Source organism: Alteribacter keqinensis, from assembly GCF_003710255.1.
Classification (GTDB): Bacteria; Bacillota; Bacilli; order Bacillales; family Salisediminibacteriaceae; genus Alteribacter; species Alteribacter keqinensis.
Window position 1 is genome coordinate 114,280 of sequence record NZ_RHIB01000004.1, and the last position, 57,671, is coordinate 171,950.

The following is a 57,671-nucleotide window of genomic DNA, read 5'->3' on the forward strand; positions in this document are numbered from 1 at the left end:
TTGCTGAACTCGTCGATCTGTACAAAGATAAAGTGTACCAAATTTCATACCGCATGCTCGGAAATGTGCATGAAGCTCAGGACATTTCCCAGGAGGCCTTTTTAAGAGCCTATACGAACATAGACAGCTTTGATATGAACCGGAAATTTTCAACCTGGCTGTTTCGGATTGCAACCAATCTGTCCATTGACCGAATACGTAAAAAGAAGCCGGATTTTCATCTGGATGATCCTGTGGGAGGGACAGAGGATTTCAACTATTACTCCCAGATTGCCGCAGATGAAGAACTTCCTGAAGATAAGGTCGTGCAGTATGAAATGCAGGGATGGATACAGAGTGAGATTACAGCGCTTCCTCCAAAATACCGTTCTGCAATCATTTTAAAATACTTAGAGGATCTTTCCTTAAAGGAAATAAGCGAAATCCTCAATCTCCCGGTAGCGACAGTCAAAACACGTATTCACCGAGGGAGAGAGGCGTTGCGCAAACGACTTCGCAACTCGTAAGAAAGGGGTGCTTTTCATGGCTTGTGAAAAAACCAAAATTGAAGACCTTCATAAATATCTCGATGAAGAAATGACGCTCCTGGAGAAGAAACAGCTCGAGCAGCATCTTATGAAATGCGGGGACTGTGACAAGCACCTGCGTGAACTGCGGAAGACCATCGCCATTGTCCAGAGCTCGTCTCATATTGAAGCGCCAGGGGATTTCACTGCGAATGTGATGAAAAAGCTTCCTGAACAAAAGAAAAGCAGGAAATATAAAACGTGGCTGCGAAAGCACCCGTTTGTCCTTGCGGCAGCTGTGTTCATGCTGTTGTTTGTCACAAGCGTCTCCTCTTTATGGTCCGGGGGAGGCTCCCAGATTACCGTACAGGGACAGGGAAACTTCCATATTGATGAAGAGCGCAGTGTGGTCATTGTTCCGGCAGGTGAAACGATAGAAGGAGACCTTCTGATACGCAACGGTGACGTGGAGATAGAAGGTGAAGTGCTGGGGAATGTCACGGTGATTAACGGCGAACAGTACCTCGCTTCGGCCGGATACATTGCAGGAGAAACAAACGAGATCAATCAGATTATGAGCTGGCTTTGGTATGAGACTAAATCATTCTTCAGCGAAGTTGTCAGGATTTTTGACAGTCAGGCCCCCGCGGAGAATCATGAATAAGAAGAAAATTCTCAAAAGGTAACAGTAGACAGGCACGATGCTCGCCCGGCAGGAGTAAACCCACTCCTTCCGGGCTCTTTAAAGACGGCAGCGGCTCCGCTCGTTGCTTCGAGGTTGGCCCAAAAGGTAGAAACCACCTTTTGGGCCAACCTCTTTTTGTAACCAGGATGTAACGAAATCGTATGTTGTATCGTCTTAAAGGTGGGGAATACATAGGGAAGAGCGGGTTAAAAACAGTATACGGATCAAACCGAAAGTAAACGTTTTGTGATATAATAGGTAAGTTATAACAATACTAAACAGGATTAACTGCGGTATTTTCCGGATTAATCCCAGCCTTTTCATTATAAAACGTTTCTTTAGGAATTTTTTCATGGAGGAAAAGCCATGTTTGAAGATATTCAAATCCTTCGTATTTTAGGAATTATTTTAGATATTGCACTTGTATCTTTTGTTATTTACAAGCTGATTATGGTGATTCGCGGAACGAGGGCCGTACAACTTGTAAAAGGGATCGTCGTTATTCTTGCGGTGTGGTTCATCTCAAGCTTCTTAGGGCTTCAGACACTGCAGTGGATTATGGGAACCGCTGTTACATACGGTCTTCTTGCGATTATTATTATCTTCCAGCCTGAACTAAGACGTGCCCTGGAGCAGCTTGGCCGGGGGAAATTCTTTGCGAAAAGTTCGTCAGCTGAAGAAGAAGAATTGAAGACGACGATCAATCATGTCGTAAAAGCAGCGAATTATATGGGGAAACGCCGTATAGGTGCACTCATTTCACTGGAACGGGAAACAGGTATGAATGATTATGTGGAGACAGGGATTCCGATGGAAGCAAGACTTTCTTCAGAGCTGTTAATCAACGTCTTTATTCCAAATACACCTCTCCATGACGGAGCTGTGATTATTAAAGGAAATGAAATTACGGCTGCAGCCTGCTATCTGCCATTATCAGAAAATCCATTTATTTCAAAAGAGCTGGGTACACGCCACCGGGCTGCTCTTGGAGTCAGTGAAGTGACAGATGCGATCACCCTTGCTGTATCAGAGGAAACAGGAGGTATTTCGTTAACGAAGAACGGGGAGCTTCACCGTAATTTAGACGAAGAGTCTCTCAGAGAGCTGCTTGTAAAAGAAATGATGTCCGAACAATCCGGCTCCACTACATCACGCTGGCAGTGGGGAGGCAGGAAAAATGGATAAGTGGTTTAATAACAAATGGTTTATTCGCGGTATCTCCATTGTGATTGCCGTGATGCTCTATTTAATGGTGAGTATTGATAACGTCAATCAGCAGCCCGGCGGTATACCGGGAATTACCGACGGACACCGCGTTCTGGAAGAAGTGGAACTTCAGGTTTACTACAACGATGAGGATTATGTTGTGAGCGACGCACCGGAGACTGTGGAAGTAAATGTGCGGGGGCCTCAAAATCTTCTGACGATTCTGCAATTCAGAAGTCCTCAGTATGAGGTGTTTATTGACTTGAGGGGAAAAGAACCGGGAGAGCATTATGAAAGAGTGCAACACCGTGGATTCTCAAATGACTTGAATATCTCTGTTATGCCAATGACTGTCAGTGTGACGCTGGAAGAAAAGCAAACAGCTTCTTTCCCAGTGGAAATTGAGTTGCTCAACGAAGAGGAAATAGGGGCCGACTACACAATAGGCGAGCCTTCAGTCGACCCGTCCAGTGTAGAAGTAACGGCAGCCGAGAGCCTTATTAACCAGATTGCCTATGCACGAACGTTTGTGGACATCGGAGGAGAAACAGATACAGTATCAGAAAGTGCCGATGTCGTTCTCTTTGACGCTTACGGGAATGAGGTTCAGCTGGAAACAAACCCTTCCGAAGTAGATGTGGAAATACCCATTAACAGTACTCCTCGAAAAGAAGTACCGGTCAACATCGGGGGGGAGGGCACGCTCCCCAACGGAAGTGCTGTAGCATCCATTGAAGCATCACCTGAAACGGTCACGCTTTTTGGACCGTCGTCAGTATTGAATGGCATTAGTTCAATTGACGACCTTTCCATTGACCTCAGTGACATTACAGAAGACACCTCCATTGAACTGGATGTGCCAGTTCCTGAAGGAGTGGAGAGAGTAGAGCCTGAGACCATCACCGTAGATGTGCAGATAGAAGAAGAGGAAACCCGGACGTTCGGTAACTTTCCGTTTGAAATCATCGGTCTGGAAGAGGGCAAAGAGGTAGAGCTTGTGGCACCTGAAAATACGTATTTTGATTTGCAGGTTCTCGGTGCACCGAGTATCCTCAGAAACCTTGGCCGGGATGATATCGATGCGTTTATTGATCTGGAGGGCCTTGATGAAGGAGAGCACGAAGTCCCCCTTGTCCTGAACGGCCCCCGGAATCTTCGTTTTAATCAAAGTCTCAACGAAGTTCAGGTAATCGTGTATGATGAAGAAGAGGAAGAAATCCAAAGCTCATCCGTAGAGGAAAGTACCGAACCTGAAGATGAGGTAACCGAGCCGGAGGACGAAGAAGAAAGCAGCGAAGCAGAAACGGAAGAAGAAATGGAAGAAGAAATGGAAGAAGAAATAGAAGAACAACCAGAGGACGAGGAAGAAGCTGAAGAAACTGAGGAAGAAGATACAACCTCTTCCATTCACAGAACGCCACATTGGATTTAATCGATAAGGAGAGATTGATATGGGTAAGTATTTTGGAACTGACGGGGTCAGAGGGGTAGCAAACACTGAACTCACACCTGAATTGGCATTTAAACTGGGCCGCTTCGGCGGATATGTTCTCACGAAGGAATGTGAAGGAAAGCCAAAAGTGTTAATCGGCCGTGACACACGTATTTCCGGGCACATGCTGGAAGGGGCACTTGTAGCAGGACTCCTTTCCATCGGTGCTGAAGTTATGCGTATCGGTGTTATTTCCACACCTGGTGTAGCTTATCTTACAAAGGCATTGAGTGCTCAGGCAGGGGTTATGATTTCAGCATCCCACAATCCGGTAGCTGATAACGGTATCAAGTTTTTCGGACCGGACGGATTTAAGCTTGTAGACAGCCAGGAAGAAGAGATTGAAGCTCTTTTAAATCAGGAAGAGGGAATGGAAGACGGACTGCCTCGTCCTACTGGCGGGGATCTTGGTCAGGTTAATGATTATTTTGAGGGCGGACAGAAGTATCTGCAGTTTCTTAAACAAACGATTCATCAGGACTTTACCGGCTTACATATTGCTCTTGACTGTGCCCACGGTGCAGCGTCTTCACTGGCTACGCACCTCTTTGCGGACCTTGAAGCAGAGCAGATCTCAACAATCGGTGCCTCTCCGAACGGCGTTAACATTAACGAAGCCGTAGGATCGACGCATCCGGAAGCCCTTGTATCCCTTGTGAAGGAAAAGGGGGCTGACATCGGCCTTGCTTTTGACGGAGACGCAGACCGTCTGATTGCTGTTGATGAAAACGGCGATATCGTAGATGGCGACCAGATTATGTTTATCTGTGCCAAATACATGAAAGAAAAAGGCTTTCTGAAAGAAGATACCGTTGTTTCCACTGTTATGAGTAACCTTGGCTTCTACAAAGGCCTGGAGAAAATCGGTGTTAATACACAACAGACAGCAGTCGGTGACCGTTATGTGATGGAAGAGATGCGTAAGGGAGGCTACAACCTCGGTGGTGAGCAGAGCGGCCACATCATTTTCCTTGATTACTCCACTACAGGCGATGGTCTTTTATCGGCAATCCAGCTTGTCAACATCATGAAAGCGACGGACAAGCCGCTATCCCAGCTGGCATCTGAAATGAAGAAGTACCCGCAGAAGCTTGTTAATGTACGTGTAGCTGACAAGCATGCTCTTCACGATAATGAGGTTATTACTGAAGAGATTCAGGCTGTTGAAGGGGAAATGAACGGTGAGGGCCGCATCCTCGTGCGTCCGTCAGGAACTGAGCCCCTTGTCCGGGTTATGGCAGAAGCACCAACAGTGGAACTTTGCGATACGTATGTTCAAAAAATTGTTGATGTTGTCAAACGGGAACTCGGATCTCTCGACTAATACGGGACTGCCTGGGTGGCACAGAGGGTGCTATCCAGGCATATTCTTGATTAAAGGGAAATCCCCGCCTGCATAAAGGAGGTGGAAAACAAAGGAACGTTTAATTACGAACAGCCAGGGGAAACGTCAACAGTAGCGCCTTCATACAAAAGTATTGACCGTATTTTACAGAATGTAGTATGATGAGCGGGTATTCAAAAATGGAAAGGTGGATCGAAGTTACTGAACTGTTAGTTTAAAAGCGCCTGAACTGCCCTTGTGAACGGACAAAGCAACGGCAGTTGACGAGGAGGAGGTTTATCGAGCATTTCGGCGGATGCCTCCCGGTTGCGATCATCACAACCGAAAATCAAAGCCCAAAACAAAGAGGCGACTCTTTGAACAAAAGCTGCGATTTTGATGACCCAAAAATATAAAACCAGAATAGAGAGTGGGGCGGGAGTGCCCTGCGCATTTTCCTGCCCTGCTGAGGGAGGAAAAGTTTTTATGTGTGGAATTGTTGGATATATCGGAACAGAAGATGCAAAAGAGATTTTACTAAGAGGACTGGAAAAGCTTGAGTACCGCGGATATGACTCTGCAGGTATTGCAGTTGCAAGCGATCAGGGAGTAAGCGTCTTTAAAGAAAAAGGACGTATTGCCAACCTTCGTAGTGCTGTAGATGAGACTAAAAAAGGTACAGTCGGTATCGGCCATACACGCTGGGCTACCCACGGTGCACCGAGCCAGGTGAATGCTCACCCTCATCAGAGCACAAATGAGCGTTTTACGATCGTACACAACGGTGTAATCGAAAATTACTCACAGCTTCGTAAAGAACACCTTCAACACGTTGAGCTTGAAAGTGATACGGACACGGAAATCATCGTACAGCTTATCGAGCGCTTCGCGAATGAAGGAAAAACAACAGAAGAGGCGTTCCGTATGACACTCAGCCTCTTAAAAGGTTCTTATGCGACAGCCCTTTTAGACAACCAGGACCCGGATACGATTTATGTAGGTAAAAATAAGAGCCCTCTCCTTGTCGGTATTGCTGACGGAGTAAACGTGGTTGCAAGTGATGCAATGGCAATGCTTCAAGTAACCAATGAGTTTATTGAACTTATGGACGAAGAAATTGTCGTTGTTACCCGTGACAATGTTCAGGTGAAAACACTTGAGGGTGAAAACGTCGCTCGTGATTCCTACACGGCAGAGCTTGATTCAAGCGACATCGAAAAAGGAACGTATCCGCACTACATGCTTAAAGAGATCGATGAACAGCCTTTTGTTATCCGTAATATCATCACCAAATACAAAAACGAAAACGACACGATCAAACTTGACGAAAATATCCGCCAAGCTGTCCTTGATTCCGACCGTGTGTATATTATTGCGGCAGGAACAAGCTATCATGCAGGATTAGTCGGGAAACAACTGATCGAAAAAATCGCTAACAAGCCTGTTGAAACGCATATTGCCAGTGAGTTTCTATATAACATGCCATTGCTTAGCGAAAAACCACTCTTTATTTTCATTTCACAAAGTGGCGAAACGGCCGACAGCCGCGGCGTACTTGTGGAAATTAAAAAGCTTGGCCATAAATCCCTGACGATTACGAACGTACCGGGTTCAACGCTATCCCGTGAAGCAGATTACACGCTTCATACGTACGCAGGTCCTGAAATTGCCGTTGCTTCTACAAAAGCTTATACAGCCCAGATGGCGGTTCTTGCCATTCTTGCGGTGGATACAGCCCGCGCTGCCGGTATTCAAATGGACTTCGATCCGCTCCAGGAGCTTGCCATCGTGGCAAATGCAATGGAAACACTGGCAGACCGTAAAGAAGAACTCGAGCAGATCGCACGTGACTACATGAGCGTTACCCGCAACTGTTTCTTCATCGGCCGTGCCATGGACTACCATGTCTGCCTTGAAGGTGCCTTGAAGCTTAAAGAAATCTCCTACATTCAGGCAGAAGGTTTTGCCGGAGGAGAGCTTAAGCACGGCACGATTGCCCTGATTGAAGAAGGTACACCGGTTATCGGCCTTGCTACTCAGGAGCACGTGAACTTAAGCATCCGCGGAAACATAAAAGAAGTTGTTGCCCGTGGAGCATATCCATGTGTTATCAGCATGGAAGGAATGGAAGAGGAAGAAGATACGCTTGTTATTCCGCACGTTCACGAATATCTGACGCCGCTTGTAAGTGTGCTTCCACTTCAGATTATCTCTTACTATGCTGCCCTGCACCGCGGCTGTGACGTAGATAAGCCGCGTAACCTTGCGAAAAGTGTAACGGTTGAATAGACTGGTAGAATCTGAGAATGATTTTTGATGCGTTACAAAAAAATTTGGCAACTAAGAATAAAGGGGAAACCAGACAAGGTTTCCTCTTTTTTTAGTGGTGTAATTAATATTATTTTATTGTCTAGTATTACATTTCATAGAGAGTCATAGGTACGTGTAAACTAAAATGATTTGGTTCTTTGTAAACGAAGTCATTCTTCGCAGTGAGATGAACAGGGGGCATGAAGCCCCCTGTTTTCACTTATTAACGGCTTGTCCGGCAGCCGCTCTTTAATGGGCCATCATTTCTTGTTTAATGTCATTTCCGTCCATATGGGCAGGGTAGTAAGTCGGCCAGTTAGTTACTTCATCTAGCAATCTTTCTCGGTCATCTCCCCAATAGAGGTGGAAGTGGTCCGATTTTGTGGGGAAGATATTGTGGTCGCTAAACTGAATGTAAGCAGGCATCTCTTCATCGCCTTCTTCCTGTTTGAAAATGAAACGTACACCACGGTTGCCGGCTTCGTAAGTGAGGACCTCATAGCCGTCGTATACGTACTCTCCGCTCCATTCCCCTTCATCACTGCTAAATGTAAACGTACCGTCTTCAATGGTGATGTTATCCACGTCTGTTTCATAGCCGGTTTCATAGTATTCGGTATATTCCTCTGCTGTCATTGAGTCGCTTTCAGATGCTTTTTGCTCCATGACTTCATCCAGTTCCCCGTTTATGAAGTAGGGGTAAACAGATTGCCATTCCCCTTCCCAGTCAGATAGATCCCGGTCTTCAATTTGCTCATCTTCAAAATAACCATCATAAATCGCCTGTGATTCTTCATCATGGCTGTGTTCATGTTCATGGTCATGATCATCACTGCTGGGATCGTGGTCATTATCTTCCTGGTGCTCCTCGTTTTCTTCCGCGTCATTATCCTCTGCAGATTCATTTCCTGTGTTCTCTTGAGCTTCATCCCCCTGGTTGGCGTTAGATTCTTCGGTGTTTTCACTCTGACAGGCTGCCAGCAGTAAAGCAGCTGCAAACGTTGAAGCATAAAGATGTGTTCGTTTCATAAAAATACTCCTCTCACAAATCGTAATAATTCTTATTTGGGAGTATACGCTCCTAATATGATCTGGTCAAGCCCTGACTTTCAAAAAGGAGGGGGTGCCAGAGAACTATAGTGGTCTGCTTGCGAATAGAGTAAGAAAGAAAGCTGAGTGCTTAAATTCTTTTGTCTGTGTTAGAGGTCAGGGAGCGGGACATAAACAGACTAAGCCCGGAAGCAAAAGATGCCTCCGGGCTTGTTTTTCATTATGAACGTTCATCGAGGACGTTGTGAAGACGATCCGGGAAGTCGGTAAAAATTCCGGTTACCCCCCAGTCCATGAGGCGTTCCATGTCTTCCTTTTCGTTAAGCGTGTACACGTGAACCATAAAATCATGTTCCCGGGCACGCTGGACAAAGTCTTCATCAATGACCTCCGTACCATCGTAGTATTCCAGGTGAGGGCCAATACCTACTGCATACTGGGAAATCTCTTCAAAGTCTTCATCTTTCATTTCACTTGGTGCAGGGGTGATATCAAGCCATTCCTCTTTTTCCCCGGTTTCTTCATCAACTTCCCACCAGAGAAGCTGAACCAGTGGAATCGACTCGTTAAGCTCATGTACTTCTTTAAGGCTGTCCTGGTGGAAGGACTGAATAATGACATTGTCTTTTTCGTCAAAGCCATATTCCTCAATCATCTCTACGAGGGGCTCTTCCATGTCTTTATTCAGGTAGGTAGACTTGGTTTCAAGGTAGTAGTTGACATCACTGCCGAACTCATCGAAGATTTCTTCAAGTGTAAGAATTTCGGCACCTTCGTAGGACTCATCTGCCTTCTCTGGATATTCTTCGTTAAACCAAGAACCGGCGTCGAGTTCTTTCAGCTCTTCAAGGGTGTAGTCACCCACTTCGCCTTCTTTGTCTGTCGTGCGGTCAACCTCATCATCGTGGAAAGCAACAAGTTCACCGTCAGCTGTCATCTGGATGTCCAGTTCCAGCCAGTCTGACTCCATTTTCACGGCTTTATTAAGAGCGGGCATGGTTTGTTCCGGTGCGTGGCCGCTGGCACCACGGTGGGCAATTACTTTCACTTCGTTGTCTGTTCTTTCGGCTTCAAACTCTCCCTCATTCTCATACTGTTCCATTTCGTCCGGTTCTTCTGCTTCTCCGTTGGCTCCGCATCCAGCTAAAGCTGTTAACAGGAATGCGGCTGGCAAACATGTAAGTAAATACTTTTTCATGATGAATCACCTTCCTGATTAAGTATTTTTCTGCTGATGAAGCTACGATAGTGAGTATAGTAAAAACGGCTCAGAGCTTCAACCTTGAAGCTGTGAAAAAGCAGTCTTTCGCACAATAATCAGATTTTTCGGAATCCAATATTGACATTTTAAAGCCTGCAGGATACAATTCATTACGAGTAGACAGCAGTTTTTAAGTTTTTAAAACACCGGTAACTCTTTTTTTATTCCCTCATACGAAAGCGCTTTCGCTCCCCGTATTGACTTGTTTTAAGAACTGAAGAAGGATGTTTTTCAATTTAAAAACAACTTCTCTTAAAAACATCTTCTCCATCCATTAGTAATGCAAGAAACGAAAGCGCTTTCGTAACGATTGCATTTAAATCCAGAGGTGAAGGGAGTCTTCTGGAATTCTTCATCATCTTGTATAGGTGTTTTCGAAAGCGCTTTCGGGAGGAAGATGTTTCTCAAAAAATAAATAAGGAGGCAATAGAGCAGAAAGGGTTAGAAAAGAGTTAACAATAAAAATGAAGAGGTGGGAAAACACATATGGTGAGAAGAAGTATAGGGTTGTTCATGATTTTTTTACTGGTTGTACCGGTTTTATTTACGCAAAACGCAGAAGGCAGCAATCATTCGGGGGAGACAGAAGATGATGATTGGATGTTAACGTGGGAAGATCAGTTTGAAGGGGACGAACTTGATCCGGATAAATGGACGATTGATACAGGAAACGGGTTTTATGATGCCAACGGGAGTTGGGTTCCCGGCTGGGGGAATGAGGAGCTTCAATCCTACCAGGAGGATAACGTAAAAGTAGAGGACGGAAAGCTCATTTTGGAAGGCCGGGAAGAAACGGTTACTGATGAAACAGGAACCTATGAGTATACTTCCGGCAAGGTTCATTCTCAGGGGAAGTTCAGCCAGAAGTACGGGAAATTTGAAGCAAAGATGGCGCTTCCTGAAGGTCAGGGATACTGGCCGGCATTCTGGATGATGCCTGAAGACGATGTATACGGCGGCTGGGCGGCTTCGGGTGAGATTGACATTATGGAAGCGGCAGGGGGAAGACCTGATCATATCGGTGGCGCGATTCACTATGGAGCTGAATGGCCGAACAATACGTATACAGCAAAAGATTACTATTTTCCAGATGGAACCGATATTACGGACTTTAATGTGTACAGTGTGGAATGGGAACCGGGAGAAATTCGCTGGTATGTGAACGGTGAATTGTACCAGACGTTAAATAACTGGAGCACAACCGGTGCAGGAAACCCAGCTAAATTTTCGTACCCAGCTCCTTTCGATCAGGAATTCTATCTTATTTTAAACCTCGCTGTTGGCGGATGGTATGGTGGAGATCCGGATCACACGACCGACTTTCCGGGTGAGGTTGTCATTGATTATGTAAAGGCTTATGAACTGACGGGCAGAGACTACATGGAGCCTGTGGAGCCGGTATTTGAAGCGGAAGAGCTTCCGGAAAACGCAAAAGAAGCAATTGACGGAAATTATGTGTACGATACGGACTATGAAAAAGGGTTCACAGATATTAAAACCAATGATGATCTTCAAAATAAATGGACTTATGATTACTGGAACCTGGTTCATTTAAATGAGTTTAATGGTGATGCTTCTGTGTCGGTTGATGAATTAGATGGTGACCGTTATGCCAAAGTAGACATTACAAATGGCGGAAATCAGCCTTATTCCGTTCAATTGATTCAAAACGTAACGTTAGGCAAGGGAAGATGGTACAAGTTAAGCTTTGATGCAAAAGCGGCCGCTGACCGGTCGATGAATGTGAAAATTGGCGGTGGTCCTGAAAGAGGCTATACGGCCTATTCACCAAGCCGTGACTTTAATTTAACGACGGATGTTGAGACGTATGAAATGACATTCCAGATGCAGCATGATAGTGACGCAATGGCCCGTCTGGAATACAACATGGGTTTAAACACAAACAGTGTATGGGTTGGAAATGTCGTACTGGAAGAAGTGGAAGCACAAGATCCGTATAATGAAAATGCTCCAAAACAGCCGTTAAGAAACGGAAACCATGTGTACAACGGTACCTTTGATCAGGGCAGGATGGACAGAATGACATTCTGGAATTTGGAAAGTGAAGGTGCTGATGCCTCCGCTTCTGTGGATCCGATTGCCAGAGAGCTGGAGATTGATATAACAGATGGCGGGAATGTCCCTGAGTCCGTATCTTTAACACAATACGGAATAAACTTACTCGCGGGTGCTGAATACGAACTGACTTTCAACGGAAGAGCAACTGAAGGAAGAGACATTAAAGTTGCTTTATTGAACGAAGACGGGACAGGCGTTTACCACGAGGAAACACTGGCTTTACCAGAAGGCCAGGGAGAACATGGATTCACGTTTACCATGCCTGATGTAACGGATACAGCGGGACAGCTTGTTTTTTACGCTGGCGGAAACAGCAGTAATGTTGTATTGGACGATATTGAACTGTTCCGGCTGTCCGGTGGTGATAACGTATCACTTGAAGAAGCGTTCCCGTTAAAGAATGGGGACTTTACCAATGGTTCTTCATACTGGGGCACCCATATTCAAGGGGACTACGGTGATTCTTCTTCAGCCGGATCCTTTAAGGTGGAAAAAGGGGAAGCAAGATTCTCTGTAGAAAATACCGGTGATAACCCATGGGACATTATGTTCTTCCAGAATGATCTTTCTGTGAAGGCCGGAAAAACGTACATTGTTGAATTTGATGCTAAATCTACGATTGATCGAGACATTGAAGTTATCGTGGAAAATGCAAATTACCACCGCTTTTTATCGAAGGACATTTCTTTAACAGAAGAAATGAATACCTATGCGTTTGAATTTGTGATGGGTGAAGATGAGGTTGTTGGTCTTAAGTATCTTCTTGGGGCATTTGAGAGCGGTCCTCATGATGTGGTCGTTAAAAATGTCCGCTTTGAGGTTAAAGGCGAGAGAGAAAAGTATTTTCCTTTGAAAAACGGCGACTTCTCTCATGGCCTGGAAGAGTGGGGCACCCACCTTCAGGGAGAATATGATGGCGGTTCAAGCGCAACGTTTAATGGAGAAGAAGAAGCGAAAATAACAATCGCAAACACCGGATCAAACCCTTGGGACATTCAGCTGTACCAGGCAGGGTTGAACTTGTTCAAAGGTCAAACGTATGTGGTTGAATTTGATGCCCGGTCAACGACTGACCGTTCCATTGAAGTTGTCCTCGACAATGGTCCGGCCGGGGGCTACTACAGGCACTTTGAAGAGGTTGTTCAACTCTCGGGTTCTACTGAGACGTTCACATTTGAATTTGAAATGGGCGCAGACGATAACGTCGGAATACAATTCCTTGTCGGAAACGTATTAAATGAACAAATTTCTCACGAACATACCGTGGTTATTGATAATGTAAGAGTAGAAGTTCAAGGCATAAGGGAATTCCTTGCCGGTGAACCTGAGGAGAAGGAAGAAGATGAAACAGTACCTTCTGCTTCTGTTGCCGAGCTGTTGACAGAATTTGATGAGAAGCTGAACGTATACATTGATGCAGGTCAAGTTCAAAGACCGCTGACGAACAAGCTCAGCAACACGCTCAGACAAGCCGGCTATCATTACGATGGGGATAGACATAAACAAGCTGGGATGTTTGTGGAGAAGTTCTTGAAGCACTTAAATGATGATAAAAAATTCATTGAAGAAGAGGCAAAAATGACGCTGACGGAACTGGCTCATCAAGTACTGGAGGCACTAAGGGAAGAAGAGAAGTAAGGCAGTCTGATATTTTCGCAGAGTACCAAAGCTATAGCTGACCCACCCTCGTTTGAGTTTATACCTCAGACGGGGGTTTTTTTGGCAGGGACTTAGGAAATAACATCACATTGACTTCATGACGCTTTTAAAGTAGTATTCACTCATGAATTGAAAGGTTGTATTGTCTCCTATTCTCATTCTGAGGGGAATGATTGATTATGAGTTATAGAGAGTTACATGTTCATCACGAGATCCGGTATATGAGAAAAGCATCCCGGTCCTTTTACATGAATGCTTTTATTTTCGGTGTTATCGCAACGCTGCTCTTTTGCAATACGCTCCTTTGCCTGTACTATCTGATATTTGATCCACTGGCTATCGGGGATAGGCAGCTGTTTCAGCTGATACAGTCCATCATTGGTGCATTCAGTATTGCTCTTTTCATAGAAGCGTTTTATCAAAAAAGAATCGGTCAGGTAAAAAAACTGGCGCATATTCGAAAAAGGATAAAAGCGAGTGTATACTTTTCAAAAACAGACAAGAAGAAATTTATAAAAATGCTACGAGCACGCAGCACAGACAGAGTGTCTGTTTTCCGCGAATTCCTGCAAAAAGAAGAGAGGCTGAAAAGCCAAAAGGACTTACGTAACTATTATTGAGTTCGTTGCACAGCCCTTCCGGATATGATTTCCGGAGGGGGTTTTCTATACCTCATTACATAACTGGAGGAATGAACACAATAACCGAACTGCCCTGAATGCGGGTCTGAATATATTTATGAAGATGGGAACCTTCTCGTTTGTCCTCTCATGAATGGACAGCAAGAAAGCAGGCGGCTTCTGAAGAAGAGAATGTGATTCGGGACGTGAATGGTCACATCCTGAATGACGGGGATACTGTCACCGTGATTAAAGATCTGAAAATTAAAGGCAGCTCTTCTGCTGTGAAGCAAGGCACGAAAGTGAAAAATATCCGTCTTGTTAACGGGGATCACGATATTGACTGCAAGATTGACGGCTTCGGAGCCATGAAGCTGAAGTCTGAGTTTGTAAAGAAAATATAAAAGGAACTGCACCTTGAAATGAGGTGCAGTTTTTTTGGAGATTAAGACTTCCATATTCTAACACATATGATAAGATAGGATAAATATTCCTTCCAATCGATCTTTTCTGCAGTTTAATTAAACGTTTATTTAAGCTGAAAATTATGTTGATATGCAGAGAGTGGTGGAAGTGTTTTCGCTAGGAGTCCGCTGTTCTTTACATCAAAACATTTATGGCAACAAAAGCTGTAAAAAATCCAAGGAGGATGAGAAAAAGTGATTACCTACCCAACAATGCCGTCAAAAGCTTCCATTGCGATCACAGCTCCTTCATCGGGAGTGGAAAACGAACTGCACCATCTGGTTAAAGAAGCAGTGGCCCGTTTTGAAGAAAAAGGACACCGCGTGACCTGCGGGGATACGGTCTGGACCCAGGAGAAAGCAAAAGCAGCTTCTGCTGCTGTAAGGGCGGAAGAACTGAACCGGTTCCTTTCAGACTCCACGACCGATGTCATTATCCCTCCATGGGGAGGTGAGCTTTTAATAGAAATTCTCGAACATATAGACTACGAGAAGATAAACAGAAAATGGCTTCTCGGTTATTCAGATACAAGTCTGCTGCTCCTTGCTGTTACCTTAAATACGGGAATAGCAACTGCTCACGGAACGAATGCCGTTGATCTGCGGGGAAAAGAAACCGACGAGACAACAGCCAAATGGGAAAATGCTCTGAGCACAAATGCAGGTGATTCCATTAAGCAGTATTCTTCCTTTTACTATCAAAAAGAATGGCAGTTTGATAACCCAACTCCGTGGATCTTTCATTTAACTGAGGAAACAAAATGGAAAACAGTATCAGGGCAGGCAGAGCAGGTAAAAGGACGGCTGCTTGGGGGATGTATCGATGTGATCAGTCACCTTATAGGGACAAAACTAGGGGATGTGAAAAGATCCAGGGAGACGTATTTACGAGGGGATTCAATTCTCTGGTACTTTGAAAACTGCGAGCTCAGTACCACCGATCTTCGGAGAAATCTTGTGCAGATGAAGATGGCAGGCTGGTTTGACGGGTGCTCCGGAATCTTGTTTGGGCGAAGCGCAGCCAATACCCCGGTAGAAGGGTATACAGCGGAAGACGTGTACGAAGAGCTCGCAGAGGAGCTTGGGATTCCTGTCATCTATGACATCGACTGCGGTCACGTCCCGCCACAGATCACACTGATCAACGGAGCATATGCTGAGGTAAGTGTGAAAGAAGGGAAAGGCGAGATTGTTCAGCATTTTAAAAAGTAAGTGAATACGGGAGACAGGCAGTTGGAGAAGGGTATAGCGTGAATCCGCGGACCAATCTGATGAATCTTTTTGATATAACATTAATCCGCCACCACTTATCATGAATCCTCAGCATTCACCCGGTTCCCTGGCTTCTCCCAGTAAATCATGCTCTCAACTTCCTTCTCTCTCACCATTCCTGTTTTTTCTAAAACACGGATGGAAGGAACATTATCCTTATGGCACTCAGCCCGGACGATGCTTGCCTCTCCGGTTGAGCAGGCCCAGTCTATGAGTGCCGCCACAGCTTCGGTGGCGAGACCTTTGTTCTGCTCGGACGGGATGATACTGTATCCTGTTTCAACAGCTCCATTTTTATCAGGTACCCCTTTAAAACCGGCGTCTCCGATAATGGTGAGGGTTTCCCTGCTTATAATAAACCACGGTCCCCATCCGAGAGCGGAAGGGTCGTTTTTCAGCTCCTCAATATAAGCTGCAATATGGGGGCCGACTGGATAATCCTCGTCAAATGCCTGGGGAAGGGACTCTTCTGTGCAGGGGACGAGTATCAGGTGTTTGGTTAATCGCTTCATCACAGCCTCCTATTTTCGTTTCCAAAATCTGTTTTTATTTTACCACAGCAAATGTGTTGTAAGAACGCTCTTTTAACCATAAAAAGAGCGATACATCAGGTATTTCCTATAAGTCGCTCCTCTGTATAAAAGCTATGCTCCCTGTGATTGGTTGTCTTCAACTGTAGGCAGCATTTCCTTTTTTAGTTTGTGATACTGATAGGTTCCCCGGATTCCCTGAATGAAAAAGTATGAAAACACTGCAACCATGAAAAGGGAGGCGGCATTAGAGAATTCTGTACCGAAGCGCAGGAAAAGCTGGCTTGCCCAGTAATAGAGTAATAGGGAAACTGCACAGAACCGGCTTGCCTTGTAAATACCTAAGCTCAGTAAAAACATGAGGGCAATATCAATAAACGTCTCTGCCCAGACAATCCCCAGAAAGTCAGGGTTAAAGAACATCATAAACAAGATGAGCACGACGTTAAAAGAGGCGAGGATAACGCCTGTAATCCACCCGGTTTTAATATTGCTTTTCGCTTCTTTAAGTCTCTTTGCAGGAGCAGACGTTTGTTCTTCTGTTTCGTCTGTGGCTTCCGGGTTTTCTCTTTCCCACTTTTCAACAGCCTCTTCAAGGCCCATGGCGGCCGGAGTAACTTGAGAGTCAAGTTTTCCCTGTTTTACGGCAAGCTGGCGCAGATAGTCCTTACGAATAAGGAATGCATGAACGATTCCAAGGAGAAAGCCTACCAGGCCCAGGTTGAACAGCAGGTTCTCGAGCACCGGAAGCACACCCAGTATAAAGAGCATAAAGCTTATAAGAAAAGGTAACGCATACAGTAAGCTGTAAAGCATCCATCTCCGGTTGGAAGCCCTGATTCCGGTATGGAGAAAGGCAATAAAGAAAAAAAGGATGGTCAAAAACCATAAGAAGTAGAGGGAGTGGCGGATCTTCCACCCTTTGCTCAGTTCATTCATAGACAAGCTCCTTTAATTTTAGTATTTAAGAATCTGTCTTATTCTAGCAGAACAGAAGCGAACTTATTGTCATGATTTGTCGCATAACCTTTCTTTTTAGAAGAAGGATGTCTTTCCGTCGTGCTTCAATTGAAGTGGGAGGTCTCTGAAATCAGGATACTTGAAAGAAGGGTTGATAAAAATAATCCAGAATACTGTAATAAAGATCAATGGAGGCGGTTGACATGGAACCTAAATGGCTCACATGGGCAAAGGAGCTGCAGGCCATCTCCCAGTCCGGGCTTACATATACAAAAGATGTGTATGACAAGGAACGTTTTGAAGAAATCAGGAGAATCAGCACAGAAATGATGGCACATCAAACCGGTATGGACACGGAGAAAATAAAAGCCCTTTTTGCCAATGAAACAGGCTATGCTACACCTAAAGTAGATATCAGAGCCGTTGTGTTTAAAGAAAACAAACTTTTGATGGTCAAAGAAAAGAGCGACGGGAAGTGGTCCCTTCCTGGAGGGTGGGGAGATATCGGGCTCTCCCCGGGCGAAGTAGCTGTAAAAGAGGTGAAAGAGGAATCGGGGTTTGAAGTTGAGCCGTTAAAGCTTTTGGCGGTATTTGATAAAAAGCGCCACCCCCATCCTCCTTCTGCCTACCATACATATAAGCTGTTTATTCAATGTGAGATTACAGGTGGTAAAGGAATTGAAGGGGTGGAAACAAGTGATGTTGGTTTTTTCCCTGAGAATGGGCTACCTCCGTTGTCTCTGGCGAGGAATACAGAATCTCAAATACGTCAGGCGTTCAGACGTGTTAACAATCCAGATACCCCGGTGTATTTTGACTAAGAGTGTAGGTCTGAACGAAAGAAGGTTTTATCTGTCCTCAAGGCGAATCTATAGGGTGTGTTTATACGACTTTAGGAGGAATGGGCGAGTGGGAGCCTGGGACACTGGGATTTTTGATGATGATACTGCTTGTGATGTAAGAGATGAATTTCTAGATTACTTGGAGCAGGGGCATACTCCAAAGGAAGCGACGGAATTTATGCTGGATGATTATCTGGAAGAGTCCAGTTTTGATGAGGATCAGGAAGTTCTTTCCCTCGTTTATTGCGGTCTGGCGGCTGTTCAACTGGAGAAGAACTGCCTTCAAAAAGATGTGAAAATAACAACGATCGGGTTAATAAAAGGTGGCGCAGATCTTGAAATGTGGGAAGAGGCTGGCGGAGAAGAGTACAGGAACAGAGAAAAGGTGTTAAATGACTTAAAACAGGCACTTGACCAGGAGAGAGGGCAATAAAAAAGGAAACAGCTTTCTCACAGAATTAGAAAAGCAGCCGGGATTTCTGCGAAACAGATCCCGGTGAATCCTTCTCGGGGGGAATAAAAAAAGCCAAGTGCAGCGTGTGCACTTGGCTCTACTAATCTTACTGCTCGTCTTCTTCTTCGTTTTCGTCTTCTACTTCAACTTCATCGTCGTCATCGCCAAGGTCCATACCCTCATCGTCTTCTTCACCTGGAACTTCATCTTTGAACTGAACATCTACTTGTAATTCTTCGTATGTTTCATCAAGTTCAAAGGCTTCTGCAGTTGCTTCTCTGATCTCTTCTTCACTCATGTCAACTGTAAGGTCAAGCTCAGGAAGGATCTGTTCCAGCTCGTTCAATGCTTCGTCGCCTTCAAGTGTCAGCTCTTCTTCCGTACGGGCATCTTCGATTGTAGCTTCAGGCGTTCCTTCGTTGTAGTTATACTCTACGCTGTAGTCGCCTTCTTCGTACTGAGCATCAAGCTGGAAGTCTATAAAGTTAAGGTCTTCATACCAGGCGTCAGAAGCTTCATCTGCCAATTCGCCATCATCAGCTTCTTCATCGTCTTCCAGACCCAGTTCATCATCACTTTCATCTTCTTCATGCTGTTCCACTTCACCATTGTCATCTGTTGCCGTGTCGTCCTGCTGTTCTTCAGCATCCCCACAGGCAGCCAGGCTGAACGTAAGTGCTAATGTTCCGATAGATAGTCCGAATTTCTTCATGTCAAAAAACCTCCGAGTAAGTAGTAGTGTTATCTATTTTTTGTGCACAGGTGTCTCTACCCGGGGAAATCTTACGTTAAACTGAAGAAATTGAAGTGTGTGTATTCTGAAAATTTAATAAAGTGAGCGTAGAGGGCGGAGCACAGGATCAAGTTCCTGCTTTAAGACAGGGATCCATCACTCAGAAACATCTTGAAACTATCAAAAAAAACACGCAGATTCACTAAAATGAATCCGCGTGGCGTGTGTATGATCAATTACTTTACTTTTTCCTTCATCCTAAGTTCAACCCGGCGGATCTTGCCCGATGTTGTTTTCGGAAGTTCTTCCAGGAACTCAATTTGACGCGGGTACTTATAAGGTGCGGTGATCTCTTTCGTATGGTCCTGCAATTCCTTAACAAGGACATCATCAGCCACTTTATCCGGATCCCGGAGAACGACGTACGCTTTTACGATGCTTCCGCGAATTTCATCCGGTGAGGCGACGACTGCGCACTCCCGGACAGCAGGGTGCTTCAACAGGGCATCTTCAACCTCGAACGGACCGATTGTGTAGCCGGAACTGATAATGATGTCGTCACTTCTTCCTTCAAACCAGAAGTAGCCGTCTTCATCTTTGGACGCCTGGTCTCCCGTTAAGTACCAGTCCCCCCGAAACGCTGTCTGGGTTCTTTCTGAGTCCTTGTAGTATTCTTTAAACAGTGCCGGACAGTCTTTATGAACCGCAATGTCCCCAACTTCACCAACTGCTGCAGGCTGACCGTATTCATTAATCACTTCCACCTGGTTGCCCGGGGTAGGCTTGCCCATGGATCCCGGTTTTATTTCCATCCCTTGAAGGGTGCAGACGAGTAACGTGTTCTCGGTCTGGCCGTATCCGTCACGGAGGTCTGCATCGAACGCTTTTTTAAACGCTTCAATAACCGGACGGTTCAGAGGCTCCCCGGCAGAAACTGCGCTCTTTAACTTGGGAACATTATACGATGCCAGGTTCTCGACTTTAGCCATCAGTCGATACTCTGTCGGCGTACAGCAGAGGACATTGATATTTTCTTTTTCCATCATATCTAGATAGGTGTTCGGGTCAAAGCCGCCGTGATACACAAAGGCGGTAGCGCCAAGAGTAATGGTGGAGAGAAACGGACTCCATATCCACTTCTGCCAGCCTGGTGCGGCAGTTGCCCAGACGAGATCGCCCTCTTCAACACCGAGCCATTCCTTTGCGGCAGTACGGACGTGAGCGTAGCCCCAGCCGTGAGAATGAACGACCCCTTTAGGGTTTCCGGTTGTGCCGGATGTATAGGATAAAAAGGCCATATCGTCACGGGAGGTAAGTTCTCCTTCATAAACGTTATCTTCTTTTTCAGCCAGCTCTTCAAGAGACTGCCAGCCTTCTTCCTCACCGCCGACAATGAACTTTTTCGCCAGGGCACGGTGGCCGCTGCTGATGGCGTTCACTTCGGCCGTTGTTTTATGGAAAGCAACAATCCCCTTTACATTCGCATGCTCAATACGGTACTCCAAGTCTTTTTTACGGAGCATTTCCGAGCTTGGAATCGCGACGATCCCTGCTTTAAGACAGGCAAGGTAGGTCATGTAGGCTTCAGAAATCCTCGGGAGAATGATTAAAACACGATCACCTTTTTCAATTCCCTGACGTTTGAGGGCAAGGGCGAACTGATTTGTTTTCTCGATCAGTTCTTTGTAATGAACGTCCCGGCGGTTGCCTTCAGCGTCCCGCCATCGTATGGCAATCCGCTTGTCATCACGCTCATACTTACTCAGCTCTTCTGCTATGTTGTATTGAATCGGTGCAATCAGTTCTTCTCTGTTCATGTTGTACTCCTCCTTTAGATAAAGGCACTGGAAAAAGTTGAAGACCGAACTTTTTCAGTGCCTTCTAGATAAGTGCGCCGGTCGGCATAATCATGTAATAGATACTGGCGAAAAAAACGAAAACGACAAAAACGGAAAGGTACGCTTTCCAGGGTGCGAATCTCTGTGTGGTGATATGAATCTTTACACAGATGAAGTACATCCACACAACGCCAATGACGAGGGGAAGTATCATCAGCCAGCCTTCCCAAAGTCCGGTCAGTGTCGGAACAGCGAGCAGTCCCGGCAAAAGGGCGATAGAGGAAGAGCGGCTTATTTCACTAATTCTACCCGGCCCCCCGAATCCCCTGGCTCCGGCCCATAAAAGAACAGTAAGCCCGATTTTTGTGAGCCAGACCGAGAACAGTCCGAATAAGATAAAGATAAGTGGAACAAGTGCATTTCGGAGCAGCGCCGATTCGAAGCCGGCAATGAAGGAGGCGTTGGCAAGAATGCCAAAGCCTCCGTATGCAGCACCTACAAGCAAAACAATGAGCCTGCTGTAGGTGAGCGATTTTGGTGTCTGGGTAAAATGCTGAAAAGCAGGTGTCTGTAAAATCATCATTTTTCCAATCATGTGTATTGACCCCTTCTGTCTGTGGTACTGATTTGTTCTTTTACATTGGGTGCCCTGAAAATAGAATTGGGAAGGCGCTATAACCCTTCATTAAAGCTCAGCTACGTTGAAAGGAAGACGCTCCCTTTCCGCGGACTCGCGTCGAGCCTTCACGTGCTCTCGCAAGGCCACTGAAAAAGTCCATTTTCTTTAAGGTGAAGTTATTATCGGACTTTGACTTTTTCAGTGACCTCATCCCGCACTCTGGGGTCTCGACTGTATCGTTATTCCGCAGGAGTCTCGCATCTTCCGTTCAACTAAGCACGATGTTTATAGGAAAACAGCGTTTACATTCCCCACGGCATAATAGCCCAGATGGCAATCGCAGTGAAGAAGACAACGGTAATCGCTGCACCGACTGTGCTGTTGTAGCGTCCCGGGTGGACCTCTTTCCAGCCGTGAATGCGTTCGATCAAGGCGTGATCCTCTCTGGTTGAAAGCTTGGAAGTAAGGCTTGGCATCCGGTTTGTTACATAGGATACAACGATCAGGAGAACGAAACTTACAGGAATAGCAAGCATCGCTCCGGACAATCCCATTCCGTCAGTAACGCTGTGACCGGTAATGACGATGGACGGGAAGACAAATGGTGAGACCATGATGTAAAGCGCTCCACCGACAACGGATGCTGCGATGGCCCCAAATTTGTTGGCTTCTTTCCACCAGACCCCGACAAGAATGAGCGGTGCGTTTGTGACCCCGGCCAGACCGAACGCCCATAATATACTTACAACAAGGAAGGCAGGCGGGTTAATCGCAAGCAGAATACTCACAATCCCTCCGGCAAAAATAGCAATGTAGCCCAGGCGGACACGCTTTTTCTCCGTGATTTCCGGCTTGAGTGTTGTAAAAATGTCCTGTGATAAAAGAGCCCCGATCGCAAGGAGGTTGCCGCTCAGTGTGGAAAGACCGGCGGAAATAGCACCTGCGATGACAAGAGCTGTTACCCATTCAGGGTTATAAACAAGGTTCAATATGATCGTAAGCTTGTCTGCATCCCCCTGTGAAATAACGACCCCCTGTGTTTCTGTAGCGTACACGCCAACAAATCCCATGGCGTATGTGGCAGAGAACACCAGTCCGATAATAAAGGCAAACCAGATCATGGCTGAGCGTGCACTTTTTAAGCTGGACGCTGTGTAGATACGCATAGCCAGATGGGGAAGACCGAGTGAACCGATGGTAAGTCCGATAAGGGAGGCGTACCATTTAGGTGAGTATTGATAATCAAAGAAGTTCGGCATCGCCTCGATCATGGCAGGGACCATATCCGCGTATAAGAGAGGCGGGAAGAACCAGCCGTTACCTCCAATGGCCTTCATAATCGCTCCAAGGGGAACGATGAACATGAGGGCGATGATGACCATCTGTATCGCTGCGTTATTGGACGCCCCGGCCATTCCCCCAAGAGTAATGTAGCCGACAATAATCAAACCGCCCACAATGAGACCGGTCAGGTAAGGAATACCGAGCACCGTTTCAAAGGCGAGTGCAATTCCGATCATCTGCCCGAGAGCATACATAATGGATACAAGAATCATAAACAACGCTGCAATAATAGAAGCACTGATGCCATAGCGCTCACGGATAAAGTGAGTCGGAGAAAAGGCTCCCATACGGCGAAGACTTGTTCCGTAAATAATCGTAATCAAAGGAATCGCTAAAATTAGCTGAATCCAAAGCATAATGAACGGGACCTGCAGCTGAAGAATGAGTGCTGTAATCCCAAGAAATGTTGCCAGACTCATGTACGTCGATGCCATGGCCAGCCCGTTTGTAAGCGGTCCGATTGTGGCACCGGCTACGTACAAATCCGTTACGGACGTACTTTTACGGTTTGATATGTAACCCACGATATAAAAAAGCAAAAACGTCGCAACAATGGCGACGACCCCCAATATTGGGTTTGATAACTGCCAAGCTTCCTCTCCCATTAAGCTTTACGCCCCTTCCCGCTTCTGTTGTTCGATTTCAAGGATACTTTCTCTCTCAATATCAGCATCGATTTGATTCCCAAGCTTACTGGCGACAATCGTCAGGGCAAAAATTCCGAACCACCCAAACAAAATCGGCACGATATACATAATCGGGAAGCCAAACAGCATGCCGTTCACAGGGAAGATGGAGAAAAACAGCCCTACATTACCTGCGGCGAGAAACAATGCCGTCATCAGGATGGTAAACCGAACTTCTTTTTTGTAAGCTTTCAACTTGCAACCTCCATTCATAATGGTGTATTTTGACTGAGCGGTCAGTCGTCCGTCATGAAGGGATCTCATAACAGGTCAGGAGTAAAGTCTGCACCCTGATAAAGGACTAAAGAACCAGGACAAAAGTGTATAATTACTCTTTACAGTGTATGAGTATGACGCTCCGGCAACGGGACTGCTCGTTATTGTTTGATTGTAAACGGTTACAATATTGAGTGTCAATATAATTATTTTAATTTTTAGAAAACTAAACCTCGCTGTTTTTGTCGGTCATTGCCGACAGATCAAGAAATCACAGGATAGATACTTGCAATCTATTGGCTCTTAAACGGATAATAGACTAAGAGACACAACAGAAATCGAAGAAAGCGCTGAAAAAGTTCGGTCTTTAACTTTTTCCAGTGCCTTCTAAGCAATGAGCGTAACGGTTGCATTTTTTAAAAGCCTGGTACGAGTGGTTTTTCGTAACAGGTGCGCAACCGGGTGGAGCCATAGCAACTCAAATAAAAGCCACTGAAAAAGTTGTTTTGTACTTTTTCAGTGGCCTCGAAATCGAACCTTAGGAGGCAGAAACGTTGAAAGCACCGACGACAATGTGGACGATGGTATATAAAGTGTACAAAGAAATTGTGCCTGAGGTTCATATGATATTGGACGAATGGCGAAAGAAAGCAGAAACGATTGAAGACGATGAGCTTCGTGAATATGCGCTTGAAAGTGTGAACGAAAATACGTTCCATAATGAGGGGGGCGGGGTATTTGCCCTCCTTACGAAAGAAAAAGTGAGAAAGGATGTTCTCTGGTTCATCGTTTCCTATCAGGTGATCTGTGATTACCTCGACAGTCTGTGTGACCAGAGTGACTCCCTTGATCCGAATGACTTCCGTTCTCTTCACGAGGCCCTTCGTCAGGCGCTTCACCCGGGGACATTGGATGACTCGGTGTATTACGAGCATCGCGGACAAAAAAATGATAATGGTTTTTTACGGGAACTGGTCGCAACCTGCCAGGAAAAAGTGGCGGCGTTCCCGGGCTTTGAAGAGACACAGGCATCGATGGAGGAACTTTCCCTTCATTACCGGAACCTGCAGGTTTATAAGCACGTGAAAAAAGAGGACCGGGAGCCCCTCTTAATCAAGTGGTATGAAGAAACAAAGGAAGAGTATCCGCAGCTGGCACGGATGCGGTGGTATGAATTCGCCGCAAGTACAGGATCTACTCTTGGGGTCTATGCACTGGCGGCCTACGCATCTAAAGGGAGGATGAAGCGGGAGACGGCCGTGAAAATCAAAGATAGTTATTTCCCCTACGCTCAAGGGCTTCATATTCTGCTCGATTACTTCATTGATCAGGAAGAGGATCTGGCTGATGATGAGCTTAACTTCTGTGCATACTACCGTGATGAAGAAGACATGGTGGAGCGGATTGGCGTGTTCAAGTCAGAAGCTGAAGAGAATTTGAAGACAATGCCTGATGCTAGCTTTCACACGTTAATTCACAAAGGCATCATCGCCATTTACCTGGCTGATGAAAAAGTGCAGAATGATCCTGAGATCAAGCGTGTAGCAAACCGAATGATCCGGTTCGGGGGCATTTCCACTTTGTTCTTCTATTTGAATTCGTGGGTGTTCAGGCGAGTGGGAGACAAGGAGAAAGCGGCATAAAATCTACTTTTGACCCTTAAGGCTGCCTGACATTTACGTCAGGCAGCCTAATTTGATTAAAAAGAGGGCCAACCTGTTTAAAGAGGAAGCCAACCTGTTTAAAGAGAGGGCCAACCTGTTTAAAGAAGAAGCTAACCTGTTTAAAGAAGAAGCTAACCTGTTTAAACCGAAAACGCCAACCTCTCAGATACCCTATCCCCTACCCGGAAGCGAGCACTTCCTTTAATTTTTCAAGGTCACTGTGAATAACCTCCAGGAGGCTCCGGTTGTAGAAGATAGAAGCCGGATGATAGGTAGGGAAGATCCTGTATTCTTTATCTGTCCAGACAAACTGGTCATTTTCATCCAGCTTTTGCACAGGCTGGACAAGGAGATCACCGTGACAGTCACCGATTTTTTTATCGGGGCCGGCAAGGCGTTTAAGACCGATGTTGCCGAGAGTGACAATGACCGGAGCCCGAACATTGGCGACTTCATAATCAAGGAGCGGGGCGTGGGCTGTAATTTCCCTGGCTGTAGGAGGCCGGTTGTACTTCCTTTTAACAACCTGCCCGTCTCTTGTTTTTTTCTCTCCCCACCGGTACGGGCGGCTCCTCACCGCACTGGTAATGTATACTTCTTCCCGGGTCAGGCCGAGACGCTCGATAAACGTCATCAGTTCCCTGCCCGCCCGGCCGCTGAAAGGAACGCCGTTACCGATTTCTGTTTCCCCCGGAGCCTCACCGACGAGCATCATCTTCGGGTGTTCAGGCCCGCCTCCAAAAACAAAACCATCTACCGGGAAGGAGGCGATTCTTTTTTTTCCTTTTTCGGCTAAATGATCAGGTATACGCATGGAAACAACCTCCAGTTCTGCCGTGAGCATTTGTTCTGTCTGTGCGTTTTATTTCGTGTTACACTCAGGTGCGAAGCGATTATGAAAGGCTATACCCTTATGAAGAAAAAGATAAAAGTAAGGGTGTTGACAATATACCCCTGCGGGTATATAATGATCATTGTAACGAGGTGACATTATGCAAACAGCAATGTTGATAATCGCAGTCATTCTGGCTGCACGCTCTTTATATAAACGTTATGTACCGGTCATCGGGGTATCGTGTATGAACGTATCGGACATGAAAGAAGACGGCAGTACGATTGTCGACCTTCGTGACTTCCAGACGGCTCATCACGATCCCCTGGAAGGAGCCGTTAATATGCCTATGGCTTATATCTACCGACACTACAAAGACATTGGCCAGGGTACTGTTTATCTTGTCTCATCAGACATGACCGATATTCACTTAACCGCCCGTTTTTTAAAAAGAAAGAAGATCAGGGTGGAAGGCTTTTCTTTAACCACCGAAGTCAAACCTTGTAAGAAAGGACGTGAAGTACATGGAGTATAATGACAAAATGAAGCACCGCGTCAAACGGATTGAAGGTCAGATAAAAGCCATTCTCCGTATGATGGAAGAAGAGAAGGACTGCAGGGACCTGATCGTCCAAATGTCAGCGGCACGCAATGCCCTGGACCGCACCATCGGCCTTGTGGTGAGTTCGAACCTGGAACAATGTGTAAGAGAGCAGATTGAAAAAGGCGAAGACACAGAAGAGTTGATCCAGGAAGCTGTTCAGCTGCTCGTAAAAAGCAGATAGTGTTGACACGAAGAAACAGGGGTGTTAACATACCCCTGTAGGTATAAAAACCACAAAAAATTTTACTTTTTAATATACCCTATGGGGTAATTTGGAGGTTGAAATGATGAAAGCAGATAAAGTAGTAGACGCAAAAGGACTTGCATGTCCAATGCCGATCGTCAGAACGAAAAAAGCAATGGATGAGATCACATCGGGAGAGGTGCTTGAAGTACAAACAACCGATTCCGGTGCCAAAAGCGACCTGACAGCTTGGGCAAAAGCGGGAGGTCATGAACTTCGCGCAGATACAGAAGATAACGGTGTATATACGTTTTGGATAAAGAAGAAATAACGAAAAAAATTTAAACACTTTAATACCTGTGCGGGTATATGTACAAACGAAACAAAACATTTAAGGAGTGAAGAAAAAATGGATAAGAAAAAAACAACGATTGTATTATTCAGTGGAGAGTATGACAAAGCGATGGCGGCTTACATTATTGCCAACGGTGCAGCAGCTTACGATCATGAGGTGACGATCTTCCACACATTCTGGGGACTGAATGCTCTTCGTAAAGATGCGCAGGTTCCTGTAAAGAAAACCTTTATGGAAAAAATGTTCGGAAAGATGATGCCACGCGGTGCAGATAAAATGGGTCTGTCAAAAATGAACTTCGCCGGTATGGGACCGAAGATGATTAAACAGGTAATGAAAAAGCACAATGCAATGCCGCTTCCTGATCTGATTGAAATGGCTCAGGAACAAGGTGTAAACCTTGTATCATGTACGATGACAATGGACCTCCTGGGTCTTCAAAAAGAAGAACTGCTGGACGGGATCGAATACGCAGGTGTAGCAGCGTATCTCGGAGAAGCCTCAGACGGCAATGTGAACCTGTTTATCTAAATTGCGGGGATTTCCCCTTAAGATAAAACCATTAAAGAGGAGGAGTCAGAAGATGATTAAAGCAAACGAAGTACTTGATGCAAAAGGCCTGGCCTGTCCAATGCCGATCGTGAAAACGAAAAAAGTAATGGGTGACCTTGAACCCGGGCATGTTCTTGAGATTCAGGCCACTGACAAAGGATCCACGGCAGACTTAAAAGCGTGGGCAGAACGTATCGGCCACCAGTACCTCGGTACGGTTGAAGAAGGAGATGTCCTCAAGCACTACGTGCGAAAAGCAGGCAGTGACGACGGCGAGCAGGAAACAAAGCATCCGCATGTTATTAACAATGACGACCTCGCTTCAAAAGCCGAGGAAGGAAGCCTTGTACTTGTAGACGTCCGGGAAGAGGCGGAGTACCGCTTTAACCATATTCCGGGAGCTGTATCCATTCCTCTTGGAGAATTGGACACACGCTTGGGTGAATTGAACAAAGACGATGAGATTCATGTTGTCTGCCGTACCGGTAACCGAAGTGATCTGGCAGCCCAGAAGCTGACAGAGAAAGGATTCACAAATGTGATTAACGTTGTTCCCGGCATGAGTGAATGGTCGGGCAAGACCGAGAAAAGCGTATAAAAGAAGTTCCAGGCCGGAGGAGGTTCCTCCGGCAAGGGATTCAACCAAAAAATTTTAAACATTAACATACTATAGGGGGTATATGAGATGACTGTAAAAGCCATGAATGCAAGTGAATTAAGCCAAAAAGTGATCAATAAAGAGCCGTTGTTTATTCTTGATGTTCGTAATGAAGATGCGTTTGGTGACTGGAAAGTGGATGGGGAAAACTTCGACTACCTGAACGTCCCGTATTTTGATCTGATTGACGGGGTGGAAGACATTCTAGATCAGGTTCCTGAAGACCGTGATGTTCTTGTTGTCTGTGCGAAAGAAGGATCTTCCATTATGGTAGCAGAGCTCTTTTCAGACGCAGGACGTGACGTGAGCTATCTTGAAGGCGGAATGAAAACGTGGAGCGAGCACTTAGAGCCTGTAAAAGTTGGCGACCTTAACGGCGGCGGAGAAATTTATCAGTTTGTACGCCTTGGTAAAGGCTGCCTTTCCTACATGATCGTCTCAGGTGACGAGGGGGCTATGATTGACCCGCTTCGTCTGGTTGATCAGTATGAAGCATTTGCGAAAAAACTTGGAATTAAGGTGCTTCACATGTTTGATACACACCTTCACGCAGACCACATTTCCGGCGGGCGCCGTCTTGCAGAGGCAACCGGGGGAACGTACTACCTGCCGCCAAAAGATGCGGACGAAGTGACATTCTCCTACGAGCCTCTTGAAGATGGTAAAGTCGTAACCTTTGGTGGAGCCGATGTGACAGTGAAAGCGGTCTACACACCGGGACACACAATCGGAAGTACGTCTCTGGTCGTTAATGAAACGTACCTGTTCACAGGAGACATTTTGTTCCTTGATTCAATCGGGCGTCCGGATCTTGCCGGAAAAGCGGAAGACTGGGTAAGCGACCTGCGCGAGTCTCTGTATGTCCGCTATAAAGAAATGAATCAGGACCTCCTTGTGATGCCGGCCCACTTTGCCAAACTGAGTGAGCTTGATGAAAAAGGACGTGTGTATGCACGACTGGGTGATCTTTATCAAGTAAACAGCGGCCTTCAGGTGGAAGACGAAGACGAGTTCCGCCGTCTCGTATCCGAGAACCTTCCGCCGCAGCCGAACAGCTACCAGGAAATCCGTAAGACCAACATGGGTAAAATCAGCCCGGAACCAGCGGAAGAAACAGAAATGGAAATTGGTCCAAACCGCTGTGCGGTAAGCTGACAGAAGAAACTTACGCGCAAAGGGCCAGCCCGTCCTTTGCGTGTGAATGAGCAGAAGGGTACACTAAAATAAGTTTACCAACCTCAGGAGGAATGAATGATGAAAGCAGATAAAGTATTAGACGCAAAAGGGCTCGCATGCCCAATGCCAATCGTAAGAACGAAGAAAGCAATGGGTGAACTTTCAAGCGGCGAGATCCTTGAAGTGCAGGCTACTGACAAAGGAGCCAAGAGCGACCTTACTGCCTGGGCAAAAGCAGGCGGACATGAGCTGGTGGATGACGCTGAAGAAAACGGCGTATTCACATTCTGGCTGAAAAAAGGATAATGATTTAAGAGCACCTCGGGTCAGTTTAGATGACCCGAGGTGTTTTATGCTGATTGAGCTGGTAAACGGGGCTAACCCGTTAATGGCTGCTGCCCGGTGAATGCTAAACGATCTCAAGTAGGAGTTTTTATCGGATTTGTATTAAGAATTCCCGTCTGATTGTTAAGAATTCCTATTAAAATGGAAACGCCAATTGCAAACCGCCGCTATTGACCTATTACTTCCCGCTACTCCCGCCTCGCCAGATACCCCTGCACCTGCCGGTAGATCTCCAGCAGAATGTATGCCACGATAATCCAGATTAATAAAATCGGCGCATATTGAATCAGCGTCATGGCATCCCCTTCCTTCACATCCCCCAGCCAGATAAAAGAGGTGACCATGACAGGCAGAATGATAAGAATAATGAACAACCGTGCAGCTTTGTTTCCCATACTGAATCCCCCATTCTTCTCCTGCTATTCTAGCATACCGCTGAAAAACACATTATTATTTATAATTCCTACCTGTTTACTTGACTTTAACCTGAAATCTACTATAATCAGGTTTATTGAACAGACAGCTTAGGGGGTTGCACAATGAAAAAAGGGTTTTTGAGTTTACTATTTTTGACGGCGATTGCGGTGGGTACCGCTTGTGCCAGTGATGATGCGGGAGAGCTTGGAAGTGAGACAAACAATGGGGAAAACACCGAGTCCGCTGATAACGCAAACGACCTGACCATCGGCGTACCGAGTGACGCACAAACACTCGATCCTCAAGGGGGAAACGAGCACGCCACATTAAATGTAGGGCGGACGATATACGATACACTTGTTTTCACAGACGGCAGCATGGACATGCATATGAGACTCGCTGAAAGCTTCGAGCAGATTGAAGATACGACGTGGGAAGTGGAACTCCGTGAAGACGTTCAGTTTCACGACGGATCGGACTTTAACGCTGAAGCAGTAAAGGTAAACATAGAACGTCTCCTTGACCCGGATGTGGCTTCACCGGTGTCGTTCATGTTCGACATGATTACAGACGTTGAAGTAGTTGACGACTATACGGTACACATCCATACAGACATTCCATTTGCCCCGCTCCGGGCCCATTTTGCCCATCCCGGCGGACATATGATTGCTCCATCGGCAATCGAAGCGGATTATGAAGCAATGGAAGACGGCGCCGAGCCGGGGTCCTACATTAACCAGAATCCAATCGGAACAGGTGCTTTTACCCTTGAAGATTGGAATCCCGGTGAGTTTGTAAAAGTTACGAAGAACGAAGATTACTGGGGAGATGTAGCGAACGTCGACTCCATTACCTTTAAAGTGGTGCCGGAGGATAATACGCGTGTAGCGGAGCTTGAAACAAATTCCTCACAAATGATCTCCCACCTGAATCCGGACTTTATGTCCCGTGTAGAAGGAAACGACGACTTGAAAATTGCCACCCAGGAGAGTGTGAGCTTGTTCTACCTTGGCTTTAACGTGGAACAAGAGCCATTTGACGATCCTCAGGTAAGAACGGCGATCTCAAAAGCCGTGGACAAAGAAGCGATCATTGACGGTCTCTTAAACGGAGCCGGGCTTCCTGCAAAAGGACCGTTGGCGCCGCCGGTATTTGGTTCAAGCGACGATATTAAAGCCATTGAAAAAGACCTGGAGGAAGCGAGAGAACTTCTTGCGGACGCCGGTTATCCCGACGGGTTTGAAGCGACCCTGACCGTTGAAACGTCCCAGATCGGAAGCGATGTGGCGGAAAACATCCAAGCACAGCTTGAAGAAATCGGCATTGACCTGGACATTGAAACCCTCGAGCGCGGAGCATACGTTGATGTTGTGACCAACGCCCGCCAGGATATGTTCCTCGGATCATGGGGAACGGTAACCGGAGACGCGGACTACGGTCTCTATCCGATGTTTCACTCCAGTAACCACGGCATTGCCGGAAACCGTACATTTTACGCAAATGAAGAAGTAGATGCTCTCCTCGAAGAAGCCCGCAGCGGCACGGAAGAAGAGCGTCTCGCTCTCTACCACGATGCCCAGCAGCTGATCGTGGAAGATGCGCCGATGGTGCCCCTCTATCACACCGAGCACATGGCCGGCCTTCAAGACAATATCGAAGACTTCTACATCCACCCATCAAGCTTTTTCTACCTGGGCGATGTAAACGTCCAATAATTCACCTGACCCTGCTTTCGAACCTGGAAAGCAGGGTTTTTGCATTATAAAGAGAAATATTCTTACCGAGGTGAACAAAAATGCCAATTTTAACGAACAAAGACATAACCGTTGATCACTTGGAAAAAACGCACATTCCTACGCTCGCAAAGTGGCTGTCTGATCCCCGGGTTCTCGAATTTTACGAAGACCGTGACAACCCGTTCGATGAGGAAAAAGTAGAGCAGGAGTTTTTTAAAAAGTGGGAAAAAGGGGTTCACCCCTGCATCGTAAAGTGGAAAGGCGAGCCAATCGGCTATATTCAGTTTTATAAACTTGACGAAGCAACCCGGTCCCTTTACAAACTCCACGGAGACACGCCTGTCAGATACGGCATCGACCAGTTCATAGGAGAGCCCGGTTACTGGGGACAGGGGATCGGGCAGCTTTTGGTTTCAAGCATGACAGATTATTTGTTTGAAACAAAAAAAGCAGGCGCTGTGGTGATGGATCCCCAGTCAGGAAACCATCGGGCTCTTGCCTGTTACAAAAAGTGCGGGTACAAAAAGATCCGTTTTTTACCTCGACATGAATGGCATGAGGGAGCATATAGGGACTGCTGGCTGATTGAAAAAAGAGCAGAGTCATAGGGTTATTCAGGATGGAATAAGAATATATTGTCTGTGATGGAGGTGAGTGCCGTGGCCGGTAATCAGCTTACGGTGTATGACATTGACTCATGTGTGCCGCCTTTTTGTGCACAGATAAACGATCCAGCCCCGCTCTTTTCAGCGGAGGTTTATCATCCTTCAACAGATACAGTTGAAACGATTGCTTTGGAAAACTATGGCGGCAGGTGGGTTGTGCTCTTTTTTTATTCAAATAATTTCTCATTTGTATGTCCGACAGAGCTTGCAGCAATGGCCGCTCTTTATCCTCAATTCGAATCGTTGAATGCTGAAGTTTTAGGAATATCGACAGAAGGGGTTTTTACCCAAAAAGTGTCTGCTCAGATCTCGCCGTCGGTTTCGACCGTAACCTATCCACTGGTATCAGACCGCTCCCATTTTATCAGCCGGGCCTACCGGGTACTTAATCCGGCTACAGGAGCTAATTACAGGGCTACGCTCCTCATTGATCCAGAGGGGGTCATTAAGGCGAGGATGATTTATCCTCCTGAAGTGGGCAGGAATGCAAATGAAATTTTAAGGGTGCTTCAAGGGATTCAATATGGCATTGAAACGGGAGAAGGTGTCCCCGCCAACTGGGTTCCGGGAATGCCGGGGATCGTGAAGGATCCTGGCAATATAGGAAAAGTGTAAGTAAGGAGCTTTTTAATAAAGAGAGCGGCCATAAGGTTTCAGTCTGGACCTTATGAGCCGCTCTCCTTTTTCAGGTCTTATGTTTGTTAATCTGCATAGGTAATAGTGAGGTGTTCTCTATGCATGTGTACTTGATCACATGGGGTCAGGCACTCTGTTCATCGGTTCACACAGTACGTGTCGCTTCTTTGGTTATGGAATTTTATGCTAAACTTAAGGTATCTCACACATGGGGTTGATTGTATGGGCATCAATTTTCATGACAAGCGTAACAAAGCGAGCTATACAACAAGGGAAGCGGATCAGACTTGGAAGGATACAATAGAAAGGCTGGTTTCCCCAACCGGGCGTAAACATGCGGTGGATATTGGCTGCGGCGGAGGGATTTATACAAAAGCGTTAGCGGATCTTGGGGTACCGTCGGTGACGGGAGTGGATTTTTCTGAAGCGATGCTTGAAGGAGCCCGTGACAATTGCGGGGATGACCCGCGCATTCGGTTTCAAAAAGGGAGCGCTGAAAATACAGGTCTCAGTAGAGGCTGCAGTGATCTGGTGCTGCAAAGAGCGCTTATTCATCACTTAAGTGACCTTCGCCCGAGTTTTTTCGAAGCCCTGCGATTGCTGGGCGAGAGTGGGGTTTTCGTTGTCCAGGACCGCACGCCGGAGGATTGTCTCCTTCCAGGAAGCGAAAATCATATTCGAGGTTACTTATTTTCACTGTTTCCCCGTCTTGCAGAAAAAGAAGTAAGAAGACGTCATAGGAGTGAAAAGGTTTCCCTTGAGCTGCGGGCATCCGGATTCAGGCAAGTGGAAGAGCTCACCCTTTGGGAAACAAGACATCGCTACCCAGCAAAAAAGGAGTTATATGAAGACCTTCGTGCAAGAAACGGACGGTCTATTTTGCATGAGCTGAGTGATGGTGAGATTGAAGAGCTGATTTGTCATATTGATAAGCAGCTGCCTGACGGTGAGGTCATTGAAAAAGACCGCTGGACGATCTGGAAGGCGAGGGTTTAAATGCTTGTGGAAATTTTGGAGATTGAGAGAGAACGTGAAGAGGAAGCGAAGAATCTTGTATTAGAGGGAATGAAGGAACGCTTTGGCAGCATCGACCACTCACTGAATAAAGACCTTCAGCCGATCGGGGCATTTTATAACCGGACCGGGTATGTTTTTTTGACGGGTATTTTTGAGGGGAAGGTTGTCGGTACCGGTGCGCTTTCTTATGAATCCCCGGGAGTCGGGCGTATCGGACGGATGAGTGTAAAAGCCGGGTACCGTCGTCGGGGGCTTGCCCGGAAGATGCTTCGCCGGTTGGAAGAGTGGGGAGAGTATATGGGGTATACATCGTTTGTGATGGAAACAAATGAGGGCTGGACAAGTGCCATCGCTCTTTACCGAAGCAGCGGGTATAGTGTGGACTGTTACGAAGATGGCTGTGTATATTTTATAAAAAACGTGGAGGGGACGAATATGTCATTTGCATTTAAGTCGATTGATCACATTCAACTGGCGGCACCAAAGGGAAGTGAGGAGGAGGCCCGCCGCTTTTTTGCAGGGTTGTTGGGGTTTGAGGAAGTAGAGAAGCCAGAGGTGCTGAAAAAGCGTGGTGGTGTCTGGTTTGCTTTTGGATCCTATCAGGTACATATTGGGATTGAAGAACCGTTTGCGCCGGCCCAAAAAGCCCACCCGGCTTTTGAGATTGATAATCTGGACGGGCTGATAAAGCACTTGCACGAACATGAAGTTTCCTATAAAGAAGATGATGATCTCCCCGGGGCGAAGCGGATTTATATGGACGATCCGTTTGGGAACCGCATTGAAATACTGGAGTGGGTATAGGGTGCCAGGCACTGTGTTTATTGTTTCACACAGTGCCTGGCACTGTTTTTATTTTTGACAAGGGGGAATAGAAACGCAAGGGAGGGGCGGGTATGATTTATCTCGTTAGTTTTCTTTGTGTGGCCGGCTTCATTGTTGTTCATCTGTTTTCGAGAAACGTGACCTTTTTACATACGATTCCCCGGAGCAAAGTGCTCTCAGTGGCCGGGGGAGTCTCAATTGCCTATGTATTCATGCACATTCTCCCTGAACTCCACATGTATCAGGATGAGCTGCATACTAGTGAATTCCACCTCTTTGGTTTAGGGGATTATCATGTTTATCTGGCTTCTCTTCTCGGTCTGTCAGCCTTTTACGGCCTGGAAAGGATGGCGAAAGGGACGATTGAGAAGGGGAAGAGGGGGGAGGATGAGAATCCATGGGTGTTCAGGACGCACATTCTATCGTTCTTTTTTTACAATTTCCTGATTGGCTATTTGCTGCTGAGAGGGGAAAACCGTGATCCCACAGAGCTTTTCCTGTACTTTTTTGCATTATCTGTTCATTTCGTCTCCAACGATCACGCCTTAAGGCAGACGCACAAAGAAGAATACGACGTTTACGGGCGGTATTTGCTCGCTGGTGCAGTAGCAGCTGGGTGGCTGACGGGTATTTTTGTTGAAGTGAGTGAACACGGGGTTGCCCTCCTGTTTTCCATCTTGGCGGGAACGATGATTCTAAACGTATTAAAAGAAGAGCTTCCCGAGGAAAGGGAGAGTAACTTCTGGGCGTTCGGTGTCGGGGTTCTTCTTTATACCATTCTCTTATACGTGATTTAATGGGGTGATTCGTCACGGCTCGCAACCTAAATAAACGTTTGTTTAAAAGGTGAACGGTGTCGTTCTGTGGTGACAGGAAAGCTATTCAACATTTCACAAAGTACCTGGCACCGAACCTTTGATCTGCAGTTCTTTAAAAACGGCAGAACTACTGATAAACTGATAGTAGCGCCATTTACATAAGGAGAACGGCTATGACAAACATACTGATTGTAACATCTGTAGATGCAGAAAAAACAGCGGCAGAAGCCGGTCTTAAAGGGGATTCTCGTTTTCACGTCATTTCAGGTGGCGTCGGAATCGCTGCGGCTTCAGCCAGTACTGCCACGGCTTTAGCTGCCCGGTCATATAATTTGGTGATCAACATGGGCATCGGTGGGGGCTTTATAGGCAGGGCAGCCGTCGGTGATCTTGTGATCGCCACGAAAAGTGCGGCTGCTGATTTAGGAGCGGAGTCAGAGGGAGGCTTCATATCCATCGATGAGCTGGGCTTTGGATCCGCCGTGATCGAATGTGATGAAAAAGCAGGAGACAGCCTTTGGCAGGAGTGCAACCATCGTTTTTTACCCGTTCACAAAGGATCCGTACTTACCCTGTCCACGGTGACGGGAACAGCGGATACGGCGGACAGGCTCCTGGGCCTTTATCCGGATGCTTTCTGCGAAGCGATGGAAGGCTTTGGTGTGGCCACGGCTGCAAAACAGGCAGGCAGACCATATCTGGAAGTGCGGTCCATCTCAAACCCTGTGGGACCGAGAGACCGAGGAGCGTGGCAAATAAAAGAAGCTCTCGCACGATTAACTGAAGCAAGCCGACTCATGAAGGAGGTACTTTGATGAAAATCGCATACTCACCATGTCCAAACGATACATTCACGTTTCATGCGTGGGCTCACGGGCTCGTACGCGGAGCCGAAGAGATTGATGTCACGTATGCGGACATACATATAACAAACCACTGGGCCATTGATAAAACCGGTCCGGAAATCATGAAAATCTCCTATGCTGCACTGCCGTGGGTGCTGGACGATTACGCCCTGATTCCATGCGGAGGGGCGCTCGGGCGCGGATGCGGGCCGCTGGTGCTTACTGCAGAAGTAACCGATCCGGCATCTTTATCTGGTAAACGTGTAGCCGTTCCGAGTGAAAAGTCCACTGCTTATCTACTGTTCAAGCTGTGGGCTCTTGACCACGTGCCCGGAGGCGTCGGTGAAATCGAGATTATGCCTTTTGACGAAATTATGCCTGCTGTTCGGGACGGTAAAATCGATGCGGGTCTTGTCATCCATGAAGCCCGGTTTACGTATCAGAACTTCGGTTTAAATATGCTTACGGATCTTGGAGACTGGTGGGAAAAGGACACAGGGTTTCCGATACCGCTGGGGGCCATTATTGCGCGCCGGTCTCTTGATTTAAAGAAGATCGAAGGCTGGATTCGGGACTCTGTGGAATATGCCTGGGCAAATCCCGAAGCGTCCCGGGATTATGTTTTGCAGCACGCTCAGGAGATGAGTGACGATGTGGTAAAGGCCCACATCGGCCTGTATGTAAATGAGTTCACAAGAGACCTTGGTGAGGACGGTTACGCCGCCATTGAAGCTCTGCTCGGACGGGCGGCCAAAGAAGGCATCGTTCCTGAGTTTGACATGGAGAGGCTTCGGTTTTACGAGTGAAAAGTACAGTGAGGTGAAACATTAATGAAACTGCTTGAAAAATCACTGGTGCTTTTTTACGCTCTGTTTCTCATTTTCGGACAGATCGTCGGATTCGTGGTCGGCACGCTAATCAACGCGCTCTGGCTCGGAGCTCTCATGGGAATCGGTGTCGGGATCGGCGTTGGGCTCATGGTTCACGGGTTCCTGTTAATCAAAAATCAGTGATGAAATTCACAAAGTGCCGGGCACTGTGTTCAAAAATTCACACAGTGCCCGGCACTTTTTTTACCCGTACTTTTTCTGATGGGCTTTTTTCTTCTTGAGATACTCTTCATCTGTTCGGACAACCTTCCACTTTTCTTCAAAGATACGGGCAGACTCGGCTTTTTCCTCGTCGATGTCCCGTTCGTTGATCTTTCCTTCATCATCGTACTTTTTACCGCCTTTGTAATTGGCATAGCGCCGGGCACGGGTATAGCCCATCTGAATGAACTTGCGGGCCATGTCCATCCCTGCAAAGTCATCGACTTTCTTGTACTCTTCGAAAAGTTCATAGATCTTTTCGGAGGATTCCTTTGCAATGTCCGGTGTTTTAAACCGCCAGTGGGGAAGAATTTCGCTTTTATAGGGCTCGACGAGAAGGACTCCTTGTTCACCCCGGCCAACCCGGTATTTTTCAGGTTTTTTTCTGAAATCGGTATTGTCAAAGTCCAGATCATAATCAAAGGCCAATGGAGAGAACCTCCTTTTTGGGTGTATTATTCCCCTGCGGGGGTCGGGGTTAAACGAGGGAGGAGGGCAATTTTGAGCTAACTTGTTTAAATGGGATTCTAACTTGTTTAAATCAGTCCCTAACTTGATTAAAGGGCTGTCTAACTTGTTTAAATCAAACTCTAACTTGACTAAAGGCTCACCTGACTCGTTTAAAGCCGCTTCCCTTCACCTACCTCTTTATATCTTCCCGGAGTTTCTCCGCTTCTTCCGCCATTTGAAGATAGGTGTCGTCTTTTTCGATTTCAGCCACCTGGCGCATGATGTCTGCCCGATCCTTTAACGCCAGGTCGAGAATGGCCATCTCATTAGGTGTCACGTTCTCTAAATTGTACACACCATCGTCCGGTGTAATTTTGCCTGTTACCTCATTCATCGTTTTTTTCACGTGAAACGCTCCCTTGCTAAAATGAGTGTCCTCATAGTATGGCACAGGAGATGGAAGATTTCATCCAATAAGAAAAGCCGGATGCACGATGCAGCCGGCTGCTAAATCAGACAATTACTCGTCTTCTACTTCTACATCATCTTCATCAAAGAAGTCGATCTCAAGCTCAAACTCGTCATAGCCTTCATCCAGGTTAAAGGCATCTATGACCGCTTCGCGAAGCTCATCCTCAGACATGTCGCTGGATACGTCCAGGCTTGTCAGTGGACCTTCCATCTCATCCAGTGCTTCCTGACCGGACATTTCAATGTCTTCGCCGCCACGGGTATCCTCGATTTCAGCTTCCGGATTTCCATCGTTATATTCATAATCTGCTTCATACGTACCGTCGCTGTATTCCACATCTAATTCAAAGTCATAGAAAGTCAGGTCTTTATACCAGTCTCCTGTACCGCCGTCACCAGCATCATCTGAAGCACCATCATCATTCATATCGTCATCCATATCATCGTCCATGCCGTCGTCACCCATATCGGCATCATCTGTCCCATTTTCGTCTGCAGTACCGTTATCATCCATTTGATCGTCTTCTGCAGCTCCACAAGCCACCAGACCAATAGAAAGTACAATCGTTGCCAGAGATAATCCAATCTTCATGTTTTCATTCCTCCAGTGTCATATGTGTAAAAACAGGTTCACAGCCTCATCTTACCCCTGTTCGAAATCCGATAAACGAAACCGCCAATATTTCTTGTCCCGTAATATTAGTTACCTAAACAAACTTGTAGATAAAAGACCGTAATTATGGTTAAATAAAGAAGTATAATCATTAGGGGGCTAAGAAAAATGTCGAGAAAAATGGATCAGATGGTAGGCTATCACGTAAATCTTGTCTCCCATTTCCTTAAAAACCGTTATAATAAAAACCTTTCTGAGATCGGGCTTACCGTGTCTCAGGCGAAGGTTCTCTATCATCTTGTAAATCATGGAGCCCAGACCCAGTCTGACCTGCAAAAGCTCCTTTATGTAAAAGGATCAACGATGAACGGCATTGTTGAATCCATGTTGAAACAGCAACTTATCATAAAAAAAGACAGCACCGAAGACCGGCGCACAAAAGTGATTGAGCTTACTGAAAAAGGCAGGGCGCAGGAACAAAAGTTGTGGAATGTGATCAGTCAGCTTGACGATGACCTTACAAAAGGCATGAGTGAAGAAGAACAGAAACTGCTCATTTCCTGGCTGAAAAAACTTCAGGGAAACATTCATGAACAAACGGATGGAGGTAAAGAAAGTGACGCAAAAAGAACAGAGTAGACGCCTCGGAACGGAACCGATCCCGAAGCTTCTCAGAAATTTATCCATACCGGCCATGATCGGCATGTTCGTTATGGCCCTGTACAACCTCGTTGATACGATTTTTATCTCGTGGTTTGTCGGGATTGAAGGTGTAGCCGGGGTTACAATTGCCTTTCCGGTCATGCTCATTATCATGGCTGTTGCTGCTGCTGTTGGAATTGGCGGGGCGTCTGTTATTTCCAGGCGACTTGGTGAAGGAAGAGGGCATGAAGCAAATCAGGTGTTCGGTAACATCCTCACCATGATCATCATTTTCAGCGCCTTTGCCTTTATCGGTGCATTCACATACCTCGAGCCGCTTCTTAGCTTGTTTGGTGCCACATCAGAGACTTTGGGATATGCCATAGACTACATGTTTCCGATCATGCTCGGTACCATCTTTTTCTCTTTTGCCTTCACGACGAACGCAATTATCCGTTCGGAAGGAAACGCCCGGTTTGCCATGATGACGATGATCATTCCTTCGGTTCTGAACATTCTTCTTGATCCTGTGTTTATCATCTGGCTTGATATGGGGGTCCAAGGCGCAGCAATTGCAACTGTGATCTCCCAGGCATCTGTTACGGTTGTTGTGATCCGCTATTTCATGATGGGCAAAAGTACACTGGCTCCTTCTTTAGGTGACTTCAAGCCGGTGTACCGTGTGATAAAGGAAGTCGTGATCATTGGAATGCCGGCTCTTGTTCGGCAGGTGGCAGGCAGTGTCATGATGATTGCCATTAATGCCATGCTGCTTCGGTTCGGCACGGACTTTCACGTAGGGGTGTTTGGAATCGTTCAGCGGGTGGCTATGTTCACCCTTATGCCGATGATGGGTATTCTCCAGGGCATGCAGCCGATTATTGGTTACAATTACGGCGCAAAGCAGTATGGCAGATTAAAAGAAACAGTCTGGCTCGGTCTGAAAGTCGTTACAGTGTTTTCCGTTATGGTCTTTTTGCTGGTCATGATTTTCCCACACTGGTTTATGCGGATATTCACAGCTGATCCGGTGACCATTGAAGCCGGTTCTGATGGAATGAGGATCATGTTTGCCGCAGCCATTTTGATTGGTGTGCAAGTAGTAAGCGGCGGGATTTATCAGGCGCTCGGAATGGCAAAAGAGGCACTTCTTTTGTCCATGGCGCGTCAGGTTTTGTTCTTAATTCCCCTTGTATTGATTCTGCCTCACTTTTTCGGAGTCGCAGGGGTATGGCTGGCGTTCCCGGTAGCGGACGTACTTGCCTTTACGCTTTCTGTTGTTCTTCTTTACCGGGACCGGCGGATTTTTCTTGTAAGGACAAAAGAGGACGATGTGCAACCTGTGCAGAAACAGGCAGTATCTACCTGAAATGAATAAACGAACAGGCCGCTCCTCCAGGGGCGGTCTTTTGCGTTTGCTCTTCTATAGGTTGATGCTATGTGCACTTTATCATAAGCACAGTTATTATAGATGAAGCCTGCGTACACTGCGCTTTCCGCGGGGGCTCACCCTGGCGCCCACTTCCGCAGGAGTCTTCGGGTACTCCGGCTTCTTCATCCTTTTACGAAAAGCCACAATCTTTGCGAAAACAGCTTTTACGTTTGCCTGCAACAGGGGAAAAATGGATGATAATTATTCCCATTTAAAACTAAAGGAGGTTGACCCTTCGCGGCTTCTGCTGCAGGGGGATTTAAAAAGAAAAGCGCCTGGAAACACGTTGAATTTCCGCCCAAATACCCTCTTGCATTTTGAAAGCACTTCATTTACCATAAGTATATACATCAAGTGCAAGCGTTTGCACACAACTTGCGATTCAAAACATTTTGATACAAAATATTCAGTCATCCAGAAAGGTGAGAAGCACAATGGGAAAATTAAAAACCATGCCAATTCTATCTTTTGATTTTTGGCAAAAGTTCGGAAAAGCTTTACTGGTAGTGGTGGCAGTAATGCCTGCTGCTGGTATTATGATCTCGCTCGGTAAAGCCCTTGCGATGATCGATATTGATTTCGCTTTACTGCAAGCGGTTGCACGAATTATGGAAGATATCGGTTGGGCGATTATTACCAACCTTCATATTTTGTTTGCAGTTGCCATAGGTGGATCATGGGCAAAAGAGCGCGCCGGGGGTGCATTTGCTGCCCTGATCGCATTCATCCTGATGAACCGCATTACCGGAGCCATCTTCGGTGTAAACGAAGGAATGCTGAACGATCCGGCCGCAACAGTCCAGACGATGTTTGGCAGCGAACTTGTTGTAACTGATTACTTTATCAGTGTAATGGGTGCACCGGCCCTTAACATGGGTGTATTTATCGGTATTGTCTCCGGTTTCCTTGGGGCTGCACTGTTCAATCGTTTTTATAACTTTGACCGCCTGCCGCAGGCTCTTGCTTTCTTTAACGGAAAGCGCTTTGTGCCGTTTACGGTTATCGTAGGGTCTGTGATTGTTGCATTCTTACTTTCATTGATCTGGCCGATGGTTCAAACCGCTCTGAATAATTTCGGGGAGTGGATTGCCACGTCCCGTAACACAGCGCCGGTTATTGCACCATTTATTTTCGGTGCTCTGGAGCGCCTGCTCTTACCGTTTGGCCTTCACCATATGCTTACGGTTCCGATGAATTATACGGAGCTTGGCGGAACGTACATGATTCAGACAGGTGAAGCAGCGGGCCGTATCGTTGCCGGACAGGATCCATTGTGGCTCGCGTGGATTACTGATTTAAACAACTGGCTGGCGCAGGGAGATATGGAAGCATACAACGACCTTAAGGAAGATGTGGCTCCTGCCCGCTTTAAAGCCGGACAGGTGATTACATCTACGGCTGCTTTAATTGGTATCGCGTACGCCATGTATAAAAACGTTGACGAAGATAAGAAAGCAAAGTATAAATCTGTCTTCCTTTCAGCAGGACTGGCCGTATTTTTAACAGGTGTAACAGAGCCGATCGAATTCATGTTTATGTTTGCGGCTCCTGTCCTTTACATCATTTATGCTATCATGACTGGAATGGCATTCGCAGTGGTTGACTTGATCGACCTCCGTGTTCATTCATTTGGAATTATCGAGCTACTGACACGTACACCGCTCATGATTAACGCGGGTATTGGACGTGATTTGATTAACTTTGTGATTACATGTGCCGTATTCTTCGGACTGAACTACGGTGTTGCCACATTTATGATCCGCAAGTTTAACCTTCCAACACCAGGCCGAAATGGTAATTACATTGACAACGGGAAAGAAGGTTCATCTCCAACAACTGCCACAAATGAAGATGGCGAGGATAATTCACAGGCAGCACAGGTGATCGCACTTCTTGGCGGCCGTGATAATATTGAAGACGTGGACGCATGTATGACCCGTCTTCGTGTAACAGTAAAAAATCTTGAAGCTGTTGCCGATGAAGGTGAGTGGAAAAAGAACGGAGCTCTTGGGCTGATCAGAAAGAACCGTGGTGTTCAGGCGATATATGGTCCAAAAGCAGACGTATTAAAATCTGATATCCAAGACCGACTAGGAGCGTAATAACCTATGAAACTATTGACTCTCAACTGCCATTCCTGGCAGGAAGAGAACCAGTGGGAAAAGATCAGAACGATTGCAGAAGTAATTGATCAAAATGACTATGACGTCATCGCCCTTCAGGAAGTGAGCCAGCATGTTCATGCAAACAAGCTCTCCGGCGGAGTAAAAGAAGACAACTTTGCCTATGTACTGATCAAAGAATTGAAAAAGAGAGGGAATAATAACTACACAATGGTGTGGGACGTGGCTCACCTCGGATATGATGTTTATGAAGAGGGCCTGGCCATTCTCACGAAGCATCCGGTTACAGCTACAGAAAGCTTTTATATAACGGAAAGTGAAGACGTATCTTTCTGGAAAGCCAGAAAAATTGTCGGAGCCACGATCCGGTATATGGAAAGGGAGCTGACCTTTTATTCCTGTCACCTCGGCTGGTGGGGAGATGACGAGGAGAGTTATAAGAATCAGGCTGACCGGCTGGTGGAGAAGGCAAGTGAACATGATGTATACTTCCTCCTAGGGGATTTTAACAATGATGGGTCAACGGACGGCGAAGGGTATGATTACCTCATGTCTAAAGGACTGACGGATACGTACACCGAGGCGGTCACCAAAGATAATGGAACCACTGTTGTCGGTGACATTGCCGGGTGGGATGGAAATGAAAAAGGACTTCGTATCGACTATATATTTACGAATGTGAGCCTGCCCGTCCACGGATCGACTGTTATTTTTAACGGAAAAAACAGACCGGTCGTCTCTGACCACTTCGGAGTAGAAGTGATCGTGGAGGCCCCACTGCCGCAAGTATAGGAATAAAGTGTCTCAGAGGTGCTGCGTGCACCACCTGAGGCACTTTTTTTATGAAAGGACTCTGGTGTTGATTTCCGCTCATTCCACTTTCCGCGGGAGGGCGCTTCCTCTGAAGTACTCCCGCTTTTTCCTCTGCCGGTTACATTTATTTGCGCCTAAGCGTACGAACACATACGCGTCTCTTTTGATGATCTGCATCCTTTGATTTTCACAACGCATCCCGCGGAATTGAACGGAAAACTGACACTCCTGCGGAAGTGCGAGACAGGCGAGACCTTACATCGCACTGGGGAGGCTCGGCGCGAGTCCGCGGAAAGGGAGCGTATTCCGTTCAATGAAGCTTAGAACATCGGTAAGAGGTTGAGAATGGCCCGAAATTACAGCCTTATAAAAAAGCTTTTACGTTTAACAGATGTAGGCAAAAGGTATTAGAACTGTATATGCATTAATCATTGAAGCACTGGAGGCGGTATAGGTGGAGGTAAACAATCCAGCAGGGTTCTGGAGGCGGACAGGCGCCTGGATTATGGACGCTTTTCTAATCAGTTTTGTCGTAACAATCATTACTTCTTCGATGGGTATTACGTTTTTTGATGAAGGCATCGGGTATCAGTCTGTTCAATTTCCCATCCAGGCAGGCTATCTGATTGTGCTGCCGGTTCTATGGTATGGCTATACGCTTGGAAAGAAAGCGGTACGGGTGCGGACTGTGAAGACTGATGGTTCACAGGTGACCTGGGGTGTCATGATTATCCGTGTCGTCATCGGTCTGATCCTCTACACAGTCTCTTTCGGCATTCTTGTCATTGTAAGTGCCATCATGGTCGCGGTAAGAGCAGATAAAAGAGCCATACATGATCTGATAGCAGGAACCTATGTTACAAGAGATCTGCCTCAAGAATTAAAGTGATAGGTTATCGACAATTGAAGAATACGGTAGCTAATCGATAAAGGGATGGAAGAGGATTCAACTGTAAAAGGCTTTATACCTTGTGATGTAAAGAATTAATATGTGTGAGCATATTACTAGAAAATATTATATGAAAATTATTATAATCTAACAATAGATATAAAGAAGGTCACCTTCTTTCTCGAAACCATACTTATCATCTTTACTATTTTGAAGGAGGCTGTGCACGAATGGAAAACAAGAAACTGACCACAAACCAGGGTGTCCCGATTGAGGATAACCAGAATTCGAGAACGGCAGGCCAGAACGGCCCGACACTGCTGGAGGATTATCAGCTCATCGAAAAACTTGCGCACTTTGACCGTGAACGCGTACCTGAGCGTGTTGTACACGCCCGTGGTGCCGGTGCACACGGTGTCTTTAAAGTGAAGAACAGTATGAAGCGTTACACGAAAGCGCATTTTCTGCAGAATGAAGGACAGGAAACGCCTGTCTTTGTGCGCTTTTCCACTGTAATCCATGGTACGCATTCTCCTGAGACTCTCCGAGATCCGCGAGGGTTCTCTATCAAATTCTATACAGAAGAAGGAAACTATGATTTTGTAGGAAACAACCTTCCCGTTTTCTTCATCCGCGATGCGATGAAGTTTCCGGATATGGTTCACTCGTTAAAACCTGACCCCCGGACCAATGTTCAGGATCCTGATCGTTACTGGGATTTCATGAGCCTGCGTCCGGAATCAACAAATATGATGATTCATCTGTTCTCAGACGAAGGTATCCCGGCATCCTACCGGAACATGCGGGGATCTAGTGTTCATGCTTTCAAATGGGTAAATGAATTTGGAAATATGACTTATGTGAAACTCCGTTGGGTACCGAAAGAAGGCATCAAGAATCTTTCTGCAGACGAAGCGGAAAAAATTCAGGGTGAAGAATTTAACCATGCAACAATTGATCTTTACAACGCAATTGAGGATGGTCATTATCCTGAGTGGGATCTTTATGTCCAGTTTCTGGCTCCGGAAGATCTTGATAACTATGACTTCAACCCGCTGGATACCACCAAAGACTGGTTTGAAGAAGACTTTCCGTATCATCATGTTGGAACAATGACGCTGAATAAAAACCCGGACAACGTTTTTGCGGAAACAGAATCTGTCGGTTTTAACCCGGGAGTGCTTGTACCTGGTATCGAGCCATCGGAAGACAAAATGCTTCAGGGACGTCTGTTCTCCTACTCTGACACCCAGCGTCACCGTGTAGGACCAAACTACCTCCAGCTTCCGATCAACTGTCCTTTTGCGAAAGTGAACAATAACCAGCGTGACGGATTTATGCCGGTCGGCCAGCAGACAAGCCGTATCAACTATGAGCCGAACCGCTATGAAGATACACCGAAAGAAGATAAGTCCCAGTCTGAGTACCGGGCTCCTGTTGAAGGGGTAACCGGCCGTCAGCCCATTGAAAAGAAAAATGACTTCGGCCAGGCAGGCCATGTATGGCGCCGCTATTCCAAGGAAGAGCAGGAGGCTGTGATCCGTAATTTAACGGATGACCTGAGCGAGGTAGCAGAAGAAACGGTGCTTCGAGTTGTATGTAACTTTTACCGCGCTGATGAAGAGCTTGGGAAAACCCTTGCTGAAAAACTGAATGTGGATATAACACCTTACCTTGAAGCCGCCCAGCAGCAAAGCTCAAAATAATGTGAGGATACAAAAACTGCCGTTCCAGAAGGAGCGGCAGTTTTTTATCGTGGAGGCAGATGATTGACCGAAAAGGCCGGTTTTTATCTTTTGAATCAACCTCTTAATTTTATGCTGATTTTTGCTTTGCTGCCTCCGGACTAATCTCAAGTTTTTTTGATGAAATAGATTCTTCACGATTTGATTCTGTATATTTAAAGTGCTCGATTTCTTTTCTCAGATCCTGGGCAAGAGAGGTTAATTCACTGGCGGATTGCGTCATCTCGTCACTCTGTTTCACTTGATGGTCTACATGGCCGGAGGCATTTGTTACCGTCTCCATAGACTGGGTGGATGTATCGGCCATTTGTTGTACCGACGCATTAATTTCTTCTGAACTGGCTGACATCTCTTCAGAAATTGCCGACATGTCGGTCACACCGGTTGACAAGGCTACAATTTCTTTTTGAATGGAAACAAACATGGTATCGAGTTTTTTAATTAACGCTGTCCCTTCAGAAGTTTCTTTTGCGCCTTCCTCAATTTTCTCCAGAGAAGCATCCATATTCGTCTGGATAGACGTAATCAGGGATTTAATTTTACCGGCGGAGCCTCTCGTTTCTTCTGAAAGCTTGCGCACTTCTTCAGCAACTACAGAGAAACCTCTTCCCGCATCACCTGCTCTGGCCGCTTCGATGGCAGCATTAAGTGCAAGAAGGTTTGTCTGGTCAGCAATATCGGTAATCATTTGGATAATCTGGCTGATCTCCCTCGAGTCGTTACGGAGAGCCGTTACCTTCTCAGCGGCCTGCTCAGAATTTACATTAATTTTTTCCATCTGGCTTACACTCTGGTCCACTAATTCCTGACCCTGGGCGCTTGTGTTGCTTACATCCACGCTTCGTTCGGATAAATCACCGGCGAACTCGGCTACACGCTGAATACCCGCAGTCATTTCATCCATTGTCTGGCGGATTTCTTTCGAGGAAGCCAGCTGATGCCTGGTACCTTCTGTTATATACTGAAAAGCCTGGTCCATTTCCAAAGCGGACTGGTTGGTGGCAGTGGCATTTGTATTCATTTTAATGGAAGATTGCAACACGTTGCTCGAACTGGCAGCAATCCTGACGATCAGGGCCTTCAGATTCAGCCCCATTTTATTAACAGAGGTGGAGAGTTCGGCCATTTCATCTTTACCATCATCGTTAAGCAGATCAATTGTCAAGTCGCCTTCAGCTACTCTGTTGGCAAAGGAAATGATCGTTGGAAGCTTTTTGAGAACCCTCAGATAAAGAGTGATAAACGTAAATGAAATGAGAAACAGAAACAGAGCTATGATGATTGCAGCTACCATAAGTAAAAGATTCATGTGGGCCTGAGCGCCGTCTGCTTCGTTGGAGGCCCGGGTATTAACGATTTGCTGGAACTCTTCGACCGGCGTCATGATCATAGACTTCTGCTCTTCGTAAAAGTCGTTGAACATCAGGTCTGTTGCGGTTTCAAGATCACCTGACAGTCCAGCCTGAAGGGCAGTATCCTCGGTACTGACAAGAGCATCGGACATTTGACTGGCCTGTTCCAGTAAGGCAAGCTCCTCCTCGGGAGTGTTCATTTCTTCCAAACGGCTGATAACAGCTTCTCTGGTCTGCGTTTCATTTACTTCTCTCCAGTAATTGTCGTAGTAGACCGTGTCACCTGTAACAGCAAATTGTCTGGCCTGGTTTGTAAGATAATCGGATGCTGCCGTAAGTTCTGCTCCCAGCGACTGCCACTCTTTTTCACGCTCAGTTGTCCCCGTATACTCCTGGATACTCTGATAAAAAGAAATCAGTACGAAAACCATTGCTGCAGCTAAGATGAGGGATAAGGCTCCTAACCATTTAAATAACGTGATAAATTTCAAATTGATCTCTCCTTTTTGCTTCTTATGGGATGGAATCCAGATTCCGGCCGTCTTTCATTTTTATCGCCACAGCATGCAGATGATTCGATAGTAAGAACATAATTTGAATATAGTCACGGGTTATTAACAAAAAACAGTAAATTCAACATATAGGAAAAATAAACTAAAAGTTGGTAGAATGATAGGAGGATTGCCTTTAAACTATAGTTAATAAGTATCGAAATTCAATAAATTGGAGGGGGAAGATGGGGTATTTTCAAAAGAAAGCCTGGCTTCTGACGGCATCTTTGGTTGTGCTTGCGGGTTGCAGCGATGAAGAGGAAGCTGCTACAGAAGAACTGACACATACGGGTGCCACAGAGGAAGAAACAGAAGAAAAGGAAGAGGAAACGGTTCTGGCAGATGAGGAGATTGAACGGCTAAGTGCCCAGGCGGGGGTTGAGACAAAGCCTCAAAATCTGGCCCGCTATGCCGGAGAGATCGGCCTTACCCTCACATCTCCTGTATACCAGGAATATGCAACGAATAATAAAGTTAAAATTGAAGGCCATATTGAACATACGGAGAACCTTCAGAGTGAGCGGATGTGGTTAAACATCAGGTACACAGGAAATAAGGACCTTCCGTATAACAACACGATGGATCACTATATTCCCATTGAGGCTGACGGTTCTTTTTCCAAAGAGGTTCTCCTCCACGGTGGTGAAGGGGACCACCGGGTGATTGTCCGGGCTCCAAGTACGACAGAAGGAGAAGAAAACCGTTATTATGATGTAACGACACTAGCTGTTGCCAAAATGTCAGATGAACTAGATAGAGAAATTGAAACAACCGCTTCTGCTTCTGAACACGAGCTTGTGATTCATCAGCCGGAGACCGGGCTGATTGAGGCAGACGGCACCTTTACTATTTCAGGAGAACTGCCACTGGCGGAAGATGATCACAGTCTGATCGCTACTGTAAAGGGAGAAGGGCCCGGTGAAAGTGAGGATTTGAGGATCGGGATTGAAAATGGAGCGTTCCAAAGTGAGATCCCTCTTTATTTCGGTGAAGCCTGGCACGAAATCACTTTAAGCGTGTACAACCCTGAAGATGAGCTTTATTATGAAGCGGCGACCATCTTTGTTTATAATCAGTCAGATGAACAATTTGCAGAGGTGGAGTATTTCCGTGATTACTTTGACCGTGGTGTAACATTAACCTATCCGACTGCATTGAAGGCGTTAACTCTTTCTGAAAATACATACCGTTTCGCCGGTGAAATCGACCCTGACATTCCGGGAGCTGACGAAATTGAGCAGATGATTGTAACAACGGAATTCGAAGGGGAAGAAGAAGCGACATATTATCTTCCGGTAGAAAACTACCAGTTTGACGGGGACGTATGGCTCCGTTTTGGAGAAGGAAAATACGAGATTACCGTCAGTGTGCCGGATCTTGAGGATGAGGAAGAGAACTTTTTCAGGTATAAGGGAGTCGCCCGGTTCAAACATCAGGTAACAGGGGTCGAAGATGAGCGGAGTCTTCTGCCTTCAAGGGGGATTGAGTCGGATCATGAAGACATTCAAAGCCTGGCTCAGGATTTAACAAAAGGACTTGATTCTGACCGTGAAAAAGCGAAGGCAGTCTATGACTACCTCACCAATAACATTGCCTATGATGTGGAAAAATTCAACGAACGTCTGTTTGAGCTTGATGACAGTGCGGTAAAGACCCTTGAGCTGCAAAAAGGGGTTTGTCAGGACTATGCCTTTCTTGGGGTTGCCCTTCTCCGTTCCATCGGTATGGAAGCCAACTACGTGGGCGGTATGGCGACAACCGGTTTGATGTCGAGGGAACGTCATGCATGGGTAGAAGTTAAGGTAGACGGTGAATGGATTGAAATGGACCCAACCTGGGGAGCAGGGTACATTGACAGTGAAACAGATGAGTTTGTCTTCCGCTATTCTGAAGACTACTTCGATCCTGACGAAGATTTCCTGAGCAGCACCCACAGCAGACAGGAAATTATGTATTAAGGTGGCTGTATCAATTTTCTTTTAGAAAAGAGCTGAAGATTAGGATATAGGAAAGCTTTGAGATTCCTCTTAGGGAATGTCAAAGCTTTTTTGTATTCTCCTGTAATTGAACACCACATTATCACTTTCTACTGAAAAAGAACTCGGGATCATAAGAGGGATTCAGCCTTTTATCTCTACCCATATCGAAACAATCGTAGACCAGTTTTACACAAACCTTTCCACAAACAGCGGGCTCACAGATATTATTAAAGACCACAGTTCCTTTGACAGGTTAAAACAAACCTTAAGAAAACATATTGAAGAAATGTTCAGCGGCACTATTGACCAAAGCTTTATTGATCAGCGGATAAAGATTGCCAGGGTCCACGTAAAAATCGGCCTGGAAACAAAGTGGTATATGTGCGCTTTTCAGGATTTACTGCAGTCTGTGGGGCGAGTATTGGAAGAGGAGGTTGCCGATCCCAATCAACGTTTTCAGGCACTGCTGGCAGTTTCAAAGATCCTGAACATTGAGCAGCAGCTTGTACTTGAAGCGTACGAAGCAGAGAATGAAAGACTCCGCAATGAAGGGTTTGCTGCCGAAGAAGCCTTGAAATTAAAAGTCAGTGGAACATCTGAAGAGCTGGCAGCTTTGTCTGAAGAAACAAGTGCTTCCATTGACGACTTAAGGAATAAAGTAAAAGTGGTGCTGGAATTCAGCCAGACAGGAGCCGGTTCTTCAGGCAGGGTGGATACCCTCCAAAAGAAGGACAGGTAAAGTTAAACAAGCAGTATGAGCAGATTAAAGAAATCCGAAACCATATGGATGAAATTTCTTCAGAAATTGATTCACTTAAAGAGATGTCTGAGAAAATAAACAACATCGTTTCCATTGTTCAATCCATTGCCGACCAAACAAACCTCCTTGCGTTAAATGCAGGTATTGAAGCCGCAAGAGGGTTCAACGTGGTTGCCACGGAAGTAAGGAAGCTCGCAGAGCAAACAAAAATCTCCGTAAGCGACGTCTCCGGTCTGATTGCGCAAATAAAGGAAAGAGTGGGAACTGTCTCAAACTATGCAAAACAGATCGAGGTTCTGGTTGAAAGCAGTAACGGGGGACTGTCAGAAGCGAGTGAGTTTTTCAGTAATATTGTTCGTGAAACAGAACAGGCCCGTGAACAGAATACCAATGTTGAAAAAGAACTTTCCGGCGTTTCGTTTGTGATTGATGAGATGAATGAAGCGATCCGCCAGCTGGCAGTCACAGCTGATCATTTGAATGATGAAACGAGTACACTTTAACTCTGTGTCAAAAAGAACAGGATGACCCCAAAGGTCGGTTTTTACCTTTGGGGTCATCCTGTTTATTAATTCCCTTCTTTTTTCGCAAGCTTCACCAATACGTGGGCGATCTGATGTTTTTCCTCATCGTCTGCTACCTTCCACATTTCCTGCAGAAGCTTTTCTTCTGTGTTTTTTGGCTCTTCATGGTTCTTAAGGTATTCTGCCACCCGTTCGGCTCCTTTGGCGATCTGTTCTTCACTAAAGCCGACTTTTTCTCCTTTTTTAATCTTATCAGCCAGGTAGTCCTGGAATCTTCCGAAGCTGTCAAGAATTTCTTCCTTCTTCTGCTCGGGCATCGCCTGAATTTTCTCTTCTGCCTGCTGTTTTGTATTTGCCATTTTTAAATCCCTCCGTTTAATTGTGACTATATAGAGTCCGTTCCTGATTTTTCGTATTCCTAAACATTAAGGGGGAAGAAAAAAGACTGCCGGGAAAAGGAAGTCTTCCCGGCAGTCAAAAATGAAGGGCTATTCTCTGGAGTGGTGAAGGTCGTTCGAGATTTCACGCTCTATTTTTTGTGATTGTTTATGGTCTTTTTCACGGCTCTTTTCCACTTCAATTTTTTTATCAAGGCTGCTGTTGAGCTTTTCGTGTCCGATTCCGTGGTTCTGACGGAGGCCTTTTTCCATGTTCTCAGTATACTTCAATTTGTCGTCTTTTCCGGTCATTGTTCATTCTCCTTTTTCAATAATGGCGTGTTATGTAGTCTATTTCCGCTCACAAAAAAACTCAAACATCTTAAATCAGGTCATTTCTGTGTACGATGTGTAGGCTTGCCAAATGTCTTTAACTTCATGCATCTTCCCCCTTTCCTGCAGGAAGTGGAGGAAAAAGGGGAATCCCGGCGAATAGTTATTGGGAGGACACTGAAAAAATACAAACCGACTTTTTCAGTACCTTTTATTTAGTGGCAACGGCTCCACTCGGTTGCGCGCCATAACAGGCTTCTAAAAGATGCAACCGTTCCGCACATTGCTCAGAAGGCACTGAAAAAGGTAAAGACCGAACTTTTTCAGTGCCTTCGGTTATGGAACAGGGAGGCGCGTATGGATATTCATAAAATGGAAAATAGAGAACAAAAAGCAAAACAATTCATGCTTGTAACGAGTATCCTTGGTTTTATTGTGATGCTGGCTGCAGGCTTTCAGGCGGCACTGCCTTTTTCGTGGTCAATTTTTCTTTTGCTGGTGACCTTTCTTTTTATTACAGAATTTTTTGCAATTCCTGTATGGAAAGGAGCTACAACCCTTGGATTTCCTATTGTTTTTACAATGGATTTACTGTTTGGGCTGCCGTTAACCCTGGTTGTATATGGGGTGGTTATTCTTTGTGTGAACGCATTGCAGAAGCGTTCCGTTCATATTCTTTCTTTTAATGCAGCACAGCTTGTGATCAGCTTTCTTGGTGCAAAAGGCCTGATGCTTATCTTTGCGCCTGTTTTGGGACGTAGTCTGGAAACGCTCCCCGAAACGATGTCTTATACAGCGTTGTTTACGCTTTTATTTTACGTAATCAACCATACCTTCGTTGACTTGGTTCTGCTGATCAGACCCCAGCCCTACAGGTTCCGTGACTGGAAGCAGAAAACAACTGTTGAATCCGTAGGGATGATGATCTCCATCGTCTATCTCGGACTGTTTTTTTTACTCGGCAACCAGAACCGGGGAGAGGTCGTTGATATTTTTTCTTTCTTCTTTTTCTTCTCGCCTCTTGTAGCCCTGTCTCTCATTGGTGCAAGTAATGTTAAGTTAAGAAGAGAGAAGGACAGGCTGTTGGGGCTTGTGAATCTAAACGAGGATTTAAATGAGCGGATACCGGATAAAAAATGGCTCGCAGGTGTGGAAAAAAACCTGTCCAAGTTATTTGAGTACGACGGGATCGGCATCTGGACTAAAGAAGGGAGCACATGGATAAACCAGTTAAGTCTGGGGATAGCAGATCCAAAGAAAGAGCGGACAAATCTTGATTCGTTCGAAGAAAAGTACCGGGAGCTTACATTGGCCCCTTCACCTATACAAAAAGACGAGCAGGTAAGAAACAGCTTTCATCCTTATGTGAAAACAGCGGTACTGTGCCCTCTTAAAGTAGAAGGGGACACGGCAGGGTTTATCCTGATCGGAAAAACAAGGTCCGGTCGGATTCGTCCGGAAGAAAGCAAAATGATGAAAGCATTGGTAAACCAGCTTGAGGTCCTGATGAAGGGGAGAAGCCTGATCGATGAAAGGGAACACCGGATGATTCTTCAGGAGCGTAACCGCATCGCAAGGGAAATTCATGACGGCATTGCACAGTCAGTTGCAGCGGCCGTAATGAAGCTTGAAGTGGCAAAACGCCAGGCGCCAGGGAAGCCCGACAAAGCTTTTGAACTTCTTCATCAGGTCATTCCTGAATTGAGGAGCAGCTTATCTGAAATCCGGGAATCCATTTATGCTCTGCGCCCTTTTCCCACAGAAGAGCACGGTCTTGTGCAGGCTCTTAAAGAAGAGGCAGACCGGGTAAGAAGCCTGGAAAAAGGAACGCAGATTACCCTTACTATAAAAGGGGATGTCCCCATCCTTAAGCCGGAAAAAGAAAAACTCGTCTATACGACTTTTAAAGAGAGTGTCCAAAATGCATTAAAGCATGCAGGAACAGCCAGTGCAGACATTGTCCTTACTTCAACTGAGGATGAAGTCATCCTTGAAGTCAGTGACGCCGGTGTGGGATTTGTCCTTAAGGAAGCGTTAATTAAAGCCAGGAAAGGGAAACACTTTGGCATAGTAAATATGAGTGAAGAAGCAGGCAGAAACGGCGCTTCCTTTCAAATAGACAGTGAAGCCGGTAAAGGAACGAAGATAACACTTTCAGTACCTGCAGACAGATAAAGGCAGTGAAAAAGTTGTTTTGTACTTTTTCAGTGACCTCACAGATAGAGAGGGGACTTTAGAGAATGCCAGCGATTATGATTATTGATGATCATGCAGTGTTAAGAGATGGTTTAAAAACGATATTCTCCATGGAAGACGATTTTACAGTTGTGGCGGAAGCGGAAACAGCCAAAGAAGCTCTGGAAAAGCTTACGGGGATCATACCGGATGTAATTATTATGGATATCAATCTTCCAGGGGAAAACGGAGTGGACCTGACTAAAAGAATTAAGGAAAAGTACAAAGGAATAAAAGTACTTATCCTAACGATGCATAAGCATGAAGAATATTTTATGGCAGCCATAAGGAATGGCGCTGACGGATACGTATTGAAGGATGCACCGTCGGAGGAAGTAGTCACAGCGGTTCGTACGTTGATGACGGGAGAGGCGGTCATCCCGTCATCCATGACAAGAACGTTACTGACGATGCATCAGCAGCCAGAGCAGGAAAAAGCAGACAAAGAACTCACAGAACGTGAAAAGGAAGTGCTTGACTGCCTTGTAAAAGGGCTCAGCAACAAAGAAGTGGCAGAGGAGCTTCTAATCAGTGATAAAACAGTAAAGATCCATGTAAGCAATATCTTTAAAAAGCTTGGTGTGAAAAGCCGTTCCCAGGCCGTTATCCATGCGATCCAGCACCAGCTGGTTTCTATTCCCGAATAGATTCATAGGCTGTCAATCATAGAAGAGGCTAATTCAAAAGTAGTATTGTTCGTCAATAATTTACCTCTTTTGCTTAATTGTAAAGAAAATTCTAAACCTTCATACTAAATTTACACTACGTATGAAGGGAAGGACGTTTATGAAAAACTTAATAAAAGGCGCGGTTTCACTGGTCCTGGTGCTTGCCCTGTTTTTCCCCGCGGGCACAACAAGCAAGGCGATAACAGGACCGCTCCTATCCTTGGATCCGGTACTTGATTCCAAGTTAATGGAAAAACTAGAGGGGGCAGAACTTGCTGAAGTTATTATTACTTTTCACGGTGATGAAGCACTGGCAGAAAGTGAACTGGCACTCCTTCAAGGCATCGGCTTAACTGACTTATTAACCTTCGAAAATCTGCCGATGGCAGGGGCAGTTGTAACAAAAGACCAGGTAGATGCTCTTTCTGAAATGGATGATGTTTTATCTGTCTACCTGAACGAAGAACTTACGTATTATAACGCCGACTCAAGAGACATAACGAGAGTGGATGAAGTGCGAAGTGATGAAGGATTCAAAGAAAACAACGGCGGCCTTCCTGTTACCGGTGAAGGTGTCGGTGTTCTCGTCAATGACAGCGGTGTGGACGGCACACATGAGGATCATAAATTCGGAGATAATCTTGTACAAAATGTTCTTGGGACATTCAACTTGAACAGCTTGAGCGGAATTTTACCTGTAACCTATCTGGAGAACGTACCAAACACGGATACGAATTCCGGTCACGGAACACACGTAGCAGGTACGGTTGGAGGAACGGGTGCAAAGTCTGATGGTAAATACGAAGGTGTTGCTCCAGGGGCAGACCTCATTGGATACGGATCTGGCGCAGTCATTCTTATGCTGGATGGGATCGGCGGCTTTGACTATGCCCTTGCCAACCAGGAACGCTATGGTATTCAGGTGATTACTAACTCATGGGGATCATCTGGAGACTTCGATCCTTTCCACCCGATTAACATTGCAAGTAAACAAGCGTATGATGCCGGTATTGTTGTCTTGTTTGCAGCAGGTAACGAAGGACCCGAAGAGAATACCCATAACCCTTATGCAAAAGCGCCGTGGGTGATTTCAGTAGCTGCAGGTAACAAAGATGGTACCCTGGCTGATTTCTCTTCACGGGGA

General features: G+C 46.0%; 57 protein-coding genes and 2 pseudogenes (2 of these 59 only partly in view). 42 read left to right on the top strand and 17 right to left on the bottom strand.

Going from position 1 to position 57,671, the window contains the following annotated elements:
• The 6 genes from sigW to glmS all read left to right on the top strand — a co-directional run.
• A protein-coding gene (sigW, locus tag EBO34_RS19185; RefSeq protein ID WP_122901658.1) for an RNA polymerase sigma factor SigW crosses the window boundary here: on the top strand, positions 1-506 show its 3' portion. 58 nt of this gene lie to the left of the window's left edge; the window shows 506 of its 564 coding nt (coding positions 59-564); its start codon lies beyond the left edge, outside the window; its stop codon occupies positions 504-506.
• Between the two features lie 16 nt (positions 507-522).
• Positions 523-1,170 (top strand): anti-sigma factor family protein, encoded by a 648-nt coding sequence (locus EBO34_RS19190; RefSeq protein ID WP_122901660.1) that lies wholly within the window; start codon positions 523-525, stop codon positions 1,168-1,170.
• Between the two features lie 387 nt (positions 1,171-1,557).
• Positions 1,558-2,376: a diadenylate cyclase CdaA gene (gene cdaA / locus EBO34_RS19195; protein WP_122901662.1), complete on the top strand. Its 819-nt coding sequence runs from the start codon at positions 1,558-1,560 to the stop codon at positions 2,374-2,376.
• Complete coding sequence (locus tag EBO34_RS19200) at positions 2,369-3,829, top strand: CdaR family protein (RefSeq protein WP_122901665.1); 1,461 nt, start codon at positions 2,369-2,371, stop codon at positions 3,827-3,829. The genes cdaA and EBO34_RS19200 overlap by 8 nt, the downstream gene beginning before the upstream one ends.
• A 19-nt stretch (positions 3,830-3,848) precedes the next feature.
• Positions 3,849-5,213 carry a phosphoglucosamine mutase gene (gene glmM / locus EBO34_RS19205; protein WP_122901666.1) on the top strand — a complete coding sequence of 455 codons (1,365 nt, stop codon included), beginning with the start codon at positions 3,849-3,851 and terminating at the stop codon, positions 5,211-5,213.
• A 486-nt stretch (positions 5,214-5,699) separates the two neighbouring features.
• Entirely contained in the window at positions 5,700-7,502 is a 1,803-nt protein-coding gene (gene glmS, locus EBO34_RS19210; RefSeq protein ID WP_122901668.1) for a glutamine--fructose-6-phosphate transaminase (isomerizing), read from the top strand.
• A 270-nt stretch (positions 7,503-7,772) separates the two neighbouring features.
• Here glmS and EBO34_RS19215 read toward each other — a convergent pair whose 3' ends face one another.
• Together EBO34_RS19215 and EBO34_RS19220 are read right to left on the bottom strand one after the other, a co-directional pair.
• Positions 7,773-8,552, bottom strand: coding sequence for a metal-binding protein ZinT (locus EBO34_RS19215; protein WP_122901670.1), 780 nt, complete (start codon positions 8,550-8,552; stop codon positions 7,773-7,775).
• Positions 8,553-8,793: 241 nt separating this feature from the next.
• The gene (locus EBO34_RS19220; protein WP_122901672.1) at positions 8,794-9,771 is read right to left on the bottom strand and encodes a glycerophosphodiester phosphodiesterase; all 978 of its coding nucleotides are present in this window, start codon (positions 9,769-9,771) and stop codon (positions 8,794-8,796) included.
• A 549-nt stretch (positions 9,772-10,320) separates the two neighbouring features.
• Here EBO34_RS19220 and EBO34_RS19225 point away from each other — a divergent pair.
• From EBO34_RS19225 to EBO34_RS19240, 4 genes and pseudogenes are all read left to right on the top strand, one after another.
• Complete coding sequence (locus EBO34_RS19225; RefSeq protein ID WP_249414156.1) at positions 10,321-13,551, top strand: carbohydrate binding domain-containing protein; 3,231 nt, start codon at positions 10,321-10,323, stop codon at positions 13,549-13,551.
• 200 nt (positions 13,552-13,751) lie between these two features.
• Positions 13,752-14,192 (top strand): DUF5392 family protein, encoded by a 441-nt coding sequence (locus tag EBO34_RS19230; protein ID WP_122901674.1) that lies wholly within the window; start codon positions 13,752-13,754, stop codon positions 14,190-14,192.
• 84 nt (positions 14,193-14,276) lie between these two features.
• A pseudogene (locus tag EBO34_RS19235) lies at positions 14,277-14,596 on the top strand (zinc ribbon domain-containing protein YjdM); the annotation flags it as partial.
• A 255-nt stretch (positions 14,597-14,851) separates the two neighbouring features.
• Positions 14,852-15,868, top strand: coding sequence for a S66 family peptidase (locus EBO34_RS19240; protein ID WP_122901676.1), 1,017 nt, complete (start codon positions 14,852-14,854; stop codon positions 15,866-15,868).
• Positions 15,869-15,966: 98 nt separating this feature from the next.
• On the opposite strand, the gene EBO34_RS19245 is transcribed toward EBO34_RS19240, so the two are convergent.
• Complete coding sequence (locus tag EBO34_RS19245; RefSeq protein ID WP_122901678.1) at positions 15,967-16,440, bottom strand: GNAT family N-acetyltransferase; 474 nt, start codon at positions 16,438-16,440, stop codon at positions 15,967-15,969.
• 132 nt (positions 16,441-16,572) lie between these two features.
• Complete coding sequence (locus EBO34_RS19250; protein ID WP_122901681.1) at positions 16,573-17,397, bottom strand: hypothetical protein; 825 nt, start codon at positions 17,395-17,397, stop codon at positions 16,573-16,575.
• Positions 17,398-17,621: 224 nt separating this feature from the next.
• On the opposite strand from EBO34_RS19250, the gene EBO34_RS19255 reads away from it, so the two are divergent.
• Complete coding sequence (locus EBO34_RS19255) at positions 17,622-18,239, top strand: NUDIX hydrolase (protein ID WP_122901683.1); 618 nt, start codon at positions 17,622-17,624, stop codon at positions 18,237-18,239.
• Between the two features lie 88 nt (positions 18,240-18,327).
• Positions 18,328-18,693: a DUF4259 domain-containing protein gene (locus EBO34_RS19260; RefSeq protein ID WP_122901685.1), complete on the top strand. Its 366-nt coding sequence runs from the start codon at positions 18,328-18,330 to the stop codon at positions 18,691-18,693.
• 127 nt (positions 18,694-18,820) lie between these two features.
• Here EBO34_RS19260 and EBO34_RS19265 read toward each other — a convergent pair whose 3' ends face one another.
• From EBO34_RS19265 to EBO34_RS19285, 5 genes are all read right to left on the bottom strand, one after another.
• Entirely contained in the window at positions 18,821-19,426 is a 606-nt protein-coding gene (locus tag EBO34_RS19265; RefSeq protein ID WP_122901687.1) for a YusW family protein, read from the bottom strand.
• A gap of 257 nt (positions 19,427-19,683) precedes the next feature.
• Positions 19,684-21,264: an acyl-CoA synthetase MbcS gene (mbcS, locus tag EBO34_RS19270; RefSeq protein WP_122901689.1), complete on the bottom strand. Its 1,581-nt coding sequence runs from the start codon at positions 21,262-21,264 to the stop codon at positions 19,684-19,686.
• A gap of 64 nt (positions 21,265-21,328) precedes the next feature.
• The gene (locus EBO34_RS19275; protein WP_122901691.1) at positions 21,329-21,880 is read right to left on the bottom strand and encodes a hypothetical protein; all 552 of its coding nucleotides are present in this window, start codon (positions 21,878-21,880) and stop codon (positions 21,329-21,331) included.
• A 326-nt stretch (positions 21,881-22,206) separates the two neighbouring features.
• The gene (locus EBO34_RS19280) at positions 22,207-23,853 is read right to left on the bottom strand and encodes a solute symporter family protein (RefSeq protein ID WP_122901693.1); all 1,647 of its coding nucleotides are present in this window, start codon (positions 23,851-23,853) and stop codon (positions 22,207-22,209) included.
• A gap of 6 nt (positions 23,854-23,859) precedes the next feature.
• Positions 23,860-24,129 carry a hypothetical protein gene (locus tag EBO34_RS19285; RefSeq protein WP_122901695.1) on the bottom strand — a complete coding sequence of 90 codons (270 nt, stop codon included), beginning with the start codon at positions 24,127-24,129 and terminating at the stop codon, positions 23,860-23,862.
• 575 nt (positions 24,130-24,704) lie between these two features.
• Between EBO34_RS19285 and EBO34_RS19290 the strand changes: the two genes are divergently transcribed.
• Positions 24,705-25,793, top strand: coding sequence for a tetraprenyl-beta-curcumene synthase family protein (locus tag EBO34_RS19290; protein ID WP_122901697.1), 1,089 nt, complete (start codon positions 24,705-24,707; stop codon positions 25,791-25,793).
• 199 nt (positions 25,794-25,992) lie between these two features.
• Here EBO34_RS19290 and EBO34_RS19295 read toward each other — a convergent pair whose 3' ends face one another.
• A complete protein-coding gene (locus tag EBO34_RS19295) occupies positions 25,993-26,628 on the bottom strand; it encodes a uracil-DNA glycosylase (protein ID WP_122901699.1) in 636 nt (211 codons plus the stop codon).
• A gap of 178 nt (positions 26,629-26,806) precedes the next feature.
• Here EBO34_RS19295 and EBO34_RS19300 point away from each other — a divergent pair, with 178 nt between their 5' ends.
• The 7 genes from EBO34_RS19300 to EBO34_RS19330 all read left to right on the top strand — a co-directional run bounded on the left by EBO34_RS19300 (position 26,807) and on the right by EBO34_RS19330 (position 30,481).
• Complete coding sequence (locus tag EBO34_RS19300; protein ID WP_122901701.1) at positions 26,807-27,181, top strand: vWA domain-containing protein; 375 nt, start codon at positions 26,807-26,809, stop codon at positions 27,179-27,181.
• Complete coding sequence (locus EBO34_RS19305; protein ID WP_122901703.1) at positions 27,171-27,431, top strand: metal-sensitive transcriptional regulator; 261 nt, start codon at positions 27,171-27,173, stop codon at positions 27,429-27,431. Before EBO34_RS19300 ends, EBO34_RS19305 begins: the two co-directional genes overlap by 11 nt.
• A 106-nt stretch (positions 27,432-27,537) precedes the next feature.
• Entirely contained in the window at positions 27,538-27,765 is a 228-nt protein-coding gene (locus EBO34_RS19310; RefSeq protein WP_122901705.1) for a sulfurtransferase TusA family protein, read from the top strand.
• A gap of 78 nt (positions 27,766-27,843) precedes the next feature.
• Positions 27,844-28,320, top strand: a complete 477-nt coding sequence (locus tag EBO34_RS19315) for a DsrE/DsrF/DrsH-like family protein (protein WP_122901707.1) — start codon at positions 27,844-27,846, stop codon at positions 28,318-28,320.
• A 52-nt stretch (positions 28,321-28,372) separates the two neighbouring features.
• Positions 28,373-28,939 (top strand): sulfurtransferase TusA family protein, encoded by a 567-nt coding sequence (locus tag EBO34_RS19320; RefSeq protein WP_122901709.1) that lies wholly within the window; start codon positions 28,373-28,375, stop codon positions 28,937-28,939.
• Between the two features lie 87 nt (positions 28,940-29,026).
• Positions 29,027-30,154 (top strand): MBL fold metallo-hydrolase, encoded by a 1,128-nt coding sequence (locus EBO34_RS19325; RefSeq protein ID WP_122901711.1) that lies wholly within the window; start codon positions 29,027-29,029, stop codon positions 30,152-30,154.
• 99 nt (positions 30,155-30,253) lie between these two features.
• Complete coding sequence (locus EBO34_RS19330) at positions 30,254-30,481, top strand: sulfurtransferase TusA family protein (protein WP_122901713.1); 228 nt, start codon at positions 30,254-30,256, stop codon at positions 30,479-30,481.
• Between the two features lie 227 nt (positions 30,482-30,708).
• Here EBO34_RS19330 and EBO34_RS19335 read toward each other — a convergent pair whose 3' ends face one another.
• Positions 30,709-30,915: a hypothetical protein gene (locus tag EBO34_RS19335; RefSeq protein ID WP_122901715.1), complete on the bottom strand. Its 207-nt coding sequence runs from the start codon at positions 30,913-30,915 to the stop codon at positions 30,709-30,711.
• 144 nt (positions 30,916-31,059) lie between these two features.
• Between EBO34_RS19335 and EBO34_RS19340 the strand changes: the two genes are divergently transcribed.
• The 10 genes and pseudogenes from EBO34_RS19340 to EBO34_RS19380 all read left to right on the top strand — a co-directional run bounded on the left by EBO34_RS19340 (position 31,060) and on the right by EBO34_RS19380 (position 38,492).
• Positions 31,060-32,652 carry a glutathione ABC transporter substrate-binding protein gene (locus tag EBO34_RS19340; protein WP_122901717.1) on the top strand — a complete coding sequence of 531 codons (1,593 nt, stop codon included), beginning with the start codon at positions 31,060-31,062 and terminating at the stop codon, positions 32,650-32,652.
• 80 nt (positions 32,653-32,732) lie between these two features.
• On the top strand, positions 32,733-33,281 hold the full coding sequence (locus EBO34_RS19345) for a GNAT family N-acetyltransferase (RefSeq protein ID WP_122901719.1): 549 nt from the start codon (positions 32,733-32,735) through the stop codon (positions 33,279-33,281).
• Between the two features lie 36 nt (positions 33,282-33,317).
• Positions 33,318-33,953, top strand: coding sequence for a peroxiredoxin (locus EBO34_RS19350; RefSeq protein WP_122901881.1), 636 nt, complete (start codon positions 33,318-33,320; stop codon positions 33,951-33,953).
• A gap of 243 nt (positions 33,954-34,196) precedes the next feature.
• A complete protein-coding gene (locus tag EBO34_RS19355) occupies positions 34,197-34,970 on the top strand; it encodes a class I SAM-dependent methyltransferase (RefSeq protein ID WP_122901721.1) in 774 nt (257 codons plus the stop codon).
• A gap of 69 nt (positions 34,971-35,039) precedes the next feature.
• Positions 35,040-35,357, top strand: a pseudogene (locus tag EBO34_RS21000) (GNAT family N-acetyltransferase); the annotation flags it as partial.
• 69 nt (positions 35,358-35,426) lie between these two features.
• Positions 35,427-35,795 carry a VOC family protein gene (locus tag EBO34_RS21005; protein ID WP_249414162.1) on the top strand — a complete coding sequence of 123 codons (369 nt, stop codon included), beginning with the start codon at positions 35,427-35,429 and terminating at the stop codon, positions 35,793-35,795.
• Between the two features lie 92 nt (positions 35,796-35,887).
• Positions 35,888-36,613: a hypothetical protein gene (locus EBO34_RS19365; RefSeq protein WP_122901725.1), complete on the top strand. Its 726-nt coding sequence runs from the start codon at positions 35,888-35,890 to the stop codon at positions 36,611-36,613.
• 194 nt (positions 36,614-36,807) lie between these two features.
• Positions 36,808-37,449 carry a futalosine hydrolase gene (locus EBO34_RS19370; RefSeq protein WP_122901727.1) on the top strand — a complete coding sequence of 214 codons (642 nt, stop codon included), beginning with the start codon at positions 36,808-36,810 and terminating at the stop codon, positions 37,447-37,449.
• Positions 37,449-38,285, top strand: a complete 837-nt coding sequence (locus EBO34_RS19375; protein ID WP_122901728.1) for a 1,4-dihydroxy-6-naphtoate synthase — start codon at positions 37,449-37,451, stop codon at positions 38,283-38,285. The genes EBO34_RS19370 and EBO34_RS19375 overlap by 1 nt, the downstream gene beginning before the upstream one ends.
• Before the next feature lie 24 nt (positions 38,286-38,309).
• Complete coding sequence (locus tag EBO34_RS19380; protein ID WP_122901730.1) at positions 38,310-38,492, top strand: hypothetical protein; 183 nt, start codon at positions 38,310-38,312, stop codon at positions 38,490-38,492.
• A 60-nt stretch (positions 38,493-38,552) separates the two neighbouring features.
• On the opposite strand, the gene EBO34_RS19385 is transcribed toward EBO34_RS19380, so the two are convergent.
• The 3 genes from EBO34_RS19385 to EBO34_RS19395 all read right to left on the bottom strand — a co-directional run bounded on the left by EBO34_RS19385 (position 38,553) and on the right by EBO34_RS19395 (position 40,083).
• On the bottom strand, positions 38,553-38,999 hold the full coding sequence (locus EBO34_RS19385; protein WP_122901732.1) for a DUF4385 domain-containing protein: 447 nt from the start codon (positions 38,997-38,999) through the stop codon (positions 38,553-38,555).
• Between the two features lie 211 nt (positions 39,000-39,210).
• Positions 39,211-39,426 carry a hypothetical protein gene (locus EBO34_RS19390; RefSeq protein WP_122901734.1) on the bottom strand — a complete coding sequence of 72 codons (216 nt, stop codon included), beginning with the start codon at positions 39,424-39,426 and terminating at the stop codon, positions 39,211-39,213.
• A gap of 114 nt (positions 39,427-39,540) precedes the next feature.
• Positions 39,541-40,083 carry a YusW family protein gene (locus tag EBO34_RS19395; RefSeq protein WP_122901736.1) on the bottom strand — a complete coding sequence of 181 codons (543 nt, stop codon included), beginning with the start codon at positions 40,081-40,083 and terminating at the stop codon, positions 39,541-39,543.
• 189 nt (positions 40,084-40,272) lie between these two features.
• On the opposite strand from EBO34_RS19395, the gene EBO34_RS19400 reads away from it, so the two are divergent.
• The 6 genes from EBO34_RS19400 to EBO34_RS19425 all read left to right on the top strand — a co-directional run bounded on the left by EBO34_RS19400 (position 40,273) and on the right by EBO34_RS19425 (position 47,709).
• Positions 40,273-40,743: a MarR family winged helix-turn-helix transcriptional regulator gene (locus EBO34_RS19400; RefSeq protein ID WP_122901738.1), complete on the top strand. Its 471-nt coding sequence runs from the start codon at positions 40,273-40,275 to the stop codon at positions 40,741-40,743.
• Positions 40,721-42,115: an MATE family efflux transporter gene (locus tag EBO34_RS19405; RefSeq protein WP_249414157.1), complete on the top strand. Its 1,395-nt coding sequence runs from the start codon at positions 40,721-40,723 to the stop codon at positions 42,113-42,115. Before EBO34_RS19400 ends, EBO34_RS19405 begins: the two co-directional genes overlap by 23 nt.
• Positions 42,116-42,630: 515 nt before the next feature.
• Positions 42,631-44,280 (top strand): PTS transporter subunit IIBC, encoded by a 1,650-nt coding sequence (locus tag EBO34_RS19410; RefSeq protein WP_122901885.1) that lies wholly within the window; start codon positions 42,631-42,633, stop codon positions 44,278-44,280.
• A 6-nt stretch (positions 44,281-44,286) separates the two neighbouring features.
• Positions 44,287-45,093 carry an endonuclease/exonuclease/phosphatase family protein gene (locus EBO34_RS19415; RefSeq protein ID WP_122901740.1) on the top strand — a complete coding sequence of 269 codons (807 nt, stop codon included), beginning with the start codon at positions 44,287-44,289 and terminating at the stop codon, positions 45,091-45,093.
• Positions 45,094-45,568: 475 nt separating this feature from the next.
• Positions 45,569-46,003 (top strand): RDD family protein, encoded by a 435-nt coding sequence (locus tag EBO34_RS19420; protein WP_249414158.1) that lies wholly within the window; start codon positions 45,569-45,571, stop codon positions 46,001-46,003.
• A gap of 230 nt (positions 46,004-46,233) precedes the next feature.
• A complete protein-coding gene (locus EBO34_RS19425; RefSeq protein ID WP_122901742.1) occupies positions 46,234-47,709 on the top strand; it encodes a catalase in 1,476 nt (491 codons plus the stop codon).
• Between the two features lie 109 nt (positions 47,710-47,818).
• On the opposite strand, the gene EBO34_RS19430 is transcribed toward EBO34_RS19425, so the two are convergent.
• On the bottom strand, positions 47,819-49,591 hold the full coding sequence (locus tag EBO34_RS19430; protein WP_122901744.1) for a methyl-accepting chemotaxis protein: 1,773 nt from the start codon (positions 49,589-49,591) through the stop codon (positions 47,819-47,821).
• A 245-nt stretch (positions 49,592-49,836) separates the two neighbouring features.
• Here EBO34_RS19430 and EBO34_RS19435 point away from each other — a divergent pair, with 245 nt between their 5' ends.
• The 3 genes from EBO34_RS19435 (at position 49,837) to EBO34_RS19445 (ending at position 52,893) form a co-directional block, all read left to right on the top strand.
• Positions 49,837-51,609, top strand: coding sequence for a transglutaminase domain-containing protein (locus EBO34_RS19435; protein ID WP_122901746.1), 1,773 nt, complete (start codon positions 49,837-49,839; stop codon positions 51,607-51,609).
• 106 nt (positions 51,610-51,715) lie between these two features.
• On the top strand, positions 51,716-52,369 hold the full coding sequence (locus EBO34_RS19440) for a protoglobin domain-containing protein (protein WP_122901748.1): 654 nt from the start codon (positions 51,716-51,718) through the stop codon (positions 52,367-52,369).
• A gap of 32 nt (positions 52,370-52,401) precedes the next feature.
• Positions 52,402-52,893 carry a methyl-accepting chemotaxis protein gene (locus EBO34_RS19445; protein ID WP_283234603.1) on the top strand — a complete coding sequence of 164 codons (492 nt, stop codon included), beginning with the start codon at positions 52,402-52,404 and terminating at the stop codon, positions 52,891-52,893.
• Between the two features lie 65 nt (positions 52,894-52,958).
• Here EBO34_RS19445 and EBO34_RS19450 read toward each other — a convergent pair whose 3' ends face one another.
• On the bottom strand, positions 52,959-53,273 hold the full coding sequence (locus EBO34_RS19450) for a DUF3243 domain-containing protein (RefSeq protein ID WP_122901752.1): 315 nt from the start codon (positions 53,271-53,273) through the stop codon (positions 52,959-52,961).
• 129 nt (positions 53,274-53,402) lie between these two features.
• Positions 53,403-53,603 carry a YuzK family famiily protein gene (locus tag EBO34_RS19455; protein ID WP_122901754.1) on the bottom strand — a complete coding sequence of 67 codons (201 nt, stop codon included), beginning with the start codon at positions 53,601-53,603 and terminating at the stop codon, positions 53,403-53,405.
• A gap of 378 nt (positions 53,604-53,981) precedes the next feature.
• On the opposite strand from EBO34_RS19455, the gene EBO34_RS19460 reads away from it, so the two are divergent.
• From EBO34_RS19460 to EBO34_RS19470, 3 genes are all read left to right on the top strand, one after another.
• Positions 53,982-55,799 carry a histidine kinase gene (locus EBO34_RS19460; RefSeq protein ID WP_122901756.1) on the top strand — a complete coding sequence of 606 codons (1,818 nt, stop codon included), beginning with the start codon at positions 53,982-53,984 and terminating at the stop codon, positions 55,797-55,799.
• Between the two features lie 65 nt (positions 55,800-55,864).
• Positions 55,865-56,506, top strand: coding sequence for a response regulator (locus tag EBO34_RS19465; RefSeq protein ID WP_122901758.1), 642 nt, complete (start codon positions 55,865-55,867; stop codon positions 56,504-56,506).
• A gap of 139 nt (positions 56,507-56,645) precedes the next feature.
• A protein-coding gene (locus EBO34_RS19470; protein ID WP_122901760.1) for a S8 family serine peptidase crosses the window boundary here: on the top strand, positions 56,646-57,671 show its 5' portion. It continues 384 nt past the right edge of the window; the window shows 1,026 of its 1,410 coding nt (coding positions 1-1,026); its start codon is at positions 56,646-56,648; the stop codon falls past the right edge of the window.

Bases quoted from the DNA above. Each gene is read 5' to 3' on its own strand.
- EBO34_RS19435 (WP_122901746.1), top strand. From the start codon at position 49,837: ATGGGGTATTTTCAAAAGAAAGCCTGGCTTCTGACGGCATCTTTGGTT.
- EBO34_RS19465 (WP_122901758.1), top strand. From the start codon at position 55,865: ATGCCAGCGATTATGATTATTGATGATCATGCAGTGTTAAGAGATGGT.
- cdaA (WP_122901662.1), top strand. From the start codon at position 1,558: ATGTTTGAAGATATTCAAATCCTTCGTATTTTAGGAATTATTTTAGAT.
- EBO34_RS19280 (WP_122901693.1), bottom strand. From the start codon at position 23,853: ATGGGAGAGGAAGCTTGGCAGTTATCAAACCCAATATTGGGGGTCGTC.
- EBO34_RS19455 (WP_122901754.1), bottom strand. From the start codon at position 53,603: ATGACCGGAAAAGACGACAAATTGAAGTATACTGAGAACATGGAAAAA.
- EBO34_RS19325 (WP_122901711.1), top strand. From the start codon at position 29,027: ATGACTGTAAAAGCCATGAATGCAAGTGAATTAAGCCAAAAAGTGATC.
- EBO34_RS19375 (WP_122901728.1), top strand. From the start codon at position 37,449: ATGAAAATCGCATACTCACCATGTCCAAACGATACATTCACGTTTCAT.
- EBO34_RS19265 (WP_122901687.1), bottom strand. From the start codon at position 19,426: ATGAAGAAATTCGGACTATCTATCGGAACATTAGCACTTACGTTCAGC.
- EBO34_RS19190 (WP_122901660.1), top strand. From the start codon at position 523: ATGGCTTGTGAAAAAACCAAAATTGAAGACCTTCATAAATATCTCGAT.
- glmS (WP_122901668.1), top strand. From the start codon at position 5,700: ATGTGTGGAATTGTTGGATATATCGGAACAGAAGATGCAAAAGAGATT.
- EBO34_RS19450 (WP_122901752.1), bottom strand. From the start codon at position 53,273: ATGGCAAATACAAAACAGCAGGCAGAAGAGAAAATTCAGGCGATGCCC.
- EBO34_RS19245 (WP_122901678.1), bottom strand. From the start codon at position 16,440: ATGAAGCGATTAACCAAACACCTGATACTCGTCCCCTGCACAGAAGAG.
- EBO34_RS19315 (WP_122901707.1), top strand. From the start codon at position 27,844: ATGGATAAGAAAAAAACAACGATTGTATTATTCAGTGGAGAGTATGAC.
- EBO34_RS19350 (WP_122901881.1), top strand. From the start codon at position 33,318: ATGGAGGTGAGTGCCGTGGCCGGTAATCAGCTTACGGTGTATGACATT.
- EBO34_RS19305 (WP_122901703.1), top strand. From the start codon at position 27,171: ATGGAGTATAATGACAAAATGAAGCACCGCGTCAAACGGATTGAAGGT.
- EBO34_RS19410 (WP_122901885.1), top strand. From the start codon at position 42,631: ATGCCAATTCTATCTTTTGATTTTTGGCAAAAGTTCGGAAAAGCTTTA.
- EBO34_RS19250 (WP_122901681.1), bottom strand. From the start codon at position 17,397: ATGAATGAACTGAGCAAAGGGTGGAAGATCCGCCACTCCCTCTACTTC.
- EBO34_RS19295 (WP_122901699.1), bottom strand. From the start codon at position 26,628: ATGCGTATACCTGATCATTTAGCCGAAAAAGGAAAAAAAAGAATCGCC.
- EBO34_RS19345 (WP_122901719.1), top strand. From the start codon at position 32,733: ATGCCAATTTTAACGAACAAAGACATAACCGTTGATCACTTGGAAAAA.
- EBO34_RS19220 (WP_122901672.1), bottom strand. From the start codon at position 9,771: ATGAAAAAGTATTTACTTACATGTTTGCCAGCCGCATTCCTGTTAACA.
- EBO34_RS19400 (WP_122901738.1), top strand. From the start codon at position 40,273: ATGTCGAGAAAAATGGATCAGATGGTAGGCTATCACGTAAATCTTGTC.
- EBO34_RS19230 (WP_122901674.1), top strand. From the start codon at position 13,752: ATGAGTTATAGAGAGTTACATGTTCATCACGAGATCCGGTATATGAGA.
- EBO34_RS19275 (WP_122901691.1), bottom strand. From the start codon at position 21,880: ATGATTGGAAAAATGATGATTTTACAGACACCTGCTTTTCAGCATTTT.
- EBO34_RS19200 (WP_122901665.1), top strand. From the start codon at position 2,369: ATGGATAAGTGGTTTAATAACAAATGGTTTATTCGCGGTATCTCCATT.
- EBO34_RS21005 (WP_249414162.1), top strand. From the start codon at position 35,427: ATGTCATTTGCATTTAAGTCGATTGATCACATTCAACTGGCGGCACCA.
- EBO34_RS19310 (WP_122901705.1), top strand. From the start codon at position 27,538: ATGAAAGCAGATAAAGTAGTAGACGCAAAAGGACTTGCATGTCCAATG.
- EBO34_RS19355 (WP_122901721.1), top strand. From the start codon at position 34,197: ATGGGCATCAATTTTCATGACAAGCGTAACAAAGCGAGCTATACAACA.
- EBO34_RS19255 (WP_122901683.1), top strand. From the start codon at position 17,622: ATGGAACCTAAATGGCTCACATGGGCAAAGGAGCTGCAGGCCATCTCC.
- EBO34_RS19425 (WP_122901742.1), top strand. From the start codon at position 46,234: ATGGAAAACAAGAAACTGACCACAAACCAGGGTGTCCCGATTGAGGAT.
- mbcS (WP_122901689.1), bottom strand. From the start codon at position 21,264: ATGAACAGAGAAGAACTGATTGCACCGATTCAATACAACATAGCAGAA.
- EBO34_RS19300 (WP_122901701.1), top strand. From the start codon at position 26,807: ATGCAAACAGCAATGTTGATAATCGCAGTCATTCTGGCTGCACGCTCT.
- glmM (WP_122901666.1), top strand. From the start codon at position 3,849: ATGGGTAAGTATTTTGGAACTGACGGGGTCAGAGGGGTAGCAAACACT.
- EBO34_RS19415 (WP_122901740.1), top strand. From the start codon at position 44,287: ATGAAACTATTGACTCTCAACTGCCATTCCTGGCAGGAAGAGAACCAG.
- EBO34_RS19365 (WP_122901725.1), top strand. From the start codon at position 35,888: ATGATTTATCTCGTTAGTTTTCTTTGTGTGGCCGGCTTCATTGTTGTT.
- EBO34_RS19380 (WP_122901730.1), top strand. From the start codon at position 38,310: ATGAAACTGCTTGAAAAATCACTGGTGCTTTTTTACGCTCTGTTTCTC.
- EBO34_RS19370 (WP_122901727.1), top strand. From the start codon at position 36,808: ATGACAAACATACTGATTGTAACATCTGTAGATGCAGAAAAAACAGCG.
- EBO34_RS19335 (WP_122901715.1), bottom strand. From the start codon at position 30,915: ATGGGAAACAAAGCTGCACGGTTGTTCATTATTCTTATCATTCTGCCT.
- EBO34_RS19340 (WP_122901717.1), top strand. From the start codon at position 31,060: ATGAAAAAAGGGTTTTTGAGTTTACTATTTTTGACGGCGATTGCGGTG.
- EBO34_RS19395 (WP_122901736.1), bottom strand. From the start codon at position 40,083: ATGAAGATTGGATTATCTCTGGCAACGATTGTACTTTCTATTGGTCTG.
- EBO34_RS19225 (WP_249414156.1), top strand. From the start codon at position 10,321: ATGGTGAGAAGAAGTATAGGGTTGTTCATGATTTTTTTACTGGTTGTA.
- EBO34_RS19330 (WP_122901713.1), top strand. From the start codon at position 30,254: ATGAAAGCAGATAAAGTATTAGACGCAAAAGGGCTCGCATGCCCAATG.
- EBO34_RS19320 (WP_122901709.1), top strand. From the start codon at position 28,373: ATGATTAAAGCAAACGAAGTACTTGATGCAAAAGGCCTGGCCTGTCCA.
- EBO34_RS19460 (WP_122901756.1), top strand. From the start codon at position 53,982: ATGGATATTCATAAAATGGAAAATAGAGAACAAAAAGCAAAACAATTC.
- EBO34_RS19215 (WP_122901670.1), bottom strand. From the start codon at position 8,552: ATGAAACGAACACATCTTTATGCTTCAACGTTTGCAGCTGCTTTACTG.